53 protein-coding genes and 1 other annotated feature are annotated in these 53,004 nt (G+C 37.6%); of the genes, 7 read left to right on the top strand and 46 right to left on the bottom strand.

The window, feature by feature from the left end; all coding sequences use genetic code 11:
- Window positions 1-32: 32 nt before the first annotated feature.
- The 4 genes from CN288_RS17405 to CN288_RS17390 form a co-directional block, all read right to left on the bottom strand.
- Complete coding sequence (locus tag CN288_RS17405; protein WP_098302710.1) at window positions 33-1,166, bottom strand: bifunctional cystathionine gamma-lyase/homocysteine desulfhydrase; 1,134 nt, start codon at window positions 1,164-1,166, stop codon at window positions 33-35.
- 2 nt (window positions 1,167-1,168) lie between these two features.
- A complete protein-coding gene (locus tag CN288_RS17400) occupies window positions 1,169-2,092 on the bottom strand; it encodes an O-acetylserine dependent cystathionine beta-synthase (RefSeq protein ID WP_098302709.1) in 924 nt (307 codons plus the stop codon).
- A gap of 82 nt (window positions 2,093-2,174) precedes the next feature.
- Window positions 2,175-2,870, bottom strand: a complete 696-nt coding sequence (gene mtnN / locus CN288_RS17395; RefSeq protein WP_090687586.1) for a 5'-methylthioadenosine/S-adenosylhomocysteine nucleosidase — start codon at window positions 2,868-2,870, stop codon at window positions 2,175-2,177.
- A gap of 14 nt (window positions 2,871-2,884) precedes the next feature.
- Window positions 2,885-3,523 (bottom strand): class I SAM-dependent methyltransferase, encoded by a 639-nt coding sequence (locus CN288_RS17390; protein ID WP_090687591.1) that lies wholly within the window; start codon window positions 3,521-3,523, stop codon window positions 2,885-2,887.
- 136 nt (window positions 3,524-3,659) lie between these two features.
- On the opposite strand from CN288_RS17390, the gene CN288_RS17385 reads away from it, so the two are divergent.
- Window positions 3,660-3,875 carry a YrzA family protein gene (locus tag CN288_RS17385; protein ID WP_026593456.1) on the top strand — a complete coding sequence of 72 codons (216 nt, stop codon included), beginning with the start codon at window positions 3,660-3,662 and terminating at the stop codon, window positions 3,873-3,875.
- A gap of 34 nt (window positions 3,876-3,909) precedes the next feature.
- Here the strand turns inward: CN288_RS17385 and CN288_RS17380 are convergent, their stop codons facing one another.
- The 14 genes from CN288_RS17380 to CN288_RS17315 all read right to left on the bottom strand — a co-directional run bounded on the left by CN288_RS17380 (window position 3,910) and on the right by CN288_RS17315 (window position 18,488).
- Window positions 3,910-4,545 carry a YrrS family protein gene (locus CN288_RS17380; protein WP_098302708.1) on the bottom strand — a complete coding sequence of 212 codons (636 nt, stop codon included), beginning with the start codon at window positions 4,543-4,545 and terminating at the stop codon, window positions 3,910-3,912.
- Window positions 4,546-4,661: 116 nt separating this feature from the next.
- Window positions 4,662-6,416, bottom strand: a complete 1,755-nt coding sequence (locus CN288_RS17375; RefSeq protein ID WP_098302707.1) for a peptidoglycan D,D-transpeptidase FtsI family protein — start codon at window positions 6,414-6,416, stop codon at window positions 4,662-4,664.
- A gap of 90 nt (window positions 6,417-6,506) precedes the next feature.
- On the bottom strand, window positions 6,507-7,208 hold the full coding sequence (locus CN288_RS17370) for a hypothetical protein (protein ID WP_090687598.1): 702 nt from the start codon (window positions 7,206-7,208) through the stop codon (window positions 6,507-6,509).
- Window positions 7,209-7,446: 238 nt separating this feature from the next.
- Window positions 7,447-7,923: a transcription elongation factor GreA gene (gene greA / locus CN288_RS17365; RefSeq protein ID WP_035415628.1), complete on the bottom strand. Its 477-nt coding sequence runs from the start codon at window positions 7,921-7,923 to the stop codon at window positions 7,447-7,449.
- A gap of 282 nt (window positions 7,924-8,205) precedes the next feature.
- Window positions 8,206-8,844 carry a uridine kinase gene (gene udk / locus CN288_RS17360; protein ID WP_003200515.1) on the bottom strand — a complete coding sequence of 213 codons (639 nt, stop codon included), beginning with the start codon at window positions 8,842-8,844 and terminating at the stop codon, window positions 8,206-8,208.
- A 17-nt stretch (window positions 8,845-8,861) separates the two neighbouring features.
- Window positions 8,862-10,142: a peptidase U32 family protein gene (locus tag CN288_RS17355; RefSeq protein WP_026593461.1), complete on the bottom strand. Its 1,281-nt coding sequence runs from the start codon at window positions 10,140-10,142 to the stop codon at window positions 8,862-8,864.
- An 18-nt stretch (window positions 10,143-10,160) separates the two neighbouring features.
- Window positions 10,161-11,090: a peptidase U32 family protein gene (locus tag CN288_RS17350; protein WP_026593462.1), complete on the bottom strand. Its 930-nt coding sequence runs from the start codon at window positions 11,088-11,090 to the stop codon at window positions 10,161-10,163.
- Between the two features lie 7 nt (window positions 11,091-11,097).
- Window positions 11,098-11,739, bottom strand: a complete 642-nt coding sequence (locus CN288_RS17345) for an O-methyltransferase (RefSeq protein ID WP_026593463.1) — start codon at window positions 11,737-11,739, stop codon at window positions 11,098-11,100.
- A 215-nt stretch (window positions 11,740-11,954) separates the two neighbouring features.
- The gene (gene mltG / locus CN288_RS17340) at window positions 11,955-13,025 is read right to left on the bottom strand and encodes an endolytic transglycosylase MltG (protein ID WP_026593464.1); all 1,071 of its coding nucleotides are present in this window, start codon (window positions 13,023-13,025) and stop codon (window positions 11,955-11,957) included.
- A gap of 224 nt (window positions 13,026-13,249) precedes the next feature.
- Complete coding sequence (locus CN288_RS17335) at window positions 13,250-13,534, bottom strand: DUF1292 domain-containing protein (protein ID WP_026593465.1); 285 nt, start codon at window positions 13,532-13,534, stop codon at window positions 13,250-13,252.
- A gap of 12 nt (window positions 13,535-13,546) precedes the next feature.
- Window positions 13,547-13,960, bottom strand: coding sequence for a Holliday junction resolvase RuvX (ruvX, locus tag CN288_RS17330; RefSeq protein ID WP_026593466.1), 414 nt, complete (start codon window positions 13,958-13,960; stop codon window positions 13,547-13,549).
- Between the two features lie 3 nt (window positions 13,961-13,963).
- Window positions 13,964-14,230: an IreB family regulatory phosphoprotein gene (locus CN288_RS17325; RefSeq protein ID WP_000348589.1), complete on the bottom strand. Its 267-nt coding sequence runs from the start codon at window positions 14,228-14,230 to the stop codon at window positions 13,964-13,966.
- A gap of 78 nt (window positions 14,231-14,308) precedes the next feature.
- On the bottom strand, window positions 14,309-16,951 hold the full coding sequence (alaS, locus tag CN288_RS17320) for an alanine--tRNA ligase (RefSeq protein WP_090687603.1): 2,643 nt from the start codon (window positions 16,949-16,951) through the stop codon (window positions 14,309-14,311).
- A 478-nt stretch (window positions 16,952-17,429) separates the two neighbouring features.
- Window positions 17,430-18,488: an AI-2E family transporter gene (locus tag CN288_RS17315; protein WP_026593468.1), complete on the bottom strand. Its 1,059-nt coding sequence runs from the start codon at window positions 18,486-18,488 to the stop codon at window positions 17,430-17,432.
- 184 nt (window positions 18,489-18,672) lie between these two features.
- On the opposite strand from CN288_RS17315, the gene CN288_RS17310 reads away from it, so the two are divergent.
- Window positions 18,673-18,885, top strand: a complete 213-nt coding sequence (locus CN288_RS17310; protein WP_026593469.1) for a hypothetical protein — start codon at window positions 18,673-18,675, stop codon at window positions 18,883-18,885.
- Window positions 18,886-18,931: 46 nt separating this feature from the next.
- On the opposite strand, the gene CN288_RS17305 is transcribed toward CN288_RS17310, so the two are convergent.
- The 7 genes from CN288_RS17305 to cymR form a co-directional block, all read right to left on the bottom strand.
- Window positions 18,932-19,060, bottom strand: coding sequence for a YrzQ family protein (locus CN288_RS17305; RefSeq protein WP_001102898.1), 129 nt, complete (start codon window positions 19,058-19,060; stop codon window positions 18,932-18,934).
- 18 nt (window positions 19,061-19,078) lie between these two features.
- Window positions 19,079-19,267, bottom strand: a complete 189-nt coding sequence (locus CN288_RS17300) for a hypothetical protein (protein WP_000490499.1) — start codon at window positions 19,265-19,267, stop codon at window positions 19,079-19,081.
- Window positions 19,268-19,408: 141 nt separating this feature from the next.
- Complete coding sequence (recD2, locus tag CN288_RS17295; protein ID WP_026593470.1) at window positions 19,409-21,745, bottom strand: SF1B family DNA helicase RecD2; 2,337 nt, start codon at window positions 21,743-21,745, stop codon at window positions 19,409-19,411.
- A 103-nt stretch (window positions 21,746-21,848) separates the two neighbouring features.
- A complete protein-coding gene (locus CN288_RS17290; protein ID WP_026593471.1) occupies window positions 21,849-22,508 on the bottom strand; it encodes a tetratricopeptide repeat protein in 660 nt (219 codons plus the stop codon).
- A 110-nt stretch (window positions 22,509-22,618) separates the two neighbouring features.
- Window positions 22,619-23,734 (bottom strand): tRNA 2-thiouridine(34) synthase MnmA, encoded by a 1,116-nt coding sequence (gene mnmA, locus CN288_RS17285; RefSeq protein ID WP_026593472.1) that lies wholly within the window; start codon window positions 23,732-23,734, stop codon window positions 22,619-22,621.
- A gap of 16 nt (window positions 23,735-23,750) precedes the next feature.
- The gene (locus CN288_RS17280) at window positions 23,751-24,896 is read right to left on the bottom strand and encodes a cysteine desulfurase family protein (protein WP_026593473.1); all 1,146 of its coding nucleotides are present in this window, start codon (window positions 24,894-24,896) and stop codon (window positions 23,751-23,753) included.
- Between the two features lie 35 nt (window positions 24,897-24,931).
- The gene (gene cymR, locus CN288_RS17275) at window positions 24,932-25,348 is read right to left on the bottom strand and encodes a cysteine metabolism transcriptional regulator CymR (RefSeq protein WP_000704117.1); all 417 of its coding nucleotides are present in this window, start codon (window positions 25,346-25,348) and stop codon (window positions 24,932-24,934) included.
- 302 nt (window positions 25,349-25,650) lie between these two features.
- Here cymR and CN288_RS17270 point away from each other — a divergent pair, with 302 nt between their 5' ends.
- Window positions 25,651-26,937 (top strand): replication-associated recombination protein A, encoded by a 1,287-nt coding sequence (locus CN288_RS17270; protein ID WP_098302706.1) that lies wholly within the window; start codon window positions 25,651-25,653, stop codon window positions 26,935-26,937.
- Between the two features lie 37 nt (window positions 26,938-26,974).
- Window positions 26,975-27,625: an RsfA family transcriptional regulator gene (locus CN288_RS17265; RefSeq protein ID WP_098302705.1), complete on the top strand. Its 651-nt coding sequence runs from the start codon at window positions 26,975-26,977 to the stop codon at window positions 27,623-27,625.
- A gap of 92 nt (window positions 27,626-27,717) precedes the next feature.
- Here CN288_RS17265 and CN288_RS17260 read toward each other — a convergent pair whose 3' ends face one another.
- From CN288_RS17260 to CN288_RS17210, 11 genes are all read right to left on the bottom strand, one after another.
- A complete protein-coding gene (locus tag CN288_RS17260; protein WP_026593476.1) occupies window positions 27,718-28,485 on the bottom strand; it encodes a tRNA threonylcarbamoyladenosine dehydratase in 768 nt (255 codons plus the stop codon).
- A 171-nt stretch (window positions 28,486-28,656) separates the two neighbouring features.
- Window positions 28,657-30,432 (bottom strand): aspartate--tRNA ligase, encoded by a 1,776-nt coding sequence (gene aspS, locus CN288_RS17255; protein WP_098302704.1) that lies wholly within the window; start codon window positions 30,430-30,432, stop codon window positions 28,657-28,659.
- Window positions 30,433-30,444: 12 nt separating this feature from the next.
- Entirely contained in the window at window positions 30,445-31,716 is a 1,272-nt protein-coding gene (gene hisS / locus CN288_RS17250) for a histidine--tRNA ligase (protein ID WP_026593478.1), read from the bottom strand.
- A 68-nt stretch (window positions 31,717-31,784) separates the two neighbouring features.
- Window positions 31,785-32,016 (bottom strand) — a binding site (T-box leader).
- A 54-nt stretch (window positions 32,017-32,070) separates the two neighbouring features.
- Window positions 32,071-32,247 (bottom strand): hypothetical protein, encoded by a 177-nt coding sequence (locus CN288_RS28865; protein ID WP_003200475.1) that lies wholly within the window; start codon window positions 32,245-32,247, stop codon window positions 32,071-32,073.
- A gap of 175 nt (window positions 32,248-32,422) precedes the next feature.
- Window positions 32,423-32,863: a D-aminoacyl-tRNA deacylase gene (dtd, locus tag CN288_RS17240; RefSeq protein ID WP_026593479.1), complete on the bottom strand. Its 441-nt coding sequence runs from the start codon at window positions 32,861-32,863 to the stop codon at window positions 32,423-32,425.
- 17 nt (window positions 32,864-32,880) lie between these two features.
- The gene (gene relA, locus CN288_RS17235; RefSeq protein ID WP_026593480.1) at window positions 32,881-35,067 is read right to left on the bottom strand and encodes a GTP diphosphokinase; all 2,187 of its coding nucleotides are present in this window, start codon (window positions 35,065-35,067) and stop codon (window positions 32,881-32,883) included.
- A gap of 213 nt (window positions 35,068-35,280) precedes the next feature.
- Window positions 35,281-35,793, bottom strand: coding sequence for an adenine phosphoribosyltransferase (locus CN288_RS17230; protein WP_026593481.1), 513 nt, complete (start codon window positions 35,791-35,793; stop codon window positions 35,281-35,283).
- Window positions 35,794-35,840: 47 nt separating this feature from the next.
- A complete protein-coding gene (gene recJ / locus CN288_RS17225; RefSeq protein WP_098302703.1) occupies window positions 35,841-38,180 on the bottom strand; it encodes a single-stranded-DNA-specific exonuclease RecJ in 2,340 nt (779 codons plus the stop codon).
- A 123-nt stretch (window positions 38,181-38,303) separates the two neighbouring features.
- Window positions 38,304-39,197 (bottom strand): cation diffusion facilitator family transporter, encoded by an 894-nt coding sequence (locus tag CN288_RS17220; protein ID WP_026593483.1) that lies wholly within the window; start codon window positions 39,195-39,197, stop codon window positions 38,304-38,306.
- Window positions 39,198-39,405: 208 nt separating this feature from the next.
- On the bottom strand, window positions 39,406-41,670 hold the full coding sequence (gene secDF, locus CN288_RS17215) for a protein translocase subunit SecDF (protein ID WP_026593484.1): 2,265 nt from the start codon (window positions 41,668-41,670) through the stop codon (window positions 39,406-39,408).
- Between the two features lie 355 nt (window positions 41,671-42,025).
- A complete protein-coding gene (locus tag CN288_RS17210) occupies window positions 42,026-42,310 on the bottom strand; it encodes a post-transcriptional regulator (protein WP_026593485.1) in 285 nt (94 codons plus the stop codon).
- Between the two features lie 218 nt (window positions 42,311-42,528).
- Here CN288_RS17210 and spoVB point away from each other — a divergent pair, with 218 nt between their 5' ends.
- Window positions 42,529-44,088 (top strand): stage V sporulation protein B, encoded by a 1,560-nt coding sequence (spoVB, locus tag CN288_RS17205; RefSeq protein ID WP_098302702.1) that lies wholly within the window; start codon window positions 42,529-42,531, stop codon window positions 44,086-44,088.
- A gap of 42 nt (window positions 44,089-44,130) precedes the next feature.
- Here the strand turns inward: spoVB and CN288_RS17200 are convergent, their stop codons facing one another.
- A complete protein-coding gene (locus tag CN288_RS17200; RefSeq protein ID WP_026593487.1) occupies window positions 44,131-44,787 on the bottom strand; it encodes a DUF421 domain-containing protein in 657 nt (218 codons plus the stop codon).
- Between the two features lie 114 nt (window positions 44,788-44,901).
- Between CN288_RS17200 and CN288_RS17195 the strand changes: the two genes are divergently transcribed.
- Entirely contained in the window at window positions 44,902-45,285 is a 384-nt protein-coding gene (locus CN288_RS17195; protein WP_026593488.1) for a TIGR04086 family membrane protein, read from the top strand.
- Between the two features lie 32 nt (window positions 45,286-45,317).
- Here CN288_RS17195 and yajC read toward each other — a convergent pair whose 3' ends face one another.
- From yajC to ruvA, 6 genes are read right to left on the bottom strand one after another with little or no spacing between them, the layout of a single operon-like run.
- Entirely contained in the window at window positions 45,318-45,578 is a 261-nt protein-coding gene (gene yajC, locus CN288_RS17190) for a preprotein translocase subunit YajC (protein ID WP_098302701.1), read from the bottom strand.
- Window positions 45,579-45,605: 27 nt separating this feature from the next.
- On the bottom strand, window positions 45,606-46,745 hold the full coding sequence (gene tgt / locus CN288_RS17185) for a tRNA guanosine(34) transglycosylase Tgt (RefSeq protein ID WP_000125372.1): 1,140 nt from the start codon (window positions 46,743-46,745) through the stop codon (window positions 45,606-45,608).
- Between the two features lie 14 nt (window positions 46,746-46,759).
- Window positions 46,760-47,812: a tRNA preQ1(34) S-adenosylmethionine ribosyltransferase-isomerase QueA gene (gene queA, locus CN288_RS17180; protein ID WP_026593490.1), complete on the bottom strand. Its 1,053-nt coding sequence runs from the start codon at window positions 47,810-47,812 to the stop codon at window positions 46,760-46,762.
- A gap of 18 nt (window positions 47,813-47,830) precedes the next feature.
- Entirely contained in the window at window positions 47,831-48,031 is a 201-nt protein-coding gene (locus CN288_RS17175) for a DUF2905 domain-containing protein (RefSeq protein ID WP_026593491.1), read from the bottom strand.
- Entirely contained in the window at window positions 48,028-49,029 is a 1,002-nt protein-coding gene (gene ruvB / locus CN288_RS17170; RefSeq protein ID WP_098302700.1) for a Holliday junction branch migration DNA helicase RuvB, read from the bottom strand. Before ruvB ends, CN288_RS17175 begins: the two co-directional genes overlap by 4 nt.
- 5 nt (window positions 49,030-49,034) lie before the next feature.
- Window positions 49,035-49,652 carry a Holliday junction DNA helicase RuvA gene (ruvA, locus tag CN288_RS17165; protein WP_026593492.1) on the bottom strand — a complete coding sequence of 206 codons (618 nt, stop codon included), beginning with the start codon at window positions 49,650-49,652 and terminating at the stop codon, window positions 49,035-49,037.
- A 190-nt stretch (window positions 49,653-49,842) separates the two neighbouring features.
- Here ruvA and CN288_RS17160 point away from each other — a divergent pair, with 190 nt between their 5' ends.
- A complete protein-coding gene (locus CN288_RS17160) occupies window positions 49,843-50,787 on the top strand; it encodes an iron-hydroxamate ABC transporter substrate-binding protein (RefSeq protein WP_098302699.1) in 945 nt (314 codons plus the stop codon).
- 13 nt (window positions 50,788-50,800) lie between these two features.
- Here CN288_RS17160 and CN288_RS17155 read toward each other — a convergent pair whose 3' ends face one another.
- The 3 genes from CN288_RS17155 to CN288_RS17145 all read right to left on the bottom strand — a co-directional run.
- Window positions 50,801-51,331: a BofC C-terminal domain-containing protein gene (locus CN288_RS17155; RefSeq protein WP_090687641.1), complete on the bottom strand. Its 531-nt coding sequence runs from the start codon at window positions 51,329-51,331 to the stop codon at window positions 50,801-50,803.
- 322 nt (window positions 51,332-51,653) lie between these two features.
- Window positions 51,654-52,334, bottom strand: a complete 681-nt coding sequence (locus tag CN288_RS17150; RefSeq protein ID WP_090687644.1) for a YhcN/YlaJ family sporulation lipoprotein — start codon at window positions 52,332-52,334, stop codon at window positions 51,654-51,656.
- Between the two features lie 142 nt (window positions 52,335-52,476).
- A partial coding sequence (locus tag CN288_RS17145; protein ID WP_255259992.1) for a spore coat protein occupies window positions 52,477-53,004 on the bottom strand: 528 nt, incomplete at its 5' end.

The following is a 53,004-nucleotide window of genomic DNA, read 5'->3' as shown; positions in this document are numbered from 1 at the left end:
AGGGTTCACTTCATTTTTAGCAGTGCTTTTTATTATGCTAATGCTTGCGCTAAATCTTCAATTAGATCTTCACCATCTTCAATACCCACAGATATACGAATTAATGTATCCGTAATTCCTAATTCTTTACGGCGATCTGCTGGGATAGATGCGTGAGTCATTTGTGCTGGAATAGAAATTAAGCTTTCTACCGCCCCTAAACTTTCAGCAAGTGTAAAATACTGCAGTTTCTCAAGTACTTTATTTAGCGTTTCTTCACTATCTACATCAAATGAAATAATTGCACCGTATCCATTCGCTTGTTCAGTTGCTAATGCATGATTTGGATGTGATTCAAGGCCTGGATAGTATACTTTATTAACTTTTGGATGATTATTTAAAAACTCAGCAATGGCGCGTGAATTTGTTTCATGTTCTTCCATACGGACTCCTAATGTTTTTAAACCACGAAGTAGTAAGAAACTGTCTTGTGGTCCAAGAATGCCCCCTGTTGAGTTTTGAACGAAATGAAGGTCTTCTGCTAATTGCGCGCTATTTACAACAACTAATCCAGCAACAACGTCACTATGTCCACCTAAATATTTCGTTGCACTGTGAAGTACAATATCTGCACCTAAAGAGATTGGTGACTGCCAGTAAGGCGTCATGAATGTGTTATCAATAATTGTTAATAAACCTTTTTCTTTTGCCAATGTAGAAATTTGCTTAATATCTGTAATTTTTAATAGTGGATTTGTTGGCGTTTCTACATAAATTGCTTTCGTATTCGGAAGAATTGCTTCTGCTACTTCATCTAAATTTGTTGTATCTACAAATGTATGTTCAATACCGAAACGATTCAATACTTTTGTAATTACGCGATATGTTCCGCCATATACGTCATCTGTTAAAATGACATGATCTCCTTTTGAGAATAACATAATCGTTGCTGTAATCGCAGCCATTCCTGAACCGAAAGCAAACCCTGCATGACCGTTTTCTAATACGGCAATCATTTCTTCTAGCGCTGCACGTGTCGGGTTTCCTGTACGTGAATATTCGTATCCTTGATGCTTTCCAACTGCTTCTTGTTTGTACGTACTTGTTTGATAAATCGGTACGTTTACAGATCCAGTTGAAGGTTCTCCTATGCGAATACCATGAATTAACTTTGTTTTTGCTCTCATTTTCATTCCCACCCTTTGTATATATCTTTACTTAAGTAACGCTCACTGCTATCTGGAAAAATCGTTACAATATTTGTACCTGGTTTTGCCTTTTCAGCCTCTAATAAGCTTGCATGAAATGCTGCTCCCGAAGAACTGCCAACAAGAAGGCCTTCTTTCTGCGCTAATTCTTTCACACGCCTGAATGCATTTCGATCAGAAATGGTATGAATTTCATCGAAATATGATGATTTTAAAAATGGCGGAATAAATTCAAGACCGATTCCTTCTGTTTCATGTGAACCTGCTTCACCACCATTTAAAATAGATCCTTCTGGTTCCACAATCACCGTTTTAATTTCACGATTTTGTTCTTTTAAATAGGAGGCAGTTCCCATAAATGTACCACCAGTACCTGCACCTGCCACAAATATGTTAATCTCTCCACCCAACTGTTCCCACAGCTCCGGACCTAATGTTTTGAAATAAGCACGTGGATTTGCATCATTTGCAAATTGACTTGGAGAGTATGAGTTTGGAATTTCTTTTACTAATTCTTTTGCCTTTGCAATTGCACCTGTCATCCCTTGTTCAGTTGGTGTATGCACAACCGTTGCACCGAGAGCTTTCATTAACTCTTGTTTTTCAATGCTAAATTTCTCTGGTACACAAACGATCACACGTAAATCATACTCTAATGCAGCAAGTGCCAGTCCAATACCAGTATTTCCAGCTGTCGGTTCAATAATCGTTCCACCTTGCGCTACAAAGCCTTTTGCCAGTGCATCCTCAATCAATTCTCTTCCTAATCGATCTTTCACGCTTCCACCTGGATTATAAAATTCAAGCTTTGAAAATAAACGAACGCCCTCTGGAAGTGGAAAACGAGTAATTTCTACAATCGGTGTATGACCGATTAACTCATGAACTCCACGATACACCTTCATCGTGTTCTCCTCCTTATTCGCCAATAAAGAAAAGGCAACTGTATGTATTTTCTTTATATGAGACAGTTGCCTTTTTGTTACATTACTTTAACTCTTCTAATACTTTTACAATAAAGTTTGTAGAATGAAGAGCTGCTTGATCTAAAAATTGATCAAATGAAACATTTGATTCTTTCCCAGCAATATCAGAAAGTGCACGAATAATTACAAATGGAACGTTATATTGATGGCAAACTTGTGCAACCGCTGCTGCTTCCATTTCTACTGCGTAAAGATTTTCAAATTTATCACGGATTGCTGCAACTCGGTTGGGATCGCTCATAAATGAATCTCCTGTTGCAATCATTCCTTTAACCACTTGAATGTTTTCTTCTGCCTTCATACATTTTTCAGCTAATGCAACTAGTTCTTCATCAGCTTTAAATCCTGGTGGCATGCCTGGCACTTGACCATATTCATAATCAAATGCAGTTACATCCACATCATGATGACGAACTTCTGTTGAAATAACTACATCACCCACGTTTAAAGATTGATGGAATCCACCAGCTGAACCCGTATTCATTACTTTTTCAGGTTGGTATCTCTCTAATAAAATTGTCGTTGACATAGCTGCATTCACTTTACCAATACCAGACTTTAACAAGATTACTTCATGCCCTGCCAATAGTCCCTTCGTAAATTCACAACCTGCAACAGTTTCTGTTTCTGCCTGTTCTAATTTGTCACGTAAAATACGTACTTCTTCTTCCATTGCTCCAATTACAGCAATTCTCAATCTAATCCCTCTTTCTATTGCTTAGTTGCCTCCATTACCCAAACGAAATGATTCAATCTCGTAAACGTTACGTGGAAGCCATTGTTTTCAAAAATAGATTGCATGATCGGAATACGTGTGTAGTATTCTGTTTGCAAATCATTTGCTAACTGATGAAAACCTCTTTGTTTTGCAGTTTCAACAGTTTTATCATACGCTTCTTGATCTGCAAATATCGTATCAGCAAACACTATTTTACCACCTTTATTAAGCAATTGACTATATTTCGCAATTGCTACGTCTTTTTCTTCATCTGTTAGATGATGAAATGCATAGGTGCTTACAATTGTATCAATAGAATTCGGGACATCAAAAGAAAGAAAATCTCCTTCTGTAATCGAAAATCCTTTTGGTAACTTTTCTTTTGCGATAGCACGCATTTCACGTGACGGCTCTATGCCGTATACAGTATGGCCAGCAAGTAATAATTTATTTGTTAAATTACCAGTACCAACACCAAATTCTAATACATTTCCAAATGATTTATTTACTACATCCTCTAAAATGGCCTCATAACGAGCAAAAACTTCTTTATATTGTATATCTTCGCCTTGTACGAATGAATCATACGTATGAGCCCACTCATCAAATAAACCGTTAAATTCTGTACCCATATCGAATTCCCCTTTTTCTTATCGGTTTTATCAGTATGATATGCCTTCTTTTCGAAAATGTCAATTGAAATGAAAATGGTATTTCCTTCTTTTCTTTGTTACACTTAACTAGATTATGCAGAAAGGGGCGTATTTTGTGTCATTTACCTTTGAAATGTTGGAAGATAAAGTAGAATTTTTTGAGGCAGCTGACTTAGTTTCTTTAGAAAAGAAAGTTAACGAACAAATTGACAATAATAAAGCACTTATGCTGGAAGTTCATCATATTTCTCATCAAATGGTTATGGATACTGAAAGCAAACGGCCATATTACAGCGCAGTTGTTCATTTCAAATTAAAAAAATTACGCTAACTAAAAAAGAGAAAGGTTNNAACCTTTCTCTTTTTTAGTTTAGAGTTTGAACAAGTACTGGTTTCCAGCCTTCGTTTTCTACCCAATCAATATTTACATAATATTTTTTACCGGTTTGTTTATCTTGTACATTACCGTATGCTTTTTGCTTACCGTTGTTTCCAATGCGGTGAATGACCAACTGTTCCACTGGAACTTCAATTGCAGAGGAAATTGCTTGTTTCATCTCATTCCAATCTGCTGACCCTTGTTTAAATGTCATTGCCGGTGTTGCACCTTGCGTTGTACCAACTGGCTTCCAAGAAGCTTTTGTATAAGCATCAGTTGCTTTAGGCTGTGTTTTTTCAGCTGGAACTTTCTCATTTGCTTTCGCTTCTTCCTCAGCTTTTTGTTTCTCTTCTGCAGCCTTCTTCTCTTCTTCCTCTTTCTTCTTTTGCTCTTCTAGTTTTGCTTGCTCTTCTTTATCTTTCTTTTTCTCAGCTTTATTACCTTTTGTTGTTTCCTGAGATACTTTCTTTTGTGGAGAAGACGCTTGCTCTGTTGTATCAGGAACAAATAATTGATACGCTACAATAGCTACTGCTAATAATACGATAGCTATTGCGATATTTAAAACACCGTTGTGACGACGTTTTTGTTGTTTCTGTTGGAATCTAGATCCTCCTGCCATTCTTCAAACCTCCATGCAGTTTTTCCTACTTGCTATTGTAACACTAAATCTTAAATGGTTGAACAACTACAGTAACATTTTCACGAAATGAAAACATTTGATTATAAATTGCAAGATTACCTTCTCCCTTCCAAGTGAGCAATCTCTTCCACAAATTCTTTAAAAATCGGTGTTACAGTATTTTCTTTACTATTCGTTTCTAAATCAACAACTACTAGTGCATATCTCGGGTTTTCGTATGGGAAATAACCCGCAAACCAACGATTTACGCGATCTTCTTTTCCTGTTTGCGCAGTCCCAGACTTTCCAGCAACAGATAAAGGTAGCGATTGAAACGTTGCACCTGTTCCCTTTTCCATCGTTATGACTTTCCTTAACAAGGATTGTACCTGTTTCACTGTACTATAAGAGAGTTGTCGTCCTTCCAGTTTATGGTCTTCAAAATAAAAAAATTTCGTTCCATTTTTATATCGGATTTCTTTTACAGCTTTTACTTCTTTCTTCTCCCCATTTCTTGCAATCGTCGCCATCATATTTGCAATGGCTAAAGGGGATATTCTTACATCCTTTTGTCCAATTGCCGTTTGAGCGATTGCTTTGTGACCCACCTTATTTTCTTCGCCATTCCAAACAGTTGCTTTTTTCTCTTCTATCAACTGTTTAAACCCAGACGTATGAAACATTTGCCCTTTCCATCCTACCGTCTCACTCGCTCCTAGCGCTTCTAAATACGTTTCCATTATATGTTTATCCTTTTGCATCAATTCATCACCAAGCACAGCGAATGTTCTGTTACAACTCCTAGCAAAACTCTCTGTGAAGTTTAATTCCCCCATCATAACCTGTGAGAAATTTTCACCATACGGATCTGTATTACAGTTAAACATACGATGAGATTGAATCATATCATTATCAATTGCTGCGGCCGCTATAACTGTTTTAAAAACGGAACCTGGGAAATGAGGCGTTAGCATTTGGTTCTCCATCGTTTTTTGATATGCACGCTTATCGTTCATCTGTAAAGATGGTTTACTCACCATTGCTACAATTTCACTCTTCTTCACATCAAGTAGTACTAATCCACCTTTTTTAATTCCATGTGTTCGCACAAGCTCTTCTGCTTTTTGTTGCAAAGATTTTTCTATCGTCGTTTGAATCGTAACTGGATAAAAGGGATTTCCAGGAGATGTATATTTTGCACGCTTCCCAAAAATCGGTTCTCCCTGTCTGTCTACTTGATATAATACTTTCGTTTCACCATCAGTCATTAAAAATTCATCAAACGATTGCTGTAATCCAGAAATACCGATAATTGTTTGACTAGATAGTTTTTTAAATTTCTCATATCGTTTTTTTAATTCCTTCTCGTTTTCTCCGACTACTCCGATCAGATGCTCCGCTTCCGATATTTGTTTCATTCTCACTTCGATTGCTACCATACCTAAAATATCCGCACGGTTTACCTTCTCCATCTGTTCTTTCGTTAACTGAAACGGTTTATCACCCCTTTGAAGTATAAATGGTTTTCGTTTGTCTTTCATTTGCAGCTTTATGTCTTGCCCCGGCACACCAATGATATGCGTAATTTTTTCTAACATGTCATTTTTTATTTGTAGAAAAGGAAAAATGACTAACACTGGGTATCTTTCTTCTCCTAGATTTTCTCCGTTCCGGTCAACAAAATGTCCCCTACCATCATCCAATGTGAATGCTTGTGTACGCTGGGTAACACTCTTTTCAATTAAATTTATATGCCTCTTTGTAAATGATTCCGTGGCTATAATTTGTATTTGAGCTAGCCTACCAAGTAGTAATAGCATGATACATGCAAAACAGAGTAAAGTAATCGCAATTCTCCGCTTCATTTTCATAAAAACACCTCGTCTTTTCAGTTTAGACGAGGTGTTAGTCCTTTTATACAAAGCGCAATGTTATCCAGTCCTATATGATGTAATTATTTTTTATTGGTTGACGGGTTGCTTTGCATATTTTTCGAAAACTGATTTATAAGTTTCCACATTTAAACCTGAATTTTGAGCAACTTCAACTGCAGTAGTCCTTACTTGCTCTGCACTCTTCACATATTCTTGTTTTAAAGAATTCATTTCATTTCGTTTTTCCTTTGCATTCTCAACTGTTACAGAATCTAAACACGCTATCAGTTTTTCTGTTATCTTTAAATAGTTGTTTTCTGCGTTGATTAATTTTTGAGTTTCATCCTTCTTTAACTTGGATCCTTTTAGGAAAGTAACAGCTTGATTTACTTCATCTTTTAAAAGTTTATCATTATTTTTTGCCTGTTCTTGCAATAACTTCTTCATGTCATCTATTGCTTTCTGATCCATCGACTCTTGTAACATATATTCAGGATTTCCAATTGCATAATCATATTTAACAGTTACATCATTAAAAAGTCTCATGACAATAGCTAATTGGTACTCTGGATCAAAGTCTTCAAATTTCTCTCTCTTTTTATCCTTATCTAATTCTTGCTTTTCTTTTGTATTCGATTCGTTTTTGGAGGACGAAGATACCTCGTCTTTTCTTTCTTCTTGCTTCGATTTCGATTCGTTTGATGCACTTGTTTTCTCACTAGATTCACATGCCGCTAATCCTGTCATCATGACGCCACAAGTGAATGCTGCAAATAATTTCTTTTTCATGAACTTTCCCTCTTTCTTATCCCCTTTAAAATCTCCTCATACTTCCAAACATAAAAGTATAAAAATTCATCAATTATAATATCAAAATTAAGACCCTTATATTGTCACATCATGTCGAATACGATAAAAATCGAAATATCATGGACGATTGGCACTTTTCACTTAGAATCTTGAGAGCAACGGGATAATAGAAGAAAAAAATAAAAGAGGTTCACCCATATGAGTGAACCTCCTTTTATTATTTTACAGAGATAATCTCTACTTGCATTTCTCCGCCTGGTGTTTGGATTGCTACTTTTTCACCAATTTGCTTACCTAGTAAGCTTTTTGCGATTGGAGAATCGTTAGAAATTCTTCCTTCAAATGGGTCTGCTTCTGCACTACCAACGATTGTGTAAGCTTCTTCGTCTCCATCTGGTAATTCTTTGAATGTTACAGTTTTACCTAACGTTACAACTGTAGACTCTTCACCATTATCTTCAATGATCACTGCGTTACGAACCATATTTTCAAGTTGTGTAATACGACCTTCTACAAATGCTTGCTCATCTTTTGCTGCATCGTACTCTGAGTTCTCAGAAAGATCACCGAAGCTACGCGCAATTTTAATACGCTCTACAACTTCTTTACGTCTTACTGTTTTTAATTGCTCAAGTTCGTTTTCTAATTTTTGTTTACCCTCTTGCGTCATAGGGTATGTTTTTTCTGTTGCCATGTTTTCCACTCCTTTTATATACCAATCCCCCGAAAAAAAGAGGAGTTCAATATGAAAACTCCTCCGCTTTACCTTTGTAGCGGAGGTTTCTAGTACACATGCACTAGCGGAGTTGTCACATACAACCCCGTGTTTTTTCCAATGCCTCTTTATATAAAGAAGATATGTATGGAAATCTCATATAAATATGCCCCCACCTAACATTAGGTGAGGTTGCATGTTTCATTGTATTCGATAAGAAGGGAAAAAATCCCTTCCTATCGTATATCTTTTACTATGCTATTACAAATTCACTTTTTGTTCAAGAATTGTTGCAATTTTTGTAACCATAATATCAATTGCAACATGGTTTTGTCCACCTTCTGGAATAATGATGTCCGCAAATTTCTTAGAAGGCTCAATAAATTGGTTATGCATTGGACGTACAACATTTACATACTGCTCAACAACAGAGTCCATTGTACGGCCACGCTCTTTAATATCACGTTGCATGCGACGTAAAATACGAAGATCAGCATCTGTATCAACAAACACTTTAATATCCATTAAATCGCAAAGACGTGGGTCTTCTAAGATGAGAATCCCTTCTAAAATAATTACATCTTTCGGTTCTACTGGAATAATTTCTTCTGAGCGTGTATGCAATGTATAATCATATACGGGTTTCTCAACCGGCTTATATGCAAGCAACTGATGTAAGTGCTCAATTAATAAGTCATTATCAAATGCTAATGGATGATCGTAATTTGTTTTTAAACGCTCTTCCATCGGCAAATGGCTTTGATCTTTGTAATAATAATCTTGCTCCAAAATTAAAATGGAATGACCTTGAAATTGATCAAAAATCGCTTTTGTTACACTTGTCTTACCTGATCCTGAACCACCAGCAATTCCAATTACAACCGGCTTATTCGTCCCCATTCAACTATCACTCTTTCTTATTGATGTATGCTTTTGCGCATCATATTATTCACATACACTGGTTGATCCACTTTGAATTTCACGATTTGCAACGGATGTCTCGCTGCATCTAATTCGTTTCCATCCTCATCCCAAATTTTCTCCACCGTTTGTGTAAAGTTTTCTATTTCCGGTCCAAAGAACTCAACTTCATGACCTGGTTTGAAGTAATTACGTTGCTCTAACGTCACAATGCCTGTTTCTTCATTATAATCTAACACTAAACCAGCAAAATCATACGTTGTTTTCTTACTATGATTTCCATACATTTGTTCTAAGTGCCCTGGAACTCCTTCAAAAAATGCAGGAGCTGTGTCACGATTTGCACATTTATCAAGCTCATCTAACCATTCTTGTTTGAACTCAAAATTATCAGGATCTGCGCAATACGTATCAATTACTTTGCGGTATACAGTTGCTACTGTTGCTACGTAGTGAATGGATTTCATGCGTCCTTCTACTTTCAAGCTGTCAATTCCAATTTCAATCATTTTTGGAATCGAAAGAATTAGATTTAAATCTTTTGGACTCATTGCAAAATGAGCATCGCCCTCTTGGAATAAAGGAAGTTCTTCTGCCTCCTTATGTTGTGATACCGTTTGAACCAGGTCATAATCCCAACGACAAGACTGACAACACCCACCACGGTTTGAGTCACGCGCTGTCATATGGTTACTTAAAGTACATCTTCCAGAGTATGCAATACACATTGCCCCATGGACGAATGCTTCAATCTCGATATCAACGTTTTCTTTAATTTCTTTCATCTCTTCATAGCCCACTTCACGAGCTAATACAAGACGATGTAAACCTTCTTCTTTCCAATACTGCGCCGCTTTCCAGTTAGACAATGATTGTTGTGTACTTAAATGTACTTCAACAGAAGGTGCTACACGTTTACACGTCTCAATAATAAGAGGATCTGCAACGATAATACCCGTTACGCCAGCTTTTTCAATCCCTCTTAAATAGTCTTCTAGCCCATCCATATTTTCATTATGTGCAAAGATATTTGTTGTTACATATATTTTCGCACCATATTTTTTTGCAAATTCAACGCCTTCTGCCATTTCTTCAAGCGTAAAGTTACCTGCATTTGAGCGAAGACCAAATTCTTGTCCACCTAAATATACAGCATCTGCACCGTAATGAATAGCTACTTTTAATTTTTCTAAATTACCCGCAGGGATTAACAGTTCAGGTTTTTTCACAATTACGCGTTTTCCATCGATCACTCGTGAAATTTCTTGTACAGTCATTTCCTACACCCTCCTCGTTTAGTAAACCGTTTCTTTAAAGAAGAATCCTGTATCTAACGGACGATTTACTGGTTGCATTTCTTCTATTTTTTTATATAAATCGTCTTTCACGCCATAATACGCATCGCGATCTTCTACACATAAATCAATAGCTTTACGATATTTCTTTGTTACTTCGATAATGTATTCAGAGCTTTTTAACACACCGTCAATTTTCAAGCTATTAATTTCAGCATCGATTAATTCATCTAACTCATCAATGAAACAAATATCATTTGGACTCATAATATGAGTACCATTTTCATCCTCATAAATTGGATATTTATTATTACGCTCTGGATCATGTAAGAACATATTCTCTTCATGTTTTTTCTTTTCAATTTCTAGATTACGATCTTGATACTCGAAGTAATTTCCTACTAATGAACGCTTTGATTGGAACATGCATGTCATGCCATGAATTTGCACTTCAACTTCAACTTCAGCGTTTTCCTTTAATTCAACAATTTCATCTAAACTTAATTCACGTGCAAGGACAGCACGTTTGGCACCTTTTCGGCCCCAATAGTTACAGGTGAACCAGTTTGTTGCTGTCGTTTCTGTATTCCAGTGCATTTGCATGCTTGGTGCTACTTCACGTACAGTCATTAATACTGCTGGATCTCCAAAAACAACGGCATCTACATGCACGTCTTGCAAAAATGCAACGTAGTCTTTTAATTCTTCTACTTTGTCGTTATGGAACATAGCGTTCATCGCTACGTATACTTTCATACCATTTTCATGTGCAATGCTTACAGCTTGTTTCACATCATCACGCGTAAACTCTCCCGCTAAACGTAAGCCAAACTTTTGTTCACCGATCATTACTGCGCTTGCTCCTGCTTTTGCAAGAGGTTCAATATCAGCCACCGCTCTTGGCGTTACTAACAATTCAGGTTTTTTCATACCTTTGTCACCCTCTCTTTTTACTCACGGCTACTCCATCACCAATTGGGAAAATGGTTGTATCATATCCTTCATGGTTCATCAGCCATTCATTGTACGTCTTAATACGACGAATCAAACCACGCGTACGTCTATTTTCAATTTTTTCTTTTGTCGCTACAAGTCCATGGTACATCACATTATCTGAAATAATGACACCACCTGGATTTAATAACGGTTCATATAAGTCAAAAAAGCGACGATATTGTCCTTTTGCAGCATCAATAAAAATAACATCAAATGTTCCATGTTCTTTCACTTGTTCGCCTGTTTCTAATGCATCACCATAAATAACGGAAATACGATCTTTTACAGGAGAACGTTTTATATATTCAAGTGCTTTTTCATATCGATCACTATTTCGTTCTACTGTCACAATACGAGAATTAGGGATAGCTTGCATCATACGAATACTAGAATAACCAATTGCTGTTCCAAGCTCTAATATGCTTTTCGGCCCAATTAAACGTAAAAATTGTAACATAAACTCCATTCCAAGACGATCCATAATCGGCACGTGATATTCACTTGCATACTGTTCCATTTCAAGAATCAGTTCCTCTTTTGGATCAATAAATGATAGTAGGTACTCGTTAACTGCATCCTCCATAAATGGTCCTCCTTATTTACATGGAGAAGTGCCTCTATGACGTGGCAATTTCTATCTTTTCACACATAGAATGCAATAAAAATACAAGCCAGCTTCATCCTTAGCTTGTACGTCCCGTTTTGATATTAAAAACGATTCTTCTGCCAGTTTTTAACCCGGTATATTTTATCATAAAAAAGAGGGATATGCGACCCTTTTCGCTCTCCCTCCTATTTTCATTTCTTTTGTGTAATATATTTTTGTTTTAATGCATTGTGTTCTTCTAACGTTTTCGCATAATACACTTCGCCGCTTGGTGCTGCTAAGAAGTAGTAATAATCTGTTTGGGCAGGCTCTAACGCTGCCTGTATAGAATGCTTACCAGAATTCGCAATCGGCCCAACTGGAAGCCCTTTTACAACATACGTATTATAAGGCGAATTTACCTTTAAATCGTCATATAACACACGCTCTTTATGCTTGCCAAGTGCATATAATACCGTGGGATCTGTTTGTAATGGCATTCCCTTAGCTAAACGATTGTAAAAGACACTGGAAATTTTTTGACGATCTGTAAATCCAGTTGCCTCTTCCTCAATTAAAGAAGATAATGTTAAAAGCTGGTGAACGTCCAACTGTTTTTCTTTCATTTTCTCCTTATTTTGAACAATTAGTGCATTTGTTTTCTCAAGCATTTCTGTAACAATTTCTTCTAAAGTTGTATCTTTTTTGTAGTAAGAATACGTCGCTGGATATAAATAACCTTCTAACGGATATTTAATATTGCCATCAAAGATTTTATTTGTTAATAATACCGGATACTTTTGCTGCATTTTTTGGATAAAAGCCTTATCGTTTAATTGGCGTACAACATCATCTTTATTCCATTTCAGTTCCTTCGCAATTATATCTGCAATTTCAACAATTTGTGCACCTTCTTTAATCGTCAATTTATAAGCAACTGAACGATGGACATTACCCGATGACATTTGTTCCATTACATCATCTACATTCATTGACGAATTTAACAAATATGTACCTGCCTGCAAGTTTTTAGATTTAGCTTTTGCATAGAAACTAAATACTGTACCATTTTTAATAGCGCCTTTTTCTTCTAAAATCTCTCCAATTTTACTTGTAGATGAGCCTTTGGGAATCTCTACTTCAATTTCTTTTTTATTCCCGCTATCAACTGGTTTTAACGCAGATGAAATATACGCATAGACGGACACACAGACCACAAGTAGCGCAATAATTACTATTAAAAAGGCGCGTCTACGCTTCTTCCTCACTTGATTCTCTACCAAAGTTCTTCCTCCTTATTCAATTGTAGACCGTATGTACACACTCTATACAACATCCTACAAAATCGCGACAAATCCACCTATCATTTCTAGACAGGCAATTTATTTTTTCTATAATCTGTCTAATTATACTATAAACAATTATGTAGTTTCGACAAAAAATCTGTCATTTTGCACAAGAATACAAAAAAAGATGGACTGCATGTACAGCCCATCTTTTCAACTAATTACTCTTCGCCCTCTTCTTCTTCAGCAAGCGTGTTAAACATTTCTTGTACCATTTCCCACTCTTCTTCAGATTCGATTGGAAGTAATGTTCCACCTGATTCATCTTCACTTTGCTCATATGCCATTGCATCGTAAATTGGATCTCCATCTTCGTCAACTTCACCAATTGGTGAGAAGACTACATATGATTTATTCCCAAATTTTTCAGCATCAAAAGTGAAAATAATTTCACATAAATGCTCGTTACCTTTTTCGTCTACAATTGTAATTTGATTTTCTTCCATTTTGGTCACCTCTTATTTACTATCTAAATATCCTTGTAAAATCACGACTGCAGCCATCTTATCGATAACTTGCTTTCGCTTCTTTCGACTTACATCAGCCGAAATAAGAAGACGTTCCGCTGCCATTGTTGACAGACGCTCGTCCCACAGTATAACCTCTAGTTGCAGAAGTTCACGCAAGCTTTCAGCATATTGCTGACATGCTTCGCCACGTGAACCGATCGTACCATTCATGTTTTTAGGCAATCCTACTACTATCTTGTCCACATTGTACTGTTTTACTAACTCAGAAACCCGATCAAAACCAAAAATTTCTCGTTCTTCATTGATTTTAATCGTTTCTAAGCCTTGTGCCGTCCAGCCCATTTCGTCACTAATCGCAACGCCGACTGTTTTTGTTCCAACATCTAAACCTAATATCCGCATATACTACTCCTCACGATGTTGTTTCAAATAAGACTTCACAAGCTCTTCAATCAGTTCATCACGTTCTAGCTTGCGGATAATGCTTCGTGCATCTTTATGACGAGGTATGTATGCTGGGTCTCCACTTAATAAATAACCGACGATTTGGTTAATCGGATTATAGCCTTTTTCTTGAAGTGCATCATACACAGTTAAAAGTACATCGTTTACATGGACACTCTGTTTTTCATCTTGAAAATTAAACTTCATTGTTTTATCAAAACCGTCCATTTTAAGCACCTCACTTATAAGTAGTAAGTATAGGGAGAAGAATTTCTCCTCTCCCTACTATTGTACACTACTCTCTCTTTATTTTGAAACAGATTTAACGTACTCTTTGACAAATGCTAAAGCTTCATCTACTTGTGCTGGGTTTTTACCACCTGCTTGAGCCATATCAGGACGGCCGCCACCGCCACCGCCGCAGCGGGAAGCAACTTCTTTCACAAGTTTACCTGCATGGTATCCTTGGTTGATTAAATCTTTCGTTACACCTGCTAAGATATTCACTTTGTCATCACTTACAGCTGCTAATACAACCACCGCAGACTCAAGTTTATTCTTTAGGTCATCCATCATTGTACGTAAGTTATTCATATCTGCAACATTCACTTTTGTTGCTAATACATTCACTCCATCAACCGTAAGAACTGAATCTGTTAAGTTTCCAGCCTCAATGTTGCTTAATTTCGCAGCAAGAGATTCATTCTCTTTTTGAAGTTGCTTCACTTCAGCAAATAGACCATCTACTCTTGTTAAAATATCTTTTGGATTTGTTTTCATTTTACCTGCAGCTTCTTTTAATAAACCTACTTGATCGTTCATTAATTCGTATGCTGCTTTACCAGTTACAGCCTCAATACGGCGTGTTCCTGCACCGATACCAGACTCAGCAACAATTTTGAAAATACCAATAGAAGCTGTGTTATCAACGTGGCAACCACCGCAAAGCTCTAAGCTGTAACCACCTACTTGTACAACGCGTACAACATCTCCGTATTTTTCACCAAATAATGCCATTGCACCCATTGCTTTTGCTTCTTCGATTGCTTTTTGAGAAATCTCAACATCAATACTTTCCCAAATTTTTTCGTTTACGATACGCTCAATTTTTTCTAATTCGTCAGCTTGTACTTGACCGAAGTGAGAGAAGTCAAAGCGTAAACGTTCTGATGTTACAAGAGAACCAGCTTGGTTAACATGTGTTCCAAGTACATCTTTCAATGCTTGGTGTAAAATATGCGTTGCTGTATGGTTTTTCACAACACTGCTACGGTTTTTCGTATCAATAACAGCTTTTACAGTCGCTTCTTTCGTTAATGTACCTTCTTCAACAACAATTTTGTGTAAGTTTTGACCATTTGGTGCTTTTTGTACGTCTTTTACAAGAACTTTCACACCGTCAGCAAGAAGGTAACCACGGTCTGCAATTTGTCCACCGCTCTCAGCGTAGAATGGTGTTACATCAAGCATTAATTGTCCTTCATCACCCGCTTGTAAGCTATCTGTGTACTCGCCGTTCTTCACAAGTGCAATAACATTACTTTCTGTAGCAACTGTACCATAGCCAACGAATTCACTAGCTACTTTAATTTCTCCAAGCACACCGCCCTGAACTTGCATAGAATCAACGTCTTGACGAGCAGCACGTGCACGCTCACGTTGTTTTTCCATTTCAGCTTCAAAACCTGCATGGTCAACTGTCATACCAGCTTCTTCTGCATATTCTTCTGTTAATTCAATTGGGAAGCCATATGTGTCATATAGACGGAATGCATCTACTCCAGAAATAACAGTTGTTTTTTCTTCTTTCGCTTTTGCAATTACTTCTGCTAAAATCGCTTCGCCATCATGAAGTGTTTCATGGAAACGCTCTTCTTCGTTTTTCACAACTTTTGCAATGAAATCTTTCTTTTCAAGAACTTCTGGATAGAAGTCTTTCATTACCTCTCCAACAACTGGTACTAATTCATACATAAATGGACGGTTAATGTTTAATTTCTTCGCATAACGAACCGCACGGCGTAATAAACGACGTAATACATAGCCACGGCCTTCGTTAGAAGGAAGAGCTCCATCACCAACAGCAAATGTTACTGTACGGATATGATCAGCAATTACTTTAAATGCCATATCTTTCTCTACATCGCCACCGCGATACTTCTCACCAGAGATTGATTCTGTTGCCCCAATCATTGGCATAAATAGGTCTGTATCAAAATTTGTAGGTACATCTTGAACGATAGATGTCATACGCTCTAGACCCATCCCTGTATCGATGTTTTTCTTTGGAAGTGGTGTATATGAGCCATCTGGATTATGGTTAAATTGAGAGAATACAAGGTTCCACACTTCTAAGTAGCGCTCGTTTTCTCCGCCTGGGTACAACTCTGGGTCACTAAAATCGTTACCGTAAGCTTCTCCGCGGTCATAGAAAATTTCTGTGTTCGGTCCACTTGGTCCTTCACCGATATCCCAGAAGTTTTCTTCTAAACGAATAATGCGCTCTTTCGGAACACCCATTTTTTCATTCCAAATTGTAAATGCTTCTTCATCTTCTGGATGAATTGTAACAGATAGTAACTCTTTATCGAATCCAATCCATTTTTCGCTTGTTAAGAATTCCCAAGCCCATGTAATTGCTTCTTCTTTAAAGTAGTCACCGATTGAGAAGTTTCCTAACATTTCAAAGAATGTATGGTGACGAGCTGTTTTCCCAACGTTTTCAATATCATTTGTACGAATTGATTTTTGTGCATTCGTAATACGTGGATTTTGCGGAATTACACGACCATCAAAGTATTTCTTTAATGTCGCTACACCACTGTTAATCCATAAAAGAGATGGATCCTCATGCGGAACTAATGATGCACTTGGTTCAATTGCATGCCCTTTTTCCTCAAAAAAGTCTAAAAACATTTGACGAATTTGTGCGCCTGTTAATTGTTTCATCTATATTTCCTCCTTTAAGAAATTCCATAAAAACAAAAAACTCCCGTCCCTATAAAAGGGACGAGAGTTAACTCGCGATACCACCCTAATTATGAAATAAAAAGCGGAAGCGTCTCGCTTAAAAGCGGAAGAAATTGAACCAGTCGAACTGAAAGACGTTTTTTGTCTTTCCGTGAGATTGGGAAATTTCGGAGCTTTTAGACGCTGAAGCTAGATTGCATACTGTAATATGCATTTATTTCATCACCTCATGGTGCCGTAACGTGGCAAGACGGCAGGGATTAGCTGCTCTCAGGATTAGCGTTCTGTCACCCTTCATTTAAAACTTCTTTCAGCCGATGGAAGTTTCTCTCTAAAAATGGACTGTGACATACTCGTTCCGTCATCGATTTCAAATCATATATGATAACATCTTATGATATAAACGTATGTAAGTTTATACTATATGCCAAAATTGTAGCGAATCCGTTTCCATTTGTCAATGTTTCCAGAGGGGCTTTATATGAACAACGACTGTTCGAATCACCGCTAAAATAGGAACTGATATGAGAAGACCTACAATTCCAGCTATTTCCCCTCCAACAAGTAATGCGAGCATAATAATAACCGGGTGCATACGTAACGATTTCCCAACAATATACGGAGATAAAATATTACTTTCAACAAATTGCAAAACGGCAAGTGCAATACTTGCTTTAATAAAAAGATTTGTGGATATCGTTGCTGCAATCATCAATGTCGGAATCGCCCCTAAAATAGGACCAAAGTACGGGATTATATCAGTAACTCCAACAATGATTCCTAATAATAGCGGATACTTCATACCAATAAACCAAAATGAAAGAGCAGACACTCCTCCTAAAACTAAACAAACAAATAATTGCCCTCGAATATAACTTCCAAGTGACTTATCAATCTCCTTCGCCAACATCTGCCCCGTACTACGCCATTTACTCGGAACCATCTTCCAAAAGATATGATAAAATTCCCCATAATCTTTCAATATGTAAAATACAATAAATGGAATCAAAAAGATGATAAGCAATGAATCTAATACACCACGTGCTGTACTCATCACTTTATTTAATAACGCTTGTATCTTCATTTCAATTCCAATAAAAATCTGCTTTACTTTCTCATGAATAAATGATGGGAAATTGTCTGTCTGTTCTGTCACACCGTCCATCCAAGAATCATACATTTTCATAAACTGCGGGAATTGCTTATTAACTTCTTGTAACTGCGCAATCACAATCGGTGTCCCTTTATAAATCCCATAACCGAGACCACCAAAAAAAAGAATATAAATCAGCAAAATAGCAAGTGTACGTGGCATTCCCTCTTTATGCAATTTTTCAATTAAGGGATGCAGCAAATAAGCGATAAAACAAGCAATCAAAAATGGTGTAATTGCTACTTTAAATACGAATATAATCGGTGCCCATAATGGTTTAATTTTTAAAAAGACAAGCAAACATAGAAACACTAATAATAATAACCCTAATCGATAAATCCAAATAATTTTAAGATTCTTCAAGCGAAAAACCTCCTCTCCCCTTATTTTGAAAAGAAATAGGGAAGGTTATGTGCAAAACTTTTAAAAAAATAACCGGACTAAAATAATTTCATACGGGCCATACTGTTTTTTAAAAACTTACATATATTTAACCTAATACGAACAAGCTCTTAAGTCAGCTCGAACATAGGGGAGGAGATATAAAATGATTTGGTTCATGCTCATCCTTTCAGCACTTTTTATGATACTAGAATGGATTTGTATTGGATTTGGTATTTGGAAGGGATTCTTCACACGTTCAACGCGAAAGGAACGTGCAAAACAGCTATGGTATTACGGGGTTCTTGGTATTGGATGTTACGGGCTTTCTTATCTTTTTTCTGAAATTGGACTGTTTTATTTATACACAAGTACATGAAAAAACTCCCTAATAAATAAGGGAGTTCTTCACTTTATAGAAATGATTATAGATATGATTTAATCATTTTACGCGCTCTTTTCATATTTCGTTTGGAAAATACGTCTTGTTTACGTGCATATTGATACGCTGCAGCCCCAATACCTAATGCGATTAATGAATTGCGTACGTTCAAAGTAAATCCCCCTTTTGATTATCCGATAGTTCGTTCATTCTCATCAAATAAATCATCAAGAGAACTAAGCGAGCCATCTTCCTCTACTTGATGCGTATGGATTTTCCCCTTTGAAACCGATAATTCAATATAACAGTTCCAGCAATAAAATTGGTTGACACCTATTTTCCCAATATCTTTTCCTTTGCAATTTGGACAACTGAACATATGGCTTTCATCTCCTTACAGTCTCCCAGATCCTATTCGCCATTATGTCCAAACTGCATTCATTTATACATACTAGAACTGCCTTATACTTTCAAAATAACGCTTTCTATATTGAAAGTTTCACTATATAATTTCACCTTGTTACATAAAATCATACGGTGAAATGTTTTCCACATCCATCTCCTGACCATCAATTGTAACCATTTGTACTTCCTCTTTTGATTCCTGCAAGCGATCCGCTAATGTTGTTTGCCGCATTGAATCATCAAGACGATTCACACCTGATTGAAAGGCTGATTCTTCTCCGCAAATAATTAAAAACTTTTTACTTCTCGTAATAGCTGTATAAATTAAATTACGACGCAGCATGCGGTAATAGCTCTTTACAATCGGCATAATTACAATTGGGAATTCACTTCCCTGTGACTTATGGATTGAACAACAATATGCATGCGTAATCTGATTTAAATCTGGCTTTATATATGTTACTTCAATCCCGTCAAATGAAATAACAATCATATCTTGTTTTTCGACATTCTCCTTTGCATAAAAGACAGAAACAATTTCTCCAATATCACCATTAAACACCTGGCTTTCTGGTTGATTTACGAGCTGCAGCACTTTATCACCGACACGGTACACGACATCACCATAAGCAATTTCTCTACTCTTTTCTTTTTTTGGATTAAAGACCTCTTGCAGCGCTTCATTTAACACATTAATCCCTGCCGGTCCGCGGTACATAGGTGCTAATACTTGTACATCTCTTGCACTAAATCCTTTCGCTTTTGCGTTTTCACATACTTGCTTTACAACCTCAACAATTTGAGTACCTGAGCAACCAATAAACGAACGATCTTTTTTATTTTGTGCTAAGTCTGGTGGAAGCGTTCCATTTTTTATTGCATGGGCAAGCTGAATAACGGATGACCCTTCTGCTTGACGGTAAATCTCTGTTAACTTCACTGTCGGAATCGCCCCAGCATCTAATAAATCCTTCAATACTTGCCCTGGCCCTACAGATGGCAATTGATCTTCATCACCTACAATGATGACTTGAATATTTGTTGGTAATGATTTAAATAGTTGATTTGCAAGCCAAATATCAACCATTGAAAATTCATCGATAATAAGTAACTTCCCTTGCACCGGATCCGTTTCATTACGCTGGAAAGATCCTTCTGGCGTCCATCCAAGTAAACGATGAATTGTACAAGCAGGAAGTCCTGTCGACTCACTCATTCGCTTCGCAGCGCGGCCTGTCGGAGCTGTTAACAAAATCGGAAACGGATTATCATCACTATAATCTTTCGGATTTAATGATAAACCATGCAAGGAAGCGTACATTTCGACGATTCCTTTAATTACAGTTGTCTTCCCTGTGCCCGGTCCACCTGTTAATAGCATCATCGGCTTATGAAGAGCAGTTTGGATGGCCTCTTGTTGAAACGGCGCATACTGTACTTTTAGCTGCTCTTCAATTTTCCCTAACGTTAATAGTACTTCTGCTTCAGGAAACGAAGGTGTCTCTTCTTGATTCATGAGACGGCGAATTGATTTGACAACGCCCTTTTCAGAATAAAACAGAGATGCCAAATAAATACGCTCGTCTTCGATAATGACTTTCCCTTCTCCTTGCATCATTTCAACACACTGCACTACATCTTCTTCTGCCACAGCGCTTTCTTGCTTATTTAAAAGTGACATTGTTTCTCGAACAAGTTGACCTTTTTCCATAAATACATGCCCATCTTGCAGTGAAACATTCTCTAGTGTATAGAAACATCCCGCACGTACACGGTCATTATGATTCCCTGATATACCAAGCGCTCGTCCTATATCATCCGCTCTTCCGAATCCTATACCATCTACTTCCTCAATCAGTTGATACGGATTGTTCCGAATTACCTCAAGCGTCATTTCTTTATACTGCTGATAAATCTTAATCGAGAGCTTCGTTCCAAAACCATAACCATTTAAAAAGCTCATGACTTTTTCAAGACCCTGGTGTTCAATAATTGTGTCATAAATCTCTTGTGCTTTCTGCTTATTTACAACACCTTCTAATGCAGCAGGGTCGTCCATAATTTTAGAAATTGCATGTTCCCCAAGATAATCAACAATCTTTTCTGCTGTTCTCTTCCCAATTCCTTTAAATAAATCACTTGCTAAATATTGCACCATACCTGTTTTGGTTTGGGGTAACTCTTTTTTAAATGTTTCAACTAAATATTGTTTTCCGTACTTTGGATGGTCTTTAAAATGCCCTGTTAATGTAAATACTTCGTCTTCATGCATACGGGGAAAGTGACCGTTGATCATCACTCTTTTTTCGTCATATGTTTCATTTGTTTCAATGATTTTCATACTGACAACGGAATAGAGGTTTTCTTCGTTGTGGAAAATGGTATGAAGAACTTGTGCTTTTATAAATTTTTGCTCTTCCTCAAACAAATCCATTGCATGTTGATTTCCCATATCGCCTCTCCTTTCCGGTTTTTCTCACTCTAACGAGCAGTACAGCCCCCACCTTTCTCCTTCACAATCAGATGAGGGGTAACTGCACGTTAAAATCTAATTTTTATTCGCCTTCTTGCTCTAATAAACGAATACCATTCCCTGCTAAAAAGTGATCTGGCTGAATTTCAGTCGCCTTCTTAAATAAGGCAAGTGCTTTCTCATTATTTTCTTCAAATACGTAAGCAACACCTAGATTATAATACGCATCTGCATGCTCTTCGTCCATTTGTAATACCTTTTCAAAATAAGGTTTTGCGTTTTGAATATGCTCTAGTCGTGCAAAGCATAATCCGCATTGGAATACTGCTTCTACATCTGACTCATCAAGTTCAGCTGCTCTTTGTAAAAACGGCAGTGCAAGAAGATCATTTCCAAGCTGTACATGTGTAATCCCAAGCATAAATGTTACATCAGCTGATTGTAACCCAGCTTGCATAGCTTGTTCAAAAGCAACTTTTGCTTCTGAAAATTGTTCTTGTCCATAATATATGTTTCCGAGTCCATAATAGGCGGCAGCTGATTTTTCATCTAATTCTAACGCGCGTTTATAAAATAGAATTGCACGCTCGCTATCGCCTAACACATCTAATAAATTCGCGAAATTAATGTATCCAAGCGCATCTTTCGGATTTTCTTCAATTGCCTCTGTAAAGTTTTTAGCTGCTTCTTCCCAGTTTCCTTCTTGCATATATTGAATGCCTGTTTCAAGCTTATTTGACATGTTCCTCACCTCTACAACAAATTATAACAAAGAATCTATTTTCCGAGCGAACAAAAATTCGCTCTTTAAAAAAGAAACCTCTGACCGCGAATCGGCAGAGGCTCTCATTTTTACCCTAAATAATCTAATTTCTTGCCACTACGATATACTTCATCAATCGTCGCGCCGCCTAAACATTCATCTCCATCATAGAAAACAACTGCTTGCCCGGGCGTAATGGCACGAATTGGTTCATCGCAAAGGATACGAACGGTATTCTCATCAACAATTTGAACCGTTACCTTGTTATCTTCTTGACGATAACGAAACTTCGCTGTGCATGTAAATTCTTTCTCTTTCGCCCTATTGCTTACCCAGCTTACATTTGTAGCAATAACTTCATCTCCGTATAAAAGTTCATTGTGGAATCCTTGATCAACGTATAAAATGTTTTCTTTCAAGTTTTTTCCAACAGCGAACCAAGGATCACCATTACCACCAATACCAAGGCCATGACGTTGTCCAATTGTATAGTACATTAAACCGTCATGTTTCCCTTTTACTTCGCCAGATAATGTTTGCATCACACCTGGCTGAGCTGGTAAGTAGTTGCTTAAGAAATCTTTAAAGTTACGTTCACCGATAAAGCAAATACCTGTACTATCTTTTTTCGTCGCTGTTGCTAAACCAGCTTCCTTCGCCATTTCACGAATTTGTGGTTTCTTTAATTCGCCTAATGGGAACATTGTTTTTGATAGTTGCTCTTGGCTTAATTGATTTAAGAAATATGTTTGATCCTTATTATCATCAACACCGCGGAGCATTTTATATTCGCCGTCGATATAAGCAACACGTGCATAATGACCTGTTGCTACATAATCCGCACCAAGCGCGATTGCATGCTCTAAAAAGGCTTTAAACTTAATTTCTTTATTACACATTACATCTGGGTTTGGCGTACGACCAGCTCGGTACTCATCTAAAAAATACGTAAATACTTTATCCCAATATTGCTTTTCAAAGTTTACTGCATAATATGGGATGCCAATTTGATTGCACACTTCAATTACATCGTTATAATCTTCCGTTGCTGTACAGACACCATTCTCGTCTGTATCATCCCAGTTTTTCATAAAAATTCCGATTACATCATAGCCCTGCTTTTTTAATAACATCGCTGCTACTGATGAATCAACGCCACCGGACATTCCGATGACAACACGTGTTTCGTGAGGTAGTTTGTTCATCATGTCACCTCCTATACTAGTCTTGTGTTAATCGCTTCACGATTTTCACTGTTTCGTACGCTGCTTTTTCCACTTGTTCTTTCGTATTCCCAAGCCCAAAACTAAAACGTACGGATGAACGTATTTGATCGGAATCTTTTCCAAACATCGCTACTAGCACATGCGACGGGTCAATAGAACCAGCTGTACATGCAGAACCACTCGATACTGCAATCCCTGCCAAGTCTAAGTTTACAAGAAACGGCTCAATATCCATTCCTGTAAAACTTACATTAAACACATGTGGTAAGCGATGTTCTAAGTTTCCGTTTACCTCAAAAGTAATGTCTTCTTTTTGAAAGACAGATACCATTATATCTTTAAATCCTTCATATTGGGCAATTTTTTGCTCACGGGTTGATTCTGCCAACTTAACAGCTTGCTCTAGCCCAACGATGCTAGGTACATTCTCAGTACCTGCACGGCGTTTTCGCTCTTGTTCCCCGCCTGTTAATAACGGTTCAAATTTCACAGCTGTGCTAGCATATAAAAACCCTACACCTTTTGGACCATTAATTTTATGAGCAGATATAGATAATAAATCAATACCCATGTCCTTCACATCAATCGCTGTTAAACCATAGGCTTGTACAGCATCTGTATGAAAATAAGCTTGATGCTCTTTCAACAGTTCTCCGATTTCTACAATCGGTTGCACCGTACCAACTTCATTATTCCCAAACATAACAGATACAAGAATTGTTTCATCTGTTAATGCCTCTTTCACATCAGAAATTTGAACACGGCCCGTTTCATCAACTGGTAAATACGTCACTTTGAAACCTTCTCGCTCTAACACTTCACATGTATGCAAAATAGCGTGATGTTCAATTTGCGCCGTAATAATGTGCTGTCCTTTATTGCGATTTGCACGCGCTACACCTAAAAGCGCTAAATTATCAGCCTCTGTACCACCGCTTGTAAAAATAATTTCATTTGGATTTGCATTGATGCTGCGTGCACATGTACGTCTCGCTTCATCTACCGCATGACGAGTTTGGCGTCCATAAAAATGAATACTAGACGGATTACCAAATATTTCTGTCATATATGGAATCATCTTTTCGACTACTTCTGGGTGAGCCGGAGATGTCGCAGCATGATCTAAGTAAATGCGTTCCATCAGATCTCCTTCTTTCCAAATCGTTTCACAAGGAATTAAATGTAAAACATATAACCCCCATGATTTTCTTCTTCATAGCGTACTAAATCTTCTAAAGTTGTACTATCTAATACTTCTTGTACCGCATCACGAACACGCATCCATAACTGACGCTGTGCTGGTTCTTCCTCTTCTATCATTTCAACAACGCTAATCGGACCTTCTAAAACTCTAATAACATCGCCTGCTGTAATGTTGACTGGTTGATCCGATAATACATAACCACCATATGCACCTCGCGTACTTTTTACAAGACGAGCGTTACGAAGTGGAGAGATTAATTGCTCTAAGTAATGTTCAGATAGGTCATGTGCCTGCGCAATTGATTTTAAAGAAATTGGGCCTTCACCAAACTTTTTCGCAAGATCGATCATAATTGTTAAGCCATAACGGCCTTTTGTTGAAATTTTCATCTATTTCGCACCTCTTTTCAAAAATTCACTTCTATTAGTTAAATCTTTATTCGTAAGAAGAACACAATATAAAAATCAAAATCCTATGAAATTATAGCATAATATAGTATTATAAGAAATTTCAACTTGTGTATTCAAAATCATAACACAAAATCACATTGAAAAACTCGGAAATTATTACAATAAAGAGAAAATTAAAAATATTAATCAAGACTCCTTATATAAAATTGCATCACATTTCAGTTTTTCACGAAAAAGATGATACCATAGAATAAGATTATACATTAAGGGAGACGGTCATGATGAAACAACCACTCGCACATCGAATGCGCCCGGTAAACATTACAGAAATAATCGGACAGCAGCATTTAGTTGGTGAAGGGAAAATTTTATGGCGAATGGTGCAGGCAAACCATTTTCAATCGATGATTTTGTATGGTCCACCCGGCACAGGAAAAACATCAATTGCTAGCGCAATCGCTGGCAGTACAGGGACGCCGTTCCGCCTATTGAATGCAGTGACTCACAATAAAAAAGATATGGAAGTTGTCGTGCAAGAAGCAAAGATGCACCGCCACCTTGTTTTAATTTTAGATGAGGTCCACCGCTTAGATAAAGTAAAACAAGACTTTCTCTTACCACATTTAGAAAGCGGGCTTCTTACATTGATTGGTGCAACAACAAGCAACCCATTCCATGCAATTAACTCCGCTATCCGTAGCCGTTGTCAAATCTTTGAACTACACGCACTAACAGAAGATGATATTTTAATTGGTCTAAAACGAGCGCTTGAAAATAAAGAAAAAGGTTTAGGTGAATATCATGTAACTGTTACAGATGAGGCCTTTCGTCACTTTGCAAATGCATCAGGTGGAGATATGCGCTCTGCTTATAACGCCCTTGAGCTCGCTGTTTTATCTAGTTTTACAACAGATAATCAAGCGGTAGAAATCACACTGGAGATTGCAGAAGAATGCTTACAAAAGAAAAGCTTCGTTCATGATAAAGGCGGAGATGCTCATTATGATGTCTTATCAGCGTTTCAAAAGTCAGTGCGCGGAAGTGACGTGAACGCTGCACTTCATTATTTAGCGCGCCTTATTGAAGCTGGAGATCTACAAAGTATCGGGAGACGTCTTCTTATTATGGCATATGAAGATATTGGACTTGCTAGTCCGCAAGCTGGACCACGGACGCTCGCTGCCATTGAAGCTGCAGAACGCGTCGGATTTCCAGAGGCTCGCATTCCACTTACCAATGCAGTTATCGAACTTTGCCTTTCTCCAAAATCAAATTCAGCATACAAGGCGCTTGATGCTGCGCTTCACGACTTACGAAATGGACAAACAGGCGATGTACCAAGTCATTTAAAAGATAGTCACTATAAGGGTGCTGAATCATTAGGTAGAGGCATTGGATACTTATATCCGCACGATTATCCGAATGGATGGGTACAGCAACAATACTTACCCGACAAAATTAAAAATAAGCAATATTATAAACCGAAAACGACTGGAAAATTTGAACAAGCACTTTCAAGCGTATATGAAAGATTGCAAAGTTCGCATAAAAGCAAACCAAAAGGGTAATCTAAGCGAAAACGACATCATAATGGAGGTTTCGCTTATGAAAACACGCCAAGATGCATGGACAGGAGAAGATGATCTCCTTTTAGCAGAAACCGTTTTACGACATATTCGCATAGGAAGTACACAACTAAAAGCGTTCGATGAAGTCGGTGACAAATTAAACCGCACTTCTGCCGCTTGTGGCTTTCGTTGGAATGCTGAAGTCAGACAAAATTATGAGGACGCCGTACAGCTCGCTAAGAAGCAGAGAAAAGAGTTAAAGCGTTCTGAAGCAAATGTAGAAAAAGAACAACTATTACAACCAAAACAAAAAAAGAAAGTCGTAATTGATGTTGAATTTTCCGAAGAACCTGTTTCTAATAAACATTCTCTTACAATGCAAGATGTAATCTCATTCTTACAAAACTTAGAACACAATCATCCTCACTTAGAAAAGATACAAAATGAAAATGAAGACTTGCATACAAAGCTTGTCTCCTTACAAAAAACAAACGATGAACTAGAAGTCAAACTAGCAGCTTTAACGAAAAAACAACAAGCAATCGAAGAAGATTATGCAATGCTTGTTAGAATTATGGACCGTGCTCGAAAACTTGTGCTAGTAAATGAACAAGAGGATCAAATTGCTCCTATTTTTAAAACAGATCAGAACGGGAATTTAGATATTATATATTCAGCGGAAAATTAAAGAACTTCCCACCTAACATGAAAAGGTGGGGAGTTTTTTTATATAAAAATTAAAAAGCGCATACTCCCAGTGGAATATACGCTTTTCCCTAATTATTCTTGTCCCACACGTTTCACTTCTACATTCTTTAAACGTTCACGCACAACATGGCTCGCCATAATTAAGCCTGCCACAGATGGTACGAATGCATTTGAGGAAGGTGGTAATTTCGCTTTACGAATTTTTGCATTTTCATCTGGAACGATTTCTTTACGCACCTCTTCGCGAATTACAATTGGGTTTTCGTCAGAGAATACAACTTTTACACCCTTTTTAATCCCTTCTTTACGAAGCTTCGTACGAATTACTTTCGCAATTGGGTCTGTATGTGTTTTTGAAATATCCGCAATACGGAAACGAGTTGGATCCATTTTGTTTGCTGCACCCATACTCGAAATCATTTTAATCTTACGTCGTAAGCATTGTTTAATTAAATGAATTTTGAACGTAATTGTGTCTGATGCATCCACTACGAAATCTAAACCGTGCTTAAAGAAATCTTCATACGTTTCTTCTGTATAGAACATTTCTAATGCAATAACTTCACAATCTGGATTAATATCAGCAATACGCTCTTTCATTAGCTCTACTTTTGAACGTCCTACAGTAGAAACTAATGCATGAATTTGACGGTTTACATTTGTAATATCAACAACGTCTTTATCAACTAATACAAGGCGTCCTACGCCAGAACGTGCTAATGCTTCTGCTGCAAATGAGCCTACGCCGCCAATTCCTAAAATACCAACTGTACTATTTTTTAATATTTCAAGGCCTTCTTTTCCGAAGGCTAATTCATTACGTGAAAATTGATGTAACATGCGTTCTACACTCCTATTACAAAAATGGTCTACCATGTATTCTAGCGTTTTTCCGACTATTTGTATAGAAAAAGTTACACAACTACTAAAAATACCTTTCTAACAAGAAAAATACACAGAATCCCTAAAAAAAACTAGATGCGGTTAGTATACCCCATCTAGTTTCCGTTCTTACTTCTCTTCTTTTACGTTTAACTGTAAGCTAAGTTCTTCAAGCTGCGCTTCTGCAACTGGGCTTGGCGCATCTGTTAACAAGCAACTTGCGCTTGCTGTTTTTGGGAATGCAATTGTATCACGAAGGTTTGTACGGCCTGCAAGTAACATAACAAGACGGTCTAAACCTAATGCGATTCCACCATGTGGTGGTGTACCGTATTCGAACGCTTCTAATAAGAATCCAAATTGCTCTTGCGCTTCTTCTTGAGAGAATCCAAGTGCTTTGAACATTTTTTCTTGTACATCACGCTCATAAATACGAAGTGACCCACCGCCAAGCTCATAACCGTTTAATACAAGGTCATATGCTTGTGCACGCGCTTTTTCTGGTGCTGTTTCTAGTAACTCTACATCTTCACGGAATGGCATTGTGAATGGATGGTGTGCCGCGAAGTAGCGATCAGCATCTTCATCATACTCAAGAAGTGGCCAATCAGTTACCCATAGGAAATTAAATTTGTTTTCGTCGATTAACTCAAGTTCTTTCCCTAAGCGTAAACGAAGTGCGCCTAAGCTATCTGCAACAATGCTCTTCTTATCTGCAACGAATAATAATAAGTCGCCTGCAGCTGCTTCTAATGTATTCATTAATACACTTGCATCTTCTTCACCGAAGAATTTCGCGATTGGTCCTTTTAAGCCATCTTCTTCAACTTTTAACCAAGCTAAACCTTTTGCACCGTATACTTTTACAAATTCAGTTAATGCATCGATATCTTTACGAGAATATTTACTCGCTGCACCTTTTGCATTAATTGCTTTTACTTGTCCTCCGCTTTCTACAGCGCTTGTGAATACTTTGAATCCACATCCTGCTGCAAACTCAGATAGGTCAGTAAGCTCCATTGCAAAGCGTGTATCTGGCTTATCAGAACCATATCGAGCCATTGCATCCACATATGTCATACGAGGGAATGGAGCGTTAATTTCTACACCTTTTGCATCCTTCATCACTTTCGTCATCATGCGTTCCATCATTTCTAGAATTTCTTCTTGTGTTAGGAATGATGCCTCGATGTCGATTTGTGTGAATTCTGGTTGACGGTCCGCACGTAAATCTTCATCACGGAAACAACGTGCTACTTGATAATAACGCTCAAATCCACCGACCATAAGAAGCTGTTTAAATAGCTGCGGAGATTGAGGTAATGCATAAAACTCACCATCATGCACACGGCTTGGTACTAAATAGTCACGTGCACCTTCTGGTGTACTCTTTGTTAAGATTGGTGTTTCGACTTCTAAGAATTCTTCTGAATCTAAGAAGTTACGAATTGTTTTTGTTACATCATGACGCATTTTAAATGTGTTATACATAACAGGACGACGCAAATCTAAATAACGATATTTTAAACGAACATCTTCTGATGCATCTGTATCATCTGTAATAATAATTGGCGTTGTTTTTGCTGCATTTAGTACATTTACTTTTGTAGCTTGTACTTCAATACGCCCAGTTGCCATATTGTCATTAATTGCACCTTGTGCGCGCTCAACAACTGTTCCTTCTACGTGAAGCACGTATTCGCTACGAATTGTTTCTGCTACCTCTAGTGCTTCTTTAGATGTTTCCGGGTTAAATACAACTTGCACAATACCTGTACGGTCACGTAAGTCGATGAAAATTAATCCACCTAAGTCACGACGCTTCTGTACCCAACCTTTTAATTGAACGGTTTGTCCAACTGCTTCTACTGTTACTTTTCCACATGCATGTGTTCTTTCAGCCACTATGAGTTCCCCCTATATTAATTTCTCTGCCACGTATGAAGCGAATACATCTAATGCAACTTCTTCTTGCTCACCTGTTGCCATGTTCTTTAAGTTAATGATGCCTTTATCAAGCTCATCTTCCCCTAATACAGCTACAAATTTCGCATTCAAACGATCTGCTGATTTAAATTGTGCTTTCATTTTACGATCTAAATAATCCTTTTCAACTGATAACCCAGCCCTGCGAAGATCAAACGCAACTTTTGCAGCATGATCTTTCGCTTTGTCCCCAAGTGCTACAACATAGCAATCAATGTTCTGTTCAATTGGAAGCTCAATGTTTTCAGCTTTTAATGCCATAATTAAACGCTCAATACTCATCGCAAAACCGATACCAGGCATTTCTGGACCACCGATTTCTTGTACAAGACCGTTATAACGACCGCCACCACTTAATGTTGTAATTGAGCCAAACCCGTCTGCTTCACTCATAATTTCAAAAACAGTGTGCTGATAGTAATCTAAACCACGCACTAGGTTCGGATCTTTTTCAAACGGAACACCCATCATTGTTAATAGTTCTTGTACTTTTTCATAGTACGCTGTTGATTCTTCATTTAAGTATTCTGTAATAGATGGCGCCGCGTCCATTAATTCATGATCACGATCCTTCTTACAGTCTAAAATGCGAAGTGGGTTTTTCTCTAAACGAGATTGGCAATCAGAACAGAACTCGCCAATGCGAGGTTCGAAGTGAGCAATTAACGCCTCACGGTGCGCTTGACGACTTGCTGAATCACCTAAACTATTTAAAACAACTTTAATGTTTTTTAAGCCCATACCGCGGTAAAACTCTACAGCAAGTGCGATTACTTCTGCATCGATTGCAGGATCGTTACTACCGATTGCTTCGATACCGAATTGTACGAATTGACGATAGCGGCCTGCTTGTGGTCTTTCATAACGGAACATTTGACCGATGTAATATAATTTCGTAGGTTGCGTCGCATCACCGTACATTTTATTTTCAACGTAAGAACGTACAACAGGTGCTGTTCCTTCTGGACGAAGTGTTAAGCTACGCTCTCCACGATCTTGGAATGAGTACATTTCTTTTTGTACGATATCTGTTGTATCACCAACACCGCGTAAAAATAATTCTGTGTGCTCAAAAATTGGTGTACGAATTTCTTTATAGTTGTAACGACGGCAAATTTCGCGTGCTTGCCCTTCGATATACTGCCATAACTCAACACTACCTGGAAGAATATCTTGCGTTCCGCGTGGGATTTGAATAGACATATTCAGTTCCTCCTCAAATTGTTTTAATCTTATTAAAAATAAAAAACTCCCGCCTCTACTGATTATCCAGTAGGGACGAGAGTATTATACCCGTGGTGCCACCCTAATTGAAGCACGTATGCTTCCACTTTTTTAATAACGCTTAAATTTGCGTTCAATCTCTACTAAGCCTATAAGCCGTTCAAGTTGAAACCTACAGAGTGTCATTCAATCAGTCATCATGTAGAAATGTTTTCAGCCTAGGACATTTCTTCTCTTTTCATGTGTATCCAATCTACTCTTCTCTATCATCGGTTCTCTTCATATGTAAATATAAAATTACTATACGTTTGTTCCGGACGATTGTCAAGTGCCCTAGGAGCGTTCAATCTGCTTCTTTAAACGCTTTACATCTTGCAATGAAATACCAAATTCAGATGCAAGCTCCATAGAAGTATTATTTTGTTCTCTTGCAATAAACTCATGAAAATTCACGTTAAATAATTGGTTTGCACCATTTGTAACAGAATGACCTTTTTCATTCATACGCATACGTGTATCCCTCCCAATCAACATGGATGTTTTTACTTCTATTGTTCCATATTGATGAGTCGGTTATACACAAATACGAAAGAGAACCGACTACCGCTTCCATATATCTCTTTTTTTATAAAAACCCCTTTTAAAAAATAAAAAAGAGAGGATAGCGCATCCCCTCTTTTCATTATTATTTACTTTCCAAAATTAAGGTCACCGGACCATCGTTTATTAAAGAAACATCCATCATTGCTCCGAACCTTCCCGTTTCTATGTGCAATCCTTGTTTACGAAGTTCTTCATTAAAGAAATCGTACAAGCGCTCTGCGTAATCTGGTTTCGCAGCACTCATAAAGTTTGGACGTCTTCCTTTACGGCAATCCCCGTACAATGTAAATTGTGAAATAGAAAGAACCTGTCCATCCATGTCTAGTACAGAATGATTCATCTTCCCATTCTCATCTTCAAAAATACGTAAATTTGCAACTTTTTCAGCGATATACGTTGCATCTTGTTCTGTATCTTCATGCGTGATTCCAACTAGCAATGTTAAACCGAACGGAATTTGTCCTACAATCTCACCATCTATTGTAACAGACGCTTCCTTTGATCGCTGTAAGACAACTCTCATAATTTATACACTCCCTATTAATGCATCATGCGGCGTACTGCATAAATTTCTGGAACTCTCTTAATACGCTCTACTACCTTTTTCAAATGATGTAAATTACGAATGGAAATAGACATATTGATCGTTGCCATTTTATTGCGGTCGCTTCTACCTGAAACAGCTGAAATATATGTTTTCGTTTCTGTAACAGCTTGCAGAACTTCATTTAGCAAGCCACGGCGATCATAGCCAGAAATTTCAATATCAACGTTATACTCAATTTCTTTTTCTGGACTACCTTCCCACTCTACTTCTAGTAAACGTTCCTTTGCCTCTTCTGTATGCACATTGACGCAATCACGACGGTGAATCGATACACCACGACCTTTTGTAATATATCCGATAATATCGTCACCTGGAACTGGGTTACAGCATTTTGATAAGCGGATCAATAAATTATCAGCACCACTTACTTTTACACCCGAATCCCATTTACGAATTTTCATCGGTTTACGAACTTCTTTCACTTCCACAACATCTTGTTCTTCGTCACGCTGTTTACGGAACTTGTCCATTAAACGCGTTACAATTTGCGAAGCTGTTATTCCGTTATATCCAACCGCTGCAAACATATCCTCTTCATTCGCAAAGTTGTATTTCTCAGCTACACGTTTTAAGTTGTCAGGTGCTAACACTTCTTTCATCTCGTACTCTAAGCTTCGCACCTCTTTTTCAACAAGTTCGCGACCTTTTTCGATATTCTCATCTCGGCGCTGTTTTTTGAAAAATTGGCGGATTTTATTTTTCGCATGAGATGTTTGAGCAAGCTTTACCCAGTCCTGACTAGGTCCATAAGAATGTTTAGACGTTAAAATTTCAATGATATCACCTGTTTTTAATTTATAATCGAGTGTTACCATTTTCCCATTTACTTTTGCACCAATCGTTTTATTCCCTATTTCTGAATGGACACGGTACGCAAAGTCAATTGGAACAGAACCTAGTGGTAATTCCATGACGTCTCCTTTTGGTGTAAAGACGAATACCATATCAGAGAATAAATCAATTTTTAATGACTCCATAAATTCTTCCGCATTAGAAGCTTCATTTTGCCACTCTAGTATTTGACGGAACCATGTTAATTTTTTCTCTAGTGTACCTGTTGTTTCTGCTGCTTTTCCTTCTTTATAAGCCCAATGCGCAGCAATCCCGTATTCCGCAATTTCATGCATTTCTTTCGTACGAATTTGCACTTCAAGCGGATCACCTTTCGGCCCAATCACAGTTGTATGAAGTGATTGGTATAGGTTTGCTTTCGGCATTGCAATATAATCTTTAAAACGACCTGGCATCGGCTTCCAGCACGTATGAATAATTCCTAATACCGCATAGCAATCTTTAATACTATTTACAACAACGCGCACAGCTAGCAAATCATAAATTTCATTAAATTGTTTATTTTGAAGAGCCATTTTACGATAAATACTATAAATATGTTTTGGCCGTCCTGAAATATCAGGTTGAATCGCTACTTCTTTCAGTTTGTCACGAATACCCGTCATGACTTCATCTAAATATTCTTCACGCTCTGCACGTTTCCGCTTCATTAAGTTTACAATGCGATAGTATTGTTGCGGATTCAAATAGCGAAGCGATGTATCCTCTAGCTCCCATTTAATTGTATTAATTCCGAGTCTATGAGCTAAAGGTGCAAAAATTTCTAACGTTTCATTTGCAATACGACGCTGTTTTTCTTGAGGCAAATGCTTAAGCGTACGCATGTTATGAAGACGATCAGCTAATTTGATTAAAATCACACGAATGTCTTGGGCCATTGCAATAAACATTTTGCGATGGTTCTCTGCTTGCTGTTGTTCATGAGATTTGTATTTAATTTTCCCAAGCTTTGTAACACCATCAACAAGCATGGCAATTTCTTTATTAAATTCCCGTTCAATATCTTCTAGTGTAACCTCGGTATCTTCTACTACATCATGCAAAAAACCTGCCGACACTGTAGATGGATCCATGTGTAAATCAACTAAAATACCTGCAACTTGAATCGGGTGAATAATATATGGTTCGCCCGATTTTCTATATTGTTCGCTATGTGCATCACGTGCATATTCATAGGCACGTGCCACCAGCTCAATATCATCGTCCGCTAAATATTGACTTGCTTTCTCGAGTACCTGTTCAGCTGTTAGTACTTGCTCATTTGCCATCGAATCACCTTTTATTGAAAATTGACTTTTCCCTTACTCATTAGAATAAATTTTATTCTATCATTATAACCTAATGATTGTGAATTGTGAAAAGGAAAAGATTTTACTGATATTTCACCATACTTTTTTGTACAATTATACAAAAGTACCCGCTCCTCTCCAAGAGATTCACGGGTACTTTTTTCTATCACCGTAGTTTTACCTATATAATAATTAGTATTTTTCTAACACTAATACATCATAACCATCTAACATTTTGCGGCCATCCAAGTAAGTAAGCTCTACTAAGAATGCAATCCCTGCTACAATTCCACCAAGCTCTTCAACTAACTTAATTGTCGCTTCAATTGTTCCACCTGTAGCTAATAGATCATCTGTAATTAATACGCGTTGACCTGGTTTAATTGCATCTTTATGGATTGTTAAAACATCTTTTCCATACTCTTTACCGTAGTCAACTGTAATTACTTCACGAGGTAATTTCCCTAATTTACGAACTGGTGCAAACCCTACTTCTAACGCGTAAGAAACTGGGCAACCGATAATAAAGCCACGTGCTTCTGGTCCTACTACAAGGTCGATATTTCTTTCTTTTGCATAAGCAACGATTTCATCTGTTGCTGCTTTGTATGCTTTTCCATCGTTCATTAAAGGTGTGATATCTTTAAAAACGATACCTTCTTTCGGATAATCCGGTACAATTGCGATATGTTGCTTGAAATCCATATTTCTGAATCCTCCTCAGATATAAAAGGTCTGTAAATACAAGGCCCTTACCCTAACTGTGCTACTTCTTTATGATTACGAATCGTGTCAAACCATGTATATAGTTGCTGATATGTGCTATAAACCAACTCTTTCTCTAATTGAAGGTGGTTCATTTTCTCACGATATGTGTTCGATTCAATTAAATCACGCTTTTTCATTCCTTCTGCCATAAAAATGACACCGTCTTTTATTGTAACAAATTCTAACTCAAAAAACACCTGTGTCATGAAATTTACTGTATCTTTTGACCAACCTTTATGACGACATAACTGTTCCCCATATTGTCTTAAAGAAAATGGTGCCTTTTGGTGTAAAAAGGAATAGTACCATTTAAAGTGTTCCCTTGTTGGAACTGTACTAAATAAATGATTATTCTCCTGATAAAACAGTGTATAAATTCGCGCTGGAAATCCCGCCTTAAACAAACCGCGTAATTCGTCTGTTGACTTTGGTAAATCCATCAAAATAACATAGCGACCATCTAGCTCAGTGACTTCTGAAGCATGCATAAGTTGTTCTTTATATTCTTCTAAAGAAAATTTATTTAATACCTCTTCAGAAAAATATACCATTGTTACTTGTTCTTTCGGAATCTCTGATAAGTTCGATTCCACATTACGCATGCTGCGCCAATCAAACAACTGCCATGCATCTACCGCAATATCTTGAATCATGAGTTGTGGTTTTTTGAAATTATTCCATTCATTAATTGATGCCTCACCAACAATAGAAACGTGAGCGATTGGAGAAATTTCTTTCGCATAAGCTCCAAATCCAAATCCAATCGTATCTAACGTCGCCTGTCTTCCGCGAAGTGCCATTTTTAAATGAGACCCATCAGATCCAATTGCACGAATACTTTCTAATTCCGCATCTCTAACTGCAATACGCGGCTTCGGATTTCCAACACCAAATGGCGCTAGTTTTTGCATTTCTTCAATTGCCGAAAGCGTTACATCCTCTACTTTGCAAATCGCATCAACTGTTGTAATCGGAATAAAATCTTCAGGCTTTAAGATTGCATCTGCTTGTTCATTTAAACGACGGCGCAGTTCATCCACATCATTCATATGAAGCGTCATTCCTGCCGCCATTGGATGCCCACCAAAGTGAGGTAATAATTCTCTACAATCTGATAAGTTCGCAAACAAATCAAATCCTGCAATACTACGAGCAGATCCTTTTGCTGTTTGCTTCTCAGGATCAATACATAACACGATTGTTGGACGATAGAAACGCTCTACTAATTTAGAAGCAACAATCCCTATCACACCTGGATTCCATCCTTCTTTCGCAATGACTAATACTTTATTGTCCGCTGGAGGATAGTTGTTTTCTACCTCTGCAATCGCCTCTTCTGTAATTTGTTTTACAATATCTTTTCGAAGCTTATTCATTTCATCGATTTCTTCAGCAAGCTCTTTTGCTTCTTCTGGATCCTCTGATAAAAGAAGATGAACAGCCGGTGCCGCATCTTCTAAACGACCAATTGCATTAATACGCGGTGCAATTGAGAAGCCGATGCTTTCTTCCGTGATCTCGCTTTGTGAAACATTTGCTACTTTAAACAATGCTTTCAAACCAATATTTTTGGTCATTCTCATTTGTTTTAGTCCACGCTGCACAAGTAATCTATTTTCACCATGAAGTGACACTAAATCGGCTACCGTACCAATCACTGCAATTTCTAACAAATGCTCCGGTACACGTCCAAGTAATGCATGCGCTACTTTAAACGCAACACCAACGCCCGCTAAATAATGAAACGGATAGACGCCGCCCTCTAGCTTCGGATGAATAATCGCAAGCGCTTCTGGAAGTTCTGGTGGTGGCTCATGATGATCTGTAATAATAAGATCCATACCAAGCTCTTTTGCTATCTTAGCTTCATGAACTGCTGCGATACCTGTATCAACAGTAATGATAAGAGAAAATCCCGCACTGTGTGCCCAGCGAAATGCCTCTTCATTCGGTCCATACCCTTCCGTAAATCGGTTCGGGATATAGAACTCAACATCCGCACCTAGTTCTTGAAGTGCAAGGTATAATACTGTCGTACTACTTACACCATCGGCATCGTAGTCACCAAAAATTAAAATTTGTTCTCCATTTTGAATGGCTTGCTTTACACGTTCTACCGTACGATCCATTCCTTCAAGTAAAAACGGATCGTGAAATTCTTGCCCTGCTGTATTTAAAAAATCCACAATCTTATCTTCTGTATCTAAGCCTCTACCGAGGAATAACGAAGTAACAAGCGGTGATAATTGCAATTTACTTGCCAACTCACTTATCTGCTCTTCATTAAATGACTTTTCTTTCCAACGCGTCTTCGGTTGTAACACGAAATCACCCCTTAACCTGTCTATTATACAAGACAGATTAAGGGGTGACAATATCACGCAAACTACGATTGAATATCTCTATAATCAAATAAATATCTACTCCCTTATGGAAGCAAAATAAATTTAATCCGGTGAATACGGATTTATATGTACAAAAACATTTTGTACATTATCTTGTTTCATTAATACCTCTTTTACATGTTTTCCGATGCGATGTCCCTCTTCCACTGTGATATATGGATCTACAGACACTTTAATATCCACAATCACATAATGACCGTGCTCTCTTGCGTATAACGAACCAATTTTTTTAACACCTTCTACTTGAAGAACTGACTCCCTTAGTGGAATAACATCTTCTTCATGAAGAACATGATCTAACGTTGTATGGATTGCATCTTTGCCAATATCCCAGGCCATCTTCACAACAAGAAGTGAAACAAATAATCCTGCAACAGGATCGGCGTAAACGAGCCAATCTAAACCTAATTTATTTCCGATAATCGCTGCACCAATCCCGATTAAGGCTGCAATTGAAGAAAATACATCTGAACGGTGCTCATATGCATTTGCGATAATTGCATCACTGTTTACCCGTTTCCCTAATCGATACTTATACCGAAACATCCCTTCTTTCACCACAATGGAAAGAATAACCGCAAAAATCGTAATTCCTTTTGGCGGTTCAAGTTCTTGTGTAAAAGCCTTTATAGAAGAAACGGCAATTTCGATTCCGACAATAAATAATAAAACTGCAACAATGATAGCTGAAATCGATTCCGCTTTTCCGTGGCCATAAGGATGATCTTCATCAGGCGGTTGTTTGGCTGCACGCAAGCCGAAAAATACAGCTAACGAACCAACTACATCCGATGCTGAATGAACCGCATCCGCTAAAAGTGCCTTACTGTTCCCAATATATCCGATTACTGCTTTAACAATCGCTAATACAATATTACCAACGATTCCAACAATGGCACCAAACTCCGCCTGTTTAAAACGTTCATCTTTTTCCATAATCGAAATCCTTTCTTTTCTCAAAATACCTTTTTATTGTAACAAAAAATAATAGCAGAGATATCACTTCCTTCCAATTTCTCCACGATCGACTCTGCTACCCTTTAGCAAAAAACGCTAAGGAAGTGTCACTTTATTGTATCCGCAAACGAAAAAGAGATGCCCCCAAAGTGAAGAGGCATCGTCTTTTCTATGTTGATTTTAGTTTTTACACTTGTGGTTCAGATACTCCTGTTTCTACTTTCTTCTTACCTTTACCCTTTTTTAATCGGCGATTTTCAAGCATTAGCCAAATTTGCGAAGCAACAAAGATAGAAGAATACGTACCTACAACTAGTCCAATCATTAATGCAAGTGAGAAGTTTCGCAGTGATTCACTACCGAAAATAAGCAATGCAATAACTGGGAACAACACTGTTAGAACTGTATTAATAGAACGACCAATTGTTTGACGAATACTGGAGTTCACAATTTCTTCTAAGTCTTTTCTATCACGAATTCGTTTTTTCTGTTTATATAGCTCACGGTTTCTATCAAATGTAACAATCGAGTCATTGATTGAATAACCAATGATTGTTAATACCGCTGCGATAAACGTTAAATCTACTTCCAATTGTAAGATACTGAACATCACAATCATAACAAACGCATCATGCAACAATGCGATTACCGCAGATAATGCGTATGTGAAGCGGAAACGAATACTCACGTATAAGATGATAACCGCCGAAGCAATCATAACTGCGATAAATGCATTTCGTGCAATCTCTTTCCCGATTGTTGGAGAAACTGTACTTACATTTGGTTCTGTACCGTATTTATCGTGGAAGAATGTTTTTGCCTTTGCAATTTCATCTTTCGATAAAACACCAATTGTACGAACAGCAAATCCTTTATTGTCATCCCCTGTTGGTACAATGTCCTCTTTTTTCACATCAATTTTTAACTCATGTAAATCTTTTTGAACTTGATCTACACTAATCGCTTGTTTTGACTGCAAGTCCATACGTGTACCACTCGCAAAGTCAATTCCAAGGTTCATTTTGAAAATTGGTAGTATAATTGCACCTGCAATAACAACTACAATTGAGAACAAGAAGAATTTATGACCGATATTTACAAAGTTAATACGATCAAATCTCGTTGGTGCATGTTCTACTCCTTTTGACAATGGAATAATTTCTTTCTGTTTCACACCAAAATAAGATATTTTCTTATCGAAATAACGGCTTTTCACCAATAATCCTAGTAGGAAACGAGTACCGAATACGTTCGTAATGAAACCAACTAAAATACTCACAATTAAACTTGTCGCAAATCCTTTTACAGAACTATTACCGTAAACGAATAATACACCAGCTGCTGCAATTGTCGTAACGTTGGCATCTAAAATTGTCGCTAACGAACGATGGTTACCAGCACGATATGCTGACATCATCGATTTACCAATTCGCAATTCTTCCTTCAGTCGCTCATACGTAATAATATTCGCGTCAACCGCTATACCAACCCCGAGCACTAGCGCCGCTATACCTGGCAGAGTCAGGACTGCATGCATCCAGTTAAAGACAAGCAATGTAATGAAAATATATAATCCTAACATAATGACCGCTACTAAACCTGGTAAACGGTAGAAAACAAGCATGAACAAGAAAATAATAGCAATCCCGATCACACTAGCGAAAATCGTTTGCTGTAATGCTTGCTCACCAAATTTTGCTCCGACAGATGTTGAATACATTTCTTTTAGATCAACAGGAAGTGCACCCGCATTTAATAAATCTGAAAGCTGTTTTGCACTTTCAACCGTAAAGTTTCCACCTACGATAGAAACTTCAGCTTGATTAAACACTTGGCTTACTGTTGCTGCTGATAAATATTTCGGATTTGGTTTTGCTGCTTCTGCTTTATAAGAATCTTTACCTTCTTCAAAATCAAGCCAAATCACCATTAAGTTCGTTGGCGGTGGCATTTTTGATATTTTTTCAGTTACTTCGCGGAATTTATCAGCACTCTTCAATGTAAGCCCAACACTTGGCCGGCCTTGTTCATCAAATGTTTGCTTCGCTCCCCCGCCTTTTAAATCCGTTCCGTCCATGAGAAGGTTGTCATTCACATCACGGAATGTTAATTTCGCTTGCGTAGATAAAATTTCACGTGCTTTCTGCTGATCTTGTACGCCAGCAAGCTGTACACGAATTCGATCTTCCCCTTCAATTTGAATGTTTGGTTCACTTACACCAAGAACATTCACACGATTCTCAAGAGCACCTACTGTACTTACAAGTGCGTCTCGATCAATTTTATCACCCTTTTTCGCTGGCTTTACTTCGTATAAAATTTCAAAACCACCACGAAGGTCCAGTCCAAGACTAATTCCTTTTGTTATGTTTTTTCCCGTCGCACCAATAATTCCACCGATTAATAAAACGATGAGAAAAAAGGCGACGATTCTCGTACTGCGCTTTGCCATATGTACCTTCTTTCTGCTACTAAACCCATAAATAAATCATATCATTCATTTACGCTAGACAAATTCCTGTATTAATCATTTCTGTTTATCCACAGGCATTCCATTATGCTTATTCGTTTGTCTAGTTAGTAGGCTTCCTTTCTGTGAGTTTTTAACTTTTTACTAGTACGCTACTAGCCATATAGGGAAAACCCAAATTCTACGTCTTAGACGCTGGGCCGCAACCTATATCTGATACAAATTATTATAACTTCTGCTTCCTACCTCCTTTACTTAAAATCTCTGACATATACATTCCTCTTTATCAATACCTATCATTATACTGCAAAAGGAAGAACAAACCAATTACAGCCGGTTATTTATTTTCATATTCTTCAAATGACCAAAGTGGCGCTTGATACGCTTCTACCGTTAAATATGTCATATACTCATTTGCTGTTAATGTTAGCACATCATTCACAAGTTCATACAATCTAACTTCACTATCTAGCTTTTTCCACTTTTTACTTTTTAAACATTTCCAAATATCCTCAGTCGTCACCCTGTCATAGCCAATCATTTGAAATTCTTCTAATTTGCTTTCTAAAACGACTTGCAACTGTCCGCGGTAAGCTTCTACCAAATCTTCCTTTTCAATCATACTATCACATCTCCTTTTTAGTTCAGCACGAAAAGTCGTTTTTCATCCCGCTCTAATGGACAGCAATAACTGCCTTTAAGAGTTTCATCGCCCTGCTCTTTCCCATAAAAGTTTTACTCCATAAGCGATTCCTCTTAAATGCTTGTCATTCTTGTCTCACACGTGCATATAAATTATTGTAAATCATTCCATTGATTTTGAGAAGGTAGGAGAAAACCATGACGAGACAAAGCTTTTTACGAGGTGCATTTATTTTAATGCTAGCTGGTTTTATTACAAAAATTCTCGGGTTCATAAACCGAATTGTAATGGCACGTATTTTAGGAGAAGAAGGCGTCGGTCTTTATATGATGGCTGTCCCCACTTTTATTTTAGCAATTACATTAACACAAATCGGACTTCCTGTTGCTATTGCAAAATTCGTTGCAGAGGCGGAAGCAGTAAACGATAAACAAAAAGTAAAGAATATATTAACAGTATCTTTAGCCGTTACATCCGTTATTAGTATTATCTTAACAATCGCAATCATGCTTCTAACTCCTATTTTAGCTGAAACTTTATTAACGGATAAAAGAACCTACTATCCGCTGATGGCCATTTTACCTGTCGTTCCTGTCATTGCAGTTTCATCTGTTTTGCGCGGTTATTTCCAAGGAAAACAAAATATGAAACCTAGTGCATATGCACAAGTGTTAGAACAAGTAGTCCGGATTACTATTATCGCCGTATGTATTCGATTGTTTTTACCTTATGGTGTTGAATACGCTGCGGCAGGCGCAATGTTATCAGCTGTTCTTGGTGAGGTAGCCTCTTTATTATTTTTACTCACTTTATTCCAGCGTGAAAAGCACCTTTCAATACGTTCTGGTTTTGTTAGTACAGTCAAGCAAAGTAAAAATACATTTCATTCGCTTATGGAAATTGCACTTCCAACTACAGGGAGTCGCTTAATTGGATCGGTCTCTTATTTTTTCGAACCAATTGTCGTTATGCAAAGCCTAGCCATTGCTGGTGTAGCAGCTTCAGTCGCCACGCAGCAATACGGTATATTAAATGGCTATGCGTTTCCACTTTTATCACTGCCTGCTTTTATTACATACGCTCTTTCTACGGCACTCGTACCCTCTATTAGTGAAGCAATGGCAAAAAAACAATATCGATTAGTAGAACATCGTCTGCAACAGGCACTTCGTATTTCTCTCATTACAGGAGGCTGGTCAGTCGTTATTCTTTATGTATTTGCTTCACCTGTTTTAACTCTCATGTACGGTTCAGATAGCGCAACTGCATTCATTCAATTACTTGCGCCTTGTTTTTTATTTCACTACTTTCAAAGTCCCCTTACATCTGTTTTACAAGCTTTAAATTTAGCACGTGCCGCGATGATGAATACATTTATCGGAGCTATTGTAAAATTACTCGTTATTTTCTTACTCGCTTCACGTCCTGAATTTCAAATGATGGGGGTAGCACTTGCGATTGCTGCTAACATTGTGACCGTGACATTCCTTCACTACGCAACAGTCCTGAAAAAAATCACCTTCACTATTTACATAAAGGATTATATATATGGAGGCATCACGATAATCATTGCAGGAGCTTTTGGATTCTATCTTCATAAATATATTATTTTTTCACATTCACTTGCTATACAAACATTATGGGAGATTACGTTAACCACTATACTTTATACACTGTTTCTTCTCATTTTCAAACTCATTCGTAAAGATGAGCTACAGCGTCTTCCATTACTCCGAAAACTATTATTTTTGAAATAACCATGCAGATTAAAAGCTTGCCATTTTAAAACGGCAAGCTTCTTATTTATCTTTTAAATCCACAAAAAATTCCCCATTTTGAAAGCTACAATACGAAATTCCTGTTATATCTTTGTATCCTATCTTTTTTAATTTCCCCACAAGCCACCCTTCTGACTGTTCAATCATATGCAAATGTGATTGTTGTATCTCCCCATCAATAATCAGTGGAAATGAAAAAATAGGTGTATCATTCTTATTATTTTTACTCTTTTGTTTATGAAATACAGATAATTTCCCTGAAGCTTCCAAAATAGCATATTCGACGTCACGAATATCACCAATACCTTCTTCTCTTAATTGCATTAATAAATCATCTATATTATAACGTTGCTTTCTCATTTGTTTTTCATCAATTTTACCTCTCCGAACAATAATAGCTGGTTCGCCATCTATTAAATGACGGATCTTTCCACTTTTCAGAGAAGCGTACGCTAACACCATTTGAATAATCACAATTACTACCATAGGAATAATTTGATCCCATACAGGACGATCAACATCTATAATTCCTAATACAGCAAGTTCACCTAACATAATGAAAACAACCAAATCCAAAATACTCAGTTCACCAATTTCACGTTTTCCCATAACACGAAAAATAAGTACCATAACGAAATACAATAGAACTGTTCGAAAAGCAATTCCCCATAGCTCCATCTTTAATCCCCTTTCTGTACTTTTCTTCTATGACGTAGTTTAACCAGCAAAAAAGAAACTAGTCTAACTTATCTAAAATGGAAATATGCTTGTATTAAAAGGGGGGAATGCATAATGGATGGAACGAAAAAATTATCTATAGCAATCGGCTTTGGTATTATCACTTTATTACTACTCGCCTCTATTACAAGTATGGTGATTGCTCTTTTATTAAAATTCACAAATATCAATGAAGGTACATTAGCTATAGCCCTTTTCATACTCGCTCTTCTTTCTATGCTTATATCCGGATTTATCGCTGGAAAAAAAGCGCAAGGAAAAGGCTGGTTCGTCGGATTCACAACCGGACTTACCTTTACGATTCTTGTTTTTCTTGTTAACTACTTAGGTTTTTCTCACGCTTTATCCAATTCACAACTTCTCTATCAACTTGGACTAATGGGGGCAAGTACACTTGGGGGCATATTTGGCGTTAACATGACGAAACGTACCAATTAAAAAAAGCCCTGCAAATGCAGGGCTTCTACTTGTTAATTTTTCACAACTTCACGAATTGCATTGCGATCAAATGTTAAATGTGAACCACCAGATTTAACAACAATCTTAGTGTCATCTACTGACTCAATTGTACCATGTAAGCCACCGATTGTTACGATAGCATCACCTTTTTTTAGTTCACTTTGCATTTGAGCTACTGCCTTTTGACGCTTTTGTTGCGGGCGAATTAATAAGAAATAGAAAATCGCAAACATCGCAACGATCATGATAATATTCATCATACCTGGATTCATTTTTTGTTCCTCCTTTAATTATATGTATTAGAAGTTTTTAGCATTCGGTTTATTAAAGCCATACTGTTCAAAGAACTCTTCACGGAAATCACCAAGACGATCTTCACGAATGGCTTGTCTCACCTGCTCCATTAAGTTTAACAGAAAATGAAGATTGTGATAAGACGTTAAACGAATTCCGAAAGTTTCATCACATTTCATTAAGTGACGAATGTACGCACGAGAGTAGTTTTTACATGTGTAACAATCACAATTTGGATCAAGTGGACCGAAGTCTCTTGCAAACTTCGCGTTTTTCACAACGAGACGCCCCTCACTTGTCATACATGTACCATTTCGAGCAATACGAGTTGGAAGTACACAGTCAAACATGTCGATACCACGGATTGCACCATCAATTAATGAGTCAGGAGAACCTACTCCCATTAAATAACGTGGTTTATTGTCTGGTAGAAGCGGTGTTGTAAATTCAAGAACACGATTCATAATATCTTTTGGTTCTCCAACTGATAACCCACCTACTGCATACCCTGGGAAATCCATTGAAACAAGATCTTTCGCGCTCTGGCGACGAAGTTCTTCAAACTCTCCGCCCTGTACAATCCCAAATAAACCTTGATCTTGTGGACGCTCATGAGCTTTTAAACAGCGCTCCGCCCAGCGGCTTGTACGCTCTACAGACTTTTTCATATATTCAAACGTAGCAGGGAACGGCGGGCACTCATCAAATGCCATCATAATATCTGAACCTAATGCATTTTGAATTTCCATCGCTTTTTCTGGTGATAAGAATAATTTGTCTCCATTTAAGTGATTACGGAAATGAACGCCCTCTTCTTCAATACGACGGAAGTCACTTAAACTAAACACTTGGAAACCACCAGAATCTGTTAAGATGGCACGATCCCAGTTCATAAATTTATGTAATCCGCCTGCCTCACGAACAATTTCGTGACCTGGACGAAGCCATAAATGATACGTATTACTTAAAATAATACCAGAATCCATCGCCTTTAACTCTTCTGGTGACATTGTTTTTACTGTCGCAAGTGTACCAACTGGCATAAATGTTGGTGTATCAAATGAGCCATGCGGTGTATGAACGCGGCCTAAACGCGCACCCGTTTGTTTACATGTTTTAATAAATTCATAACGAATTGCTGTCATAGATTTACTCCTTTTTATTTATCTTTCACTTTAGCATGAGATGCAACGAACATCGCATCACCAAAGCTAAAGAAACGGTATTTTTCTTTTACTGCTTCATTATAAGCATGAAGTACATCTTCTCTATTTGCAAATGCACTCACAAGCATAATTAATGTTGACTTCGGCAAATGGAAGTTTGTAATTAAACCATCAATTGCTTTAAATTCATATCCTGGATACATAAAAATATCCGTCCATCCAGATGCTGCACAAAGCTTACCATCATGATCTGTAGCAATTGTTTCTAGCGTACGTGTTGACGTTGTACCAACAGTAATAATACGACCGCCACTCTCCTTCACACGGTTTAACAAATCTGCCGTTTCTTCTGACATATGGTAATACTCCGCATGCATATGGTGTTCTTCAATTGTATCGGCTGAAACTGGTCTAAATGTACCAAGACCAACATGAAGCGTAATAAATGCTAAATGAACACCTTTTTGCTTTAATTTCTCTAATAACTCTTCTGTAAAATGAAGTCCAGCTGTCGGCGCTGCTGCAGAACCAATTTCCTTCGCATATACCGTTTGATAACGGTCACGATCTTCTAGTGTTTCTTTAATATATGGAGGAAGCGGCATTTCTCCAAGTTCATCCAAAATTTCATAAAAGATACCGTCATACGAAAACTCTAGCTGACGGCCACCTTGATCAGCTGTTCCTGTGCAAGTTGCTTTTAACTTTCCTTCACCAAAAGAAATGACAGTTCCTTCTTTTACACGTTTAGCTGGCTTTACAAGTGTTTCCCATTTATCTCCATCTTCTTGTTTTAAAAGGAGCACTTCAATATGTGCACCTGTATCTTCTTTCACACCATGCAAACGAGCAGGCATAACTTTCGTTTCATTTAATACTAAACAATCGCCCTCATGTAAATAAGAAAGAATGTCCGTAAAATGCTTATGCTCGATATCACCGGTTTCACGGTCTAACACCATTAATCTTGATGTTTCACGGTCTTCAAGAGGCGTTTGTGCAATAAGTTCTTCCGGTAAATGAAAATCAAACAGATTAATATCCATAACTATATCCACCTATTTCTATTTAAATCGATTTATTATATACATAATAAAAGATAATACAATACTTAACACAATACATGTAATGATCGGAAAATAAAAGGTAACGTTTCCTTTTTTCACAAAAATATCGCCTGGAAGCCTTCCGATAAACTTCCAAGCTACTCCCACGACAATGAGAAGAATACCAGCTGTAATAAGCAGCTTTGGCATATCCGTCATACTCCAGGCATCTCCATTCCGAAATGTTCATACGCAAGTGGCGTTACAATTCGTCCTCTTGGCGTTCGTTGTAAAAAACCAATTTGCAGTAAATATGGTTCATACACATCTTCAATCGTCGTAGACTCTTCCCCAATTGTCGCTGAGACCGTTTCTAATCCAACTGGACCACCGCGGAATTTTTCAATAATGCCAAGCAGTAGCTTATGATCGATATGATCAAGCCCTAATTTATCGACTTGTAAGAGCTCTAATGCCATTTGGGTAATTTCCATCGCAATTGTTCCGTCACTTCGAACTTGCGCGAAGTCACGTACACGTCTTAGTAAACGGTTTGCAATACGCGGTGTACCACGTGCACGCCTTGCGATCTCTAAAGCAGCTAATGAATCGATTTCAACTTCAAACACCTCTGCTGTGCGCTCTACAATCGCTGACAATTGATCTACTGTATAATACTCTAATCGTGATAACACACCAAAACGGTCACGAAGCGGCGCTGATAACGCACCAGCCCGCGTGGTTGCACCAACTAGCGTAAACGGAGGTAAATCAAGGCGTACAGATCGTGCGCTCGGACCTTTACCGATGACAATATCAAGACAGAAATCTTCCATTGCTGGATATAATACCTCTTCAATTGACCTATGCAAACGATGAATTTCATCAATAAATAATACATCGCCAGGTTGAAGCGCCGTGAGCACTGCCGCTAAATCTCCCGGACGCTCAATTGCTGGACCTGATGTTGTTCGAATATTAACACCCATTTCATTAGTGATAATATTTGCAAGCGTCGTTTTACCAAGTCCTGGCGGTCCGTATAGTAATACGTGATCTAACGTTTCCTCACGCATTTTCGCCGCCTCAATAAACACTTCTAAATTATGCTTTGCCTTATCTTGGCCAATATACTGACGGAGCGTCTGTGGCCGTAACGAATATTCTAAATCCGCATCTTCATATGCCGATTCTCCTGAGAGGAGACGTTCGTCCATTCTACTCACCTCTTACCATTTAGTAAAAGACTAAGTGCCTTTTTAATATATTGATCCGTAGTAAGCGATTCTTTTAATAACTCTGGCACAACGCGATTCACTTCTCGTTCTGCATAACCAAGTGCACGCAGTGCTTCCAGCGCTTCATCTAGCTCAGCGGATGATCCGTTCTTCTCATCGAAACGTTCTACATCTGAGAATAGATCAACAAATGCATCTGGTACAACATCTGCTAATTTTCCTTTTAAGTCTAAAATCATTTGACGAGCCGTTTTCTTTCCAACTCCCGGGAATTTCACTAAGAATTTTTCATCCTCATGTTCAATTGCTTGCACAACCTGCCCCGTTTGACCCGAAGCTAAAATGGCAAGCGCACCTTTTGGTCCGATTCCTGATACACCTAAAAGTTTTGTAAATAATAAACGCTCTTCACGTGTCTTAAATCCATAAAGCGCCATTATATCTTCTCTCACATAATGATATGTATATACACGAATTTCTTGCTTACTTCTTTGGAATACATACGGATTTGGCGTAAAAATTTGATAGCCAATTCCATTATGATCAAGAACGACATATTCTGGCCCTACATATTCCACATAGCCTGTAACATATTCAAACAAAATACGATCTCTCCCTCTTAAATCATGTATTCCATTTTAACATATTTAACGATAGAAAAGCGAGACTACCCCAACAAATGTTCTATATTTAAATTTTCTACTTTTTCATATTGACAGAAAGACATACAGCAAATTACTATTACATAGTCGATAATGATTATCAATGTTAATTAAAGGGGTTATATGCAAGATGAAACGCAATTTATCTATTCTACTTACTCTTATTCTTGTGGTTTTTACCATTGTTGGTTGCTCTTCTAACAAAGAAGAATCACAGGCAAAAGAACAACCGGAAACAAAAGTTGTAAAACATGCAAAAGGAGAAGTTAAAATTCCAACAAATCCAAAAAGAATTGTTGACTTATCTGGATCTTCTGAAGAACTATTACTTCTTGGTCATAAACCTGTTGGTACTGCCAACACGTATAAAGATAAAATCCAAGATCATTTGCAAGAAAAGCTAAAAGGTGTAAAAGCAGTAGGTTGGTACTGGGCACCTAAAGTCGATTTAGAAGCAGTTACTGCCTTAAAGCCAGACTTAATTATTTTAAATAACCGTCAATTGAAATTTTATGACCAATTAACAAAAGTTGCACCAACAGTTGTTCTAGAGACAAACTTAGAAAATTGGCGTGGTAAATTTAAAGAAGTAAGCAAGCTATTTGATGAAGAGAAAAAAGCAGACAAATGGATTGCAGATTACGATAAAAAAGCTGATTCCTTATCAAAAAAGATTAAAGAGAAGACAAAAGATGAAAACTTTATGTTTCTTGCTGTAACACCGCAAAACTTCCGTGTATATGGCAGCTTCGGGTACGGGGACATTCTCTTTAATGACTTAAAACTTCCTGCCACGAAAGGTACAGATTTAAAACAAACGATGGCACAAGTATCATTAGAAGGTCTTGTTGCATTCCAGCCTGATCAAATGTTTGTTGTAAACTTTGGTGACGAAGCAGATAAAGTATATGCAGACTACAAAAACAGCGCTGTTTGGAAAGATAACAAAGCTGTAAAAAATAATCACATTTATGAAGTAAGCAATGAAGTCTTTAACACAAAATCATTCAATCCAATCGGAAAAGATATGCTAATTGATGAAATTGCAAAACAAATTTTAGATAAAAACAAATAAGAAAAACAGCAGTTCATCCCGAGCTGCTGTTTTTCTTATTTTGCACTGCATACTGCTTCATTTTCTCGATCGTCTTCACAAAACGCTCTTTCGACTTAATACGAATACCACGTTTCAACTCTGCTCGATCATAACTTTCTAGCTTTTTCATATCAATTTGAAAAAATGAATGAATCGCATTATCATTTTTGGGCACACCATTAAAAATTTGCAGTATCCCTTCGTTGGAAACACCAAAATACCCACTCGTTTTCAGTAGTGGTGAAATATCATCTACCTTTTTTTGCAATACAATTTGTGTATCATCACGATCGACAAGTTGCCATTCTTTGTACTGCTGCAGAAATTGTTCTAAGTTCGCTACTTTTTCAGTAAAGATTTCCTCACTTACTTCTCCATCTAAATACATTCGCTCTAATAAAACCGTAACTTGAGGTTCTTTTTGCGTAATCTCTAATGCAGGAGACGCAGCAATCACACTTGATTCATGATATAAACAAAGCATAGCAATTATGACCTGAACTATAACCATCATGAATTTCATTTCCGCTCACCTCTTCTAGAAAAATAAAAATTCTATTTGTAGTTTTTCCGAAAATAGAAGTTTTATCCATAATAACAGTGGCGGTTATTTTTCATGAAAATAAAAAATGCAGGTAAGGCGTAATTCCTACCCGCATGAGTCATTTACTGTTATATAATAAGAAAGACGCCTGCACATAGCAGGCGTCTTGATGCGTTTACGGCGAGAGACCAGGCGGCCACATCCGCGTGTTTAGCACTTAAGCATATCTCTCGTCTTACGTAAATTAGCTCATCGCTTTTCTAATATAACATTAATATACCAGGAAAGCAAGCTTTTTTTGTTATCGTACTGTACCAGTTAGATCAGCACGAACATCTCGGAACAAGTCTGTTATATCACGATTTAAATCATTTGTTACTGTTCCATTGCGCAGACGTGTACTCACTGTATCGACACGATCAAACATGTCATTTTTAACAGTTACATACACATTACGATTTTTCACTTCATCGGCAACAGCTTGACGAATTTCATTTGCCATTGCTGTTTCGTTTGTTACTGCGTTACGTGGTTTTACCGCAATTACTACATCATTTCCTCGTACAACAGTAGAAACTCGATCTACATTATTCATACCCTTAACACGATTTGTAATTTTTTCTGCTGTCTTACCATCGTTGTTCACGTATGAATTGTTCATTGTAATGTTACGCGTTGGATAAGGATTTGCAATTTGACCATGGTAATTTACATCACGGTAATAGTTATATCCAACGTCATTGCGACGATCATTTACATTATCTGTAACTCTATTCCCATTTCTATATGTTACATAATCTGTATAGCGGTCAGTACGCGTTACATTATCTCTATATGGTTGTGTATCATAATAGGATGTACGCTCATAATTGTAGTTCGCATTACGTCCATCCATTGCACTTTTATTCTTAGGTGTACCACATGCAGCTAATGCACTGGTAACTAACAAAGAAGCAGCAATAATTTTAATCTTTTTACTCAATATAAAAACCCCCCTTGTTAGGCCTGAACTTCTCTCTCGAAAAGCTCCTTTTTATAGTGAGTAATAAAGGAGGGTTTTACACTTGTTAATATTTCACTAGGAATTTTCTAACACTACCTTTTCATCGTTAGTACAGCTCCTTCTATTCCCCTTCTTCTATAAGCGGTTCTCCAAAAATCTCTGGCGGATCTTGTTGATAATTCATCACACCTGGTTGCGGTGCATATGCAGTTTGAGCTGTTGGATAATATGGAGAATTCGGCACACCTGGCTGTGGACTGTATAGATTTCTTTCTCCACCACATCCACAATCTTCTTCTGCCGGCATCATTTGTGGATTGCTATTATCTATTGGCGGTTGATATGGCATTGAAGTATGTTGCATTGGCATTTGGTGCGGCATGATTGGCATACCTTGTGTATATGGCATTTGATAATACGGATACTGTTGTGGCATCATTTGCGGTTGATATGGCATCGGCATTTGTGGTGGCATCATTTGTGCCTGATATGACATTGGCATTTGTGGTGGCATCATTTGCGGTTGATATGGCATCGGCATTTGCGGTGGTTGATTATTTTCCATTATTGGCATTTGGTGCGGCATTTGATTATCTTCCATCATCGGCATTATATTCGGCATTTGATTATTTTCCATCATCGGCATTAT

Source organism: Bacillus sp. AFS023182, assembly GCF_002560575.1.
Classification (GTDB): domain Bacteria; phylum Bacillota; class Bacilli; order Bacillales; family Bacillaceae_G; genus Bacillus_A; species Bacillus_A arachidis.
Note: the sequence above shows the minus strand (reverse complement) of the source record. Positions and strands in the feature narration are given on the sequence as shown.

Coding starts and splice junctions, on each gene's coding strand:
- CN288_RS17325 (WP_000348589.1), bottom strand. CDS start 14,230: ATGGACGGTTTTGATAAAACAATGAAGTTTAATTTTCAAGATGAAAAA.
- queA (WP_026593490.1), bottom strand. CDS start 47,812: ATGGATATTAATCTGTTTGATTTTCATTTACCGGAAGAACTTATTGCA.
- CN288_RS17265 (WP_098302705.1), top strand. CDS start 26,975: ATGAAAACACGCCAAGATGCATGGACAGGAGAAGATGATCTCCTTTTA.
- CN288_RS17390 (WP_090687591.1), bottom strand. CDS start 3,523: ATGGGTACAGAATTTAACGGTTTATTTGATGAGTGGGCTCATACGTAT.
- CN288_RS17155 (WP_090687641.1), bottom strand. CDS start 51,331: ATGAAATTCATGATGGTTATAGTTCAGGTCATAATTGCTATGCTTTGT.
- greA (WP_035415628.1), bottom strand. CDS start 7,923: ATGGCAACAGAAAAAACATACCCTATGACGCAAGAGGGTAAACAAAAA.
- dtd (WP_026593479.1), bottom strand. CDS start 32,863: ATGAGAGTTGTCTTACAGCGATCAAAGGAAGCGTCTGTTACAATAGAT.
- CN288_RS17380 (WP_098302708.1), bottom strand. CDS start 4,545: ATGGCAGGAGGATCTAGATTCCAACAGAAACAACAAAAACGTCGTCAC.
- CN288_RS17350 (WP_026593462.1), bottom strand. CDS start 11,090: ATGAAAAAACCTGAATTGTTAGTAACGCCAAGAGCGGTGGCTGATATT.
- CN288_RS17405 (WP_098302710.1), bottom strand. CDS start 1,166: ATGAGAGCAAAAACAAAGTTAATTCATGGTATTCGCATAGGAGAACCT.
- recD2 (WP_026593470.1), bottom strand. CDS start 21,745: ATGGGAAATCAACATGCAATGGATTTGTTTGAGGAAGAGCAAAAATTT.
- CN288_RS17300 (WP_000490499.1), bottom strand. CDS start 19,267: ATGTTCAGTTGTCCAAATTGCAAAGGAAAAGATATTGGGAAAATAGGT.
- secDF (WP_026593484.1), bottom strand. CDS start 41,670: ATGGCAAAGCGCAGTACGAGAATCGTCGCCTTTTTTCTCATCGTTTTA.
- alaS (WP_090687603.1), bottom strand. CDS start 16,951: ATGAAACAATTAACAGGCGCACAAATTCGTCAAATGTTTTTAGACTTT.
- CN288_RS17375 (WP_098302707.1), bottom strand. CDS start 6,416: ATGAAAATGAAGCGGAGAATTGCGATTACTTTACTCTGTTTTGCATGT.
- tgt (WP_000125372.1), bottom strand. CDS start 46,745: ATGACAGCAATTCGTTATGAATTTATTAAAACATGTAAACAAACGGGT.
- CN288_RS17175 (WP_026593491.1), bottom strand. CDS start 48,031: ATGACGGATATGCCAAAGCTGCTTATTACAGCTGGTATTCTTCTCATT.
- ruvX (WP_026593466.1), bottom strand. CDS start 13,960: ATGCGGATATTAGGTTTAGATGTTGGAACAAAAACAGTCGGCGTTGCG.
- CN288_RS17290 (WP_026593471.1), bottom strand. CDS start 22,508: ATGTCAAATAAGCTTGAAACAGGCATTCAATATATGCAAGAAGGAAAC.
- udk (WP_003200515.1), bottom strand. CDS start 8,844: ATGGGGACGAATAAGCCGGTTGTAATTGGAATTGCTGGTGGTTCAGGA.
- CN288_RS17230 (WP_026593481.1), bottom strand. CDS start 35,793: ATGGATTTCAAGCAACATATCGCAATTGTACCGGATTATCCGAAAGAA.
- CN288_RS17400 (WP_098302709.1), bottom strand. CDS start 2,092: ATGAAGGTGTATCGTGGAGTTCATGAGTTAATCGGTCATACACCGATT.
- ruvB (WP_098302700.1), bottom strand. CDS start 49,029: ATGGACGAACGTCTCCTCTCAGGAGAATCGGCATATGAAGATGCGGAT.
- relA (WP_026593480.1), bottom strand. CDS start 35,067: ATGGCAAATGAGCAAGTACTAACAGCTGAACAGGTACTCGAGAAAGCA.
- CN288_RS17270 (WP_098302706.1), top strand. CDS start 25,651: ATGAAACAACCACTCGCACATCGAATGCGCCCGGTAAACATTACAGAA.
- CN288_RS17220 (WP_026593483.1), bottom strand. CDS start 39,197: ATGGAAAAAGATGAACGTTTTAAACAGGCGGAGTTTGGTGCCATTGTT.
- spoVB (WP_098302702.1), top strand. CDS start 42,529: ATGACGAGACAAAGCTTTTTACGAGGTGCATTTATTTTAATGCTAGCT.
- CN288_RS17260 (WP_026593476.1), bottom strand. CDS start 28,485: ATGTTACATCAATTTTCACGTAATGAATTAGCCTTCGGAAAAGAAGGC.
- CN288_RS17200 (WP_026593487.1), bottom strand. CDS start 44,787: ATGGAGCTATGGGGAATTGCTTTTCGAACAGTTCTATTGTATTTCGTT.
- hisS (WP_026593478.1), bottom strand. CDS start 31,716: ATGTCTATTCAAATCCCACGCGGAACGCAAGATATTCTTCCAGGTAGT.
- CN288_RS17195 (WP_026593488.1), top strand. CDS start 44,902: ATGGATGGAACGAAAAAATTATCTATAGCAATCGGCTTTGGTATTATC.
- CN288_RS17370 (WP_090687598.1), bottom strand. CDS start 7,208: ATGAAAAAGAAATTATTTGCAGCATTCACTTGTGGCGTCATGATGACA.
- CN288_RS17210 (WP_026593485.1), bottom strand. CDS start 42,310: ATGATTGAAAAGGAAGATTTGGTAGAAGCTTACCGCGGACAGTTGCAA.
- CN288_RS17160 (WP_098302699.1), top strand. CDS start 49,843: ATGAAACGCAATTTATCTATTCTACTTACTCTTATTCTTGTGGTTTTT.
- CN288_RS17310 (WP_026593469.1), top strand. CDS start 18,673: ATGATTTGGTTCATGCTCATCCTTTCAGCACTTTTTATGATACTAGAA.
- yajC (WP_098302701.1), bottom strand. CDS start 45,578: ATGAATCCAGGTATGATGAATATTATCATGATCGTTGCGATGTTTGCG.
- CN288_RS17335 (WP_026593465.1), bottom strand. CDS start 13,534: ATGGAAGAAAATCAAATTACAATTGTAGACGAAAAAGGTAACGAGCAT.
- CN288_RS28865 (WP_003200475.1), bottom strand. CDS start 32,247: ATGCGTATGAATGAAAAAGGTCATTCTGTTACAAATGGTGCAAACCAA.
- cymR (WP_000704117.1), bottom strand. CDS start 25,348: ATGAAAATTTCAACAAAAGGCCGTTATGGCTTAACAATTATGATCGAT.
- mnmA (WP_026593472.1), bottom strand. CDS start 23,734: ATGAACAAACTACCTCACGAAACACGTGTTGTCATCGGAATGTCCGGT.
- CN288_RS17345 (WP_026593463.1), bottom strand. CDS start 11,739: ATGGAGGATGCAGTTAACGAGTACCTACTATCATTTATTGATCCAAAA.
- CN288_RS17355 (WP_026593461.1), bottom strand. CDS start 10,142: ATGACTGTACAAGAAATTTCACGAGTGATCGATGGAAAACGCGTAATT.
- CN288_RS17280 (WP_026593473.1), bottom strand. CDS start 24,896: ATGGAACGCATTTACTTAGATCATGCTGCGACATCTCCGGCTCACCCA.